This window comes from Paraburkholderia sp. BL10I2N1, from assembly GCF_004361815.1.
Taxonomy (GTDB): domain Bacteria; phylum Pseudomonadota; class Gammaproteobacteria; order Burkholderiales; family Burkholderiaceae; genus Paraburkholderia.
Map to the genome: position 1 here is coordinate 2,282,736 of NZ_SNWA01000001.1, position 55,539 is coordinate 2,338,274.

The window sequence follows — 55,539 nt, forward strand, 5'->3', positions numbered from 1 at the left end:
ACGAACATGAGTGATTTTCAGGAACAAGCTGCTGGAACCCAGCAAGCAAATCTTGACTTCTTCTTTGGCCTGGCCGGCAAAATGCTGGAAGGCGAGGAAAAGCTCGTCAGACTGAATCTGGATATGGCGAAAACGACGCTTGCAGACTGGTACCAACGCATGCAGGACGGGTTGACGAAAAAGGACGGACAGGAGGTTACTGGCTTGCAAAACGCGCTGGCGCTGCCCTCGGCGGAGAAGGTCCTGACGTACGAGCGTCAGGTTGCCGAGATTGCGTCGACCACGCAAACGCAGCTGGCAGAGGTCGTCAATGCCCGGTACCAGGAGGTCAACCGCCAGGTTCAACGGTTCGTCGAGAATGCCGCGAAGAACGCTCCGGTCGGTTCCGAAGCCGCAACCACATTTCTGCAACAATGTTCTTCGCTCGCCAACACCGCCTACGAAACCATCCAAAATGCCACGAAGCAGGCAGTCGATGTCGCGCAAAGTAACCTGAGCGCCGCAACGGAAGCCGCATCGAAGGTGACCGAAGCGGCGGAGCAGGCAGTCGAGAAAGCGGCGAAGGCGGTGAAGCCGGCAAAGCAATAATTTGAAGGAACGCTGAACCCGCGTGGTCGCACGGCGCGCGAGGTAACGAGCTTGGCCACACTGCGATGTGGCCACCACCGGACAAGCCCGGCCACGCCATGTCCGCGCCGAGCGTCTGCTCCATCGAGCGGTAGTCGCCGATGATGTCTTCAGCTTCGGAGGGCGTACCAAGGTCGGGCTTTTCGTCTTCAGCTCGCGCTGCCGATGGCATGTCTTTTTCTGGCACCGCCGCGACCGGCTGCCAAAGCGCTTCGCGCCGATAGCCAGCTCGAGTCCCCAAGGCCCAACGTCGACAAAGATTTCACCGCCCGTGCGCGCGGCCGCGCACTTCTGACTGCGTCCGTCCCAGAAGGGCATCAATCTCCCTCATCATTCGGGCTATCGACGTCGGCTTCTGCAAAAGTACATCCCACAGCGGCTCTGTCGGATGAGGCGGTAATGCGGCCGACAGCATGACCACGGGAATGTCGGCCATTGCCGTGTCCGACTTCAACCGTCGGCACAGTTCGACGCCATCGACGCGCGGCATCATCCAGTCGGTCACGACGACATTTGGCCTTTCGAGGGCAGCCGTGGCGAGTGCTGCTTCCCCATCTTGTGCAGTGAGCACGCGGTATCCTTCCCGCTCAAACAGCATTTGAAGCGGGCGCAGGATATTCGGGTCATCATCAACAAAAAGTATCGTTGCCAATCCAGTCGCCGTGTCCGTCATGAAAGGACAACCAATGAGACAAGCACTGAACGTTCCAGGTCCGGAACTGCCAGCGCCGGCGCCAAGAGCGTCAGCTTCCGTGTGCAGCAAGAACTACAATTCATTCGACACGGCAATTCTTTCGCACGTCAATCGTATGAATTACAACCCGGAGTTGACCATGGCCGGACCGTCTGCGGCACCTGCGGCGGACCGCGCAGAGCGCGCAGGCACGTTAATCACAACGGTACTCGACGAGCGTCTCCATCGCGTACCCGACTTTGCCGCAGAAAGTCACGCCTTGCACCGACTCGCACAGGCGCTCACCGCGTCAGACAGCGCCGTGCTGCAGACTCTGGCCGATACGGCTCGGGAGCTGTGCGGCTCCGGTAGCGCCGGCATCAGCCTGCTCGAACGCAACGCCGACCGGACCCCCGCGTTTCGCTGGGTCGCGCTTTCGGGCCGCTGCGCGGCTCTTGCGGACAAGGTAACCCTGTTCGAAGACAGTCCGGAGGGTGTCACCCTCGAGATGGGCGCAGCCCAACTATTCAGTTTTCCAGAGCGCCACGTCGCCTGTTTGAGCAGCGCCGTTCCCGAGGTCGTTGAAGAACTGGTCGTGCCGATTCCAGGTACGCCTGAACCGTGGGGTACCCTGTGGGTGATGTCTCATGACGAGCACCACCGCTTCGACGCCGAACATCGCAGAATCCTGACGAGCCTCGCGAACTTCACGTGCGCTGCGCTGACTGTCACACAAGCGAAGGCCGACGCGGAGGCTCGGGCAGAGGAGGCGGAAGCGGCGAGGAATGCACTGGCGAAGGCTGAGGCGCACAAGGACGATTTCATCGCGATGCTGGGGCACGAGCTGCGTAATCCAATCGCCCCGATTGATGGCGCATTGGCGGCAGCGCAGAAACTCGCGGCCGACAGCCCGGCCGTGTTATCGGCCCTGGCGGTCGCGAACCGGCAGGTGCGGCAATTGAAGCGTCTGGTGAGCGACCTGCTCGATGCTTCCCGAATCAGGCACGGCAAGTTGTCAGTGCGGCACTCATACAGCTTGCTGGCGGACATCGTGAAAGACGCGCTGGCCACTGTAAGGTTGGACGCTGACGGACGTCAACACGAGTTGCATGTGACCGTTCCGGCATATCCGGTCACCGTTTATGCTGACCAGGCCCGCCTGACCCAGGTCATCTCGAACCTGTTGTCGAATGCGGTGAAATACACGCCCCCCGGTGGCACCATAACCCTGTCGGTGGAAGCGCCGGACCCCGGCACGATACCGACGCACGATGCGACGCCCCGTGAAGCCGTTGTCACGGTTCGCGACAGCGGCGTTGGCATCTCGCCAGCATTCCTGCCGCATGTCTTTGATATGTTTGCCCAGTCTGCAGCGGTCCGGACGCGTGCAGAAGGAGGGTTGGGCGTCGGATTGTCTGTCGTGAAGTATCTGGTGAACGCACACAACGGCCTCATCACCCTTTCGAGTGAGGGCGACGGCAAGGGTACCGAGGTAACAGTCCGACTACCCATTGTCTGCAGGACTCCGGTCGAGCCGTCCAATGCTACGAGCCACGGGACGACGCCGGCGCGCATCCTGCTGGTGGACGACAACGCTGACGCCACTGAGGCGCTGGCGACGTTGCTGGCACTCGAAGGTCACGAAGTGAAACGGGCACAGAGCGGACCGGAAGCACTGTCCATGGTTGATTCGTTCACTCCGGACGTTGCCCTGATTGATATCGGCATGCCCGGCATGGATGGTCGGGAACTGGCCCGTCTGCTTCGTGAACATGAGCAATGCCCTGAGACAAAACTGGTGGCACTGACGGGCTACGCTGATGCGGCTAGCAGACTCGGAGACGTCGAAGGCGCATTCGATTGTTATCTCGTCAAGCCGCTGTCGCTTGATGACCTCGCAGAGGTTCTCCGGGGCTCGTAGCACATAGAAACGGTCGTTTCCGGGCCACAGGCTGTGCGTCGCGGCCACAATCACGGCTGAGGCCCCGCGCAAGCTCACTATCTCGTCAGCATCACGACGTTAGACAGGTCCTGTCCGAGGGATGCGCCGAAGCCGAGTGTCGGACGGTCGCTGCCTTTTGCTGCATGCATGGCGCATCCTCGATGTTGAGCAGTTCCCTCTATAGTCTCGACCCTGTTAAGGGGAGTCGCGACGCCGCTATTGACGCCAACCGGCAATCGACGGCCATGCTCCTTCTCCCCGATAGTACGGACGCGCGCGACTCAATTCGGCGCAAAAATCACAACCTCCCGGTCGACAAGATATCGGTGACTTCGTTCGCCGTGTCCCGCGCTGCTGACAGGCAAACGGCGCTTCAGGTTCATGCGGGGTCGCGCACGTGTCCGAAGTGGCCCTGGCCCGGTTCAGGGCGGCTCGACCGTGGGATACAAGGCGCATCCACGGCATGGACTTACACCTTCTCGAGCACGACTTGACGGCGACGGCTCGGGCTCGCGCCCCAGCCAAAGGGAACCACGACGTCACAGCTGAACCACGGCAAGAAGCGCTGGCCCATCGCCGATGACACGACTCTGATGCCCCTTGCCCGTCGAGTCTTCAAGCAGTATCGCGCCTCCTGCCGCGACGCGACGCCGCTCGCCGTCACTGGCCTCGAATTCAATCTCCCCGCTGAGAAAAAATACCCACAGGCACATGGGCGAAGGATGCAGGTCGCCGACCCATCCGCTGGGCAGGCGCACAAATCCGTAGCGGCTCGCCGCCGCGAAATCCGACACGTCAAAGGATTCTGCGGGGGGCGCGAAGTTGCGGGTGACCAGTTCGATGCTAACCGACGCAAAATGACTTTCGCCGACCGAGTCTGAAAACAGTTGTGAAAACGACAGTGCAAACGCCACGGGGTTTCTCCCTTCGCGGCCTATGTTCCAGTCGGCGTTCGACGTGCTCCGTCAGAGTGAAATCTCAGAGGTCTGGGTTACTCAGCGCCGCGCGAGACGTCGGCCGCACAACGACTCGCGTTGAGTGTCCCGCGCGCCGACACGGGCGTCAAGGCAAGGTGACGTAGCAGCGAGGGCATCGCGCCACCATGGCGAACAGGCTCGCAAAGGTGTGCGGTCCGTTGCGCGAGGCTATTTCTGTCCTGTTGCCTGGCTATCGCGGCACGGCGGCCTGTTGTGCCGTGCCGCATTACGACCACGCTCTCACCATCGTCGAGCGCCAGCTCGAGATAGTCGGCAAGCGCCTGCAGTGACGCTGGCGTATGCACTTGCGTCGCGTGACCCAAATCAGCGGAGTTTGCCATCGTACGTTTCCCCGTCAAACATGTTTTGTCCCGAGACAGAAGGGGCGCCTGGCCACTGACGCGGCCGTGTTTCTACTATAAGCCGCCACCTCCGAATGCATCACCCATTTGCGACGCACTTTCCGCGATACAGGACACAGGCGACGAGAGGACCGGTAGTGCGCCGAGGAAGCGGCAACTGTGCTCCGCTTGTGGCAGGAATCGCGGTACTGACTGGCCACGAAGGGAGCGCCGGGCTACAAGGTCTGGCGGGTCGTCTAGTTGATGCAGAGCGGCTTGGCTGCTCCGGTCTTGATGGACCCGGGTCGACTGGTTCGGCCATCATTTTAAGGCGCCCGCTGGCGATACCGGTCCGCAATGTCAGTCCACAGACGCCGCAGCCTTCTCGGTTAGAAAACTATCTGAGCCGTCACGGCACGCCCGCGCCCGCGTACCGGCGCAATATCGCGTAGTCCGACAGGGCGTTTTACCTGGATTGACCCGTGTCCTGCAGTAGGCTACAACTTCACTGTCTGACTTGGAAAGCGGTTCAAGTACTGTCGTTGAGCGCCAGGCAGTAACTCCCGCTGTTGCAACGTATATATAAGACTCAGGCGTACCGAACTAAGCGCGCTCTTCAAATTTTGTTGGAAATGAATGATGGCAACTGGAACAGTGAAGTGGTTCAACGACGCCAAGGGCTTCGGCTTTATCACGCCGGACGACGGCGGCGAAGACCTGTTCGCCCACTTCTCGGAAATCAAGGCAGAGGGCTTCAAGTCATTGCAAGAGAATCAAAAGGTCAGCTTTGACGTAAAGACGGGTCCGAAGGGCAAGCAAGCGGCAAACATCAAGCCGGTCTAATAGACAGTCTGCCTCTTTGCAGCCTACGGCGCCCGGTTCGTCAGGCATCGTACTTCAAGGCGGAGTCGAGCAAGAGCGCCTGGCGATAAAGTGGCACCCGCCAGTAAGCGCCGCAATTCGACGTCAACACGAAGCGCGTGCGGCGCCGTCACCACGCATGACTCGAATGCCAATTGCTTCGGTACGCTCGCCGGCCTGGGTCTTTCCGCTCTCGCGTCGACGCTGTCGCCTTCCGTCGTCGAAACGGTAGGCCGCGCGACTTCATGAGTGGCTGCTGGTGAAGAATTTACTGGAGAATCATGCGATGGATAACGCTTCGCGGGAAGAGAAGATTCGTGTGCGGGCCTATGAACTTTGGGAAAACGACGGCGGCCCAGAGGGACGCGCCGACGAGTATTGGGAGCAAGCCCGGGCCCAGATAGAAGATGAAGAATCCGAGGCCGACAGGAACGAAGATGACTCAAAAGGACGGCTTCCGTAGTGACTAAAATCGATTAGGCGCCGCGTAGGAGCCGCGCCGTGGACCGCCACTGTCCAGCGCGACCCTTGCAGGCGAACCGAACTGAGTGAACTGGTGAAACCAGTTCAGGGTGTCCTGCGCACGTTGCAAGGACTCACGTTAACAACTGTTTCGAGGACCAGGGACAGCGGAACGCCCAGACACGGATGGACATCCTGGGCGATGCCAGCAATGGTCTCAACGTGGTCGGCTGAAAACGAAAATCCTCGCCGCATGCCACCAGCAGACACCCGCTAATACTTCGGCCGCACGGCAGACAGAGAGAACCATGAGCCCGGAAGCAACGGCGGCAGGGCCTGGCATTTGTGTTCCAGCTCCGGTGTTTTACCTGGCAACGCTCGCGATAGGAATCGCACTTGAGTATCTGCTATGGCTCCGTTCCGATTCCCGGAGCTCCGTCAAAGTATGTGATTGCGTCGATTTTTTATTGTCGTCAGTGTTTTGATAATGCCGCCCGTCCTCATGCGCTTTCGTCGAGCTGCCACTCCTTTCGACTCGAGAAAGCCTGCTGCGTCTCGGATAACAGATTGACCTTACCGGTTCTCCCGCAATCCGCCATACGTGTCGTTGACGCTGCTGTATGTAGGTATTGGCATTCTCATCAACAGTGGATGGGTACTGGCCCTTGTGATTCCGGTAATCCTCTTGATAGATTTCGGTCCGCTTTTTTCTGCGCCCGAGAGGGTGCTACAAATTACGCGGACCGACATCAAGATGAGTTGACGCACACGGATTATGGCTGCGCCGATGTCGCGTGATTCTTCAGCGGCGTGTTACCGTTGGCCTGCTTCGACTCCCACTGCACCAAGTCATGTCTGACATCCCGAGCCGAGGTCATTTCCGCAACTCGATGGTGTATATCGTCGTGAACCTGGCCGCCGATGGTGCTGACCGACGCACTGACTTGGCAATAGAGGGACTCGAGCGAGAGTGCTATCGCGAACGCGGAAGCTGCCGGAGCACGTTGCCGACGAGCCGCCGGCTCCGACCGGTACTGTCGATAACCCTTCTTTCTAGGCATGATGTATTGGTGAAAATCACGCTCCGCCTGCCATCCTGAAACCGTGATGCAATACGCCACCTATTCCCGCCGGGCCCGCGCGCTGTTTATTGATAGCATTTGGTGGACTGTGCTCGTGCTTTTCGTCCCTCTTGGTCCGTTGACGGAAGACCTGCTGAGTGCGCCAGCACGGGCCGGCCCGTCTATCCTGCTCTGGTCGGCAGTTGCTCAATGCATTCCGGTGGTCGTGACCGGTGTCATGTGGACCATCTGGGGCACTTCCCCGGGCAAACGAGCATTGGGTCTGCGCATTGTTGATGCCGATACAGCAGAGCCGATGACGGCGAGACAAGCCGCGATGCGAACGTTGGGTTACCTGGTCTGTTTCGCGACCTGCGGCGCCGGATTTCTCTGGGTGCTGTTCAACCCGCGCGGGCAGGGATTGCATGACCTCATGGCGAACACCGTGGTCATTGACGGAAAATTGCCCAAGACCCGGGGCCGACCACAATTGCGACACGACGGGCACGACGAATTGCCCTGACCTCCCTCACCCACCTTGCCAATTGGACGACGCCCGGAAGTTCGGACGCCATAGTGTGCCCGCGATGGCGTCGCCCTCGTAGCCCTTGGAAAAGCTTCAGCAGCTTGCCACTGCCTATGGGTCTGGCGCCCTGGCGTGCCGCCACCGCCTGATTCAGCGCGCTTGCGAGGATTTCGCGCTGCGACTCATCAAGCGCGCTGCCGCGAAGAAATGCGAGCGCAGCTGCATAAGCGTCTCTCGCCGACCTGACTGCAGCCGATTCAGCCTTGTCTGGGCGATAACTCAGGCTGGCACCTGCCCGGGCGCGCCACCCAGGATGCGTAGCTTCTCGTCGATATCTGCGATGGCGTGACCGGACGCCCGAACTTCTGCCACAAGCCTGTGGCCAGCCGACCGGCAGTTCGCGAGCGTGTCGTGCAGTTGCGGATTCGCCTGAAGGGTGCTCACGGCTTTTTCAAGTTCGGCAGGTGGCTCGCTCAGCATGGACGGGACAACTTCTTCGGGAGGTATCTGCGAGGCGTGACTCAATAGCTGAGACATCCAGTCGGAAGCATACAGCGCAGCATGTCGTTCAGCACGACGTGCTTCCGCCTGCTCCAGAGCGGCAAGGCTCGGCCGGTTCTTTTGAATGGCGTTACGCCATACGGCAATGACGTCGCCGCGAAGTTCGGCAATTGCGCCGGCGAGTGCCGCGCTCGGCCCACCCGCGACAATGCGACGGTCCTCCAGCTTGTCCAGGCGCTCCCGAAGGTCGTTGAGAAACGGTTGCCAGTCAGAAGGTAGTTCGCCTTTATTAGAGAACGCACGAGCAACCTCGGCAAGCTCCAGGCGAATGTCCACAAGTGCCTGGTTATCGGCGAGACGGGCTTCGTACACATCGTTGGAAGTGACCACCCGACGATGCAGCGGAAACAGAGGATTGTTGTAGCGTCGCTGCAGATGCCGTTCGAGCGCGCCGGGCTGAGCGCTCCATTTCCAGCTCGGCAGGGAATGCGGGTCGAACGCAACCACCTCAATCATGGGCCTGAAAACCGCCAGAGCTTGCTCCGTGGCGTAGCGAAGGCAGTCCGCAAGTTTGAAGTCATTGCCCTCGAGGTCGGCACTGCCTTGCACAAAATAGGGAGAGTCCGGTGCCTGCCTTAAGAAGCCCGTTGCCAGAAAAAACTCCATAGGCAGGTCGACCGACTGGCCGTCCTGTTTGATGCTGCGCTGCTCGACCGGTGTGGCCTCGAACGAGTGAACGAGACGATTCTCCAGTTCGAGGAGGTTGTCGAGAACGTCCCCCGTCGACGGCTTCGCCTCGTCGGCAAGCAGGCAGAACGAGTCGCGCGCCATTTTTGCTGCGATAACGCCATGCTTTTCTGCGAAGAGCCAAAACCAGAGCGCGAGTTGATGCCCTTTTGCACCACTTTGTGCGGAGGTATCAACGGTCGATGCGAATACAATGCCTGGCGCCTTCCAGGTCGAAAACGGCGGCGAGTCGGCGCGCATGAGCATGCCTAACAGGAGCCGCAGTGCTTCGTGCGTATCGGTCGGCCGGTTGGACGTCGCAGCAGCGGGACGCTTCTCTGTCTTCCAGAACTTCCAGGTCACAGTATCCTCACCATTGTAAGGTAGCGACGGTATCCGAAATCCGCGCTGCGGCGCGACCGTACCGTTCGCATGCGAGCGCCGCTAACGATACTTGCACACTCTGAAGGGGGCGTAAACCGGCTTTCGGCGCAGCGTCACTGTGACGGTGCAGACGCAGTACGACTTTCCACGGAGTCGCTCGAGGGACAGGCTCAAAATGGAATCCGATACGTATTACCCTAGCCACTACTTAGCCGCTCCAATAAACCCTCAGCGCGCCCTTCGCAACATGGATACTGCACACGACGAACCGTCTGTTTCCGCCAACAAGGCAACCGTTGTCTTTCGCATTTCTTCGCATCGACGTACCGTCGAATGCGCCATTACGCGACAAGCCCTGGTCCAGTATTTCTGGGCGCCCGCTGACGCTGACGACGCACGGCTCCTGAAGGCATTCGCCGACGGAAGCAAACGAATCGCGGCCGTCGCCGAACGAAAGATGCTGACTGCGCAACACGAGCCCGTCGTGCTGAACGCAGCTGACTTTGCTGACCGGGGCTTTGCCTGAGGCCGCCTGCCGCCACCCGCTTCCGATGAAAGATTCCCAACGGGTAACGCAGGGTATAACCAACTGTCCTGGTTGGCGTTCGTGCGTGTCGACCACCAGACTACCGGGTCAGTGGCATCTCGTTCTTCAGTTCTGGCTACTTCCCAGCGCGTCGCGCTCAAGCTGTTCTCGGGATACGTGACGAACGTTCGCGGCGTAACGAGGGGTCAAGGCAACGATAAGAACCGCCCCCACGCGAGCCGGCAAAATCGGAATCTGAGGGCCGTCACAAATCATGCATTGGCCATCGAGCGGCTTGAGTGCCTGCGTGCATGGACATGTTCCGACAAGGTTGGGGTTGCCCCAAACAGCACAGCTGCACTAGCGTGGTCTCGCCGTGTCGCTGAGCCCAGTTTGGCTCGCATGCCGAAACTCGGCTGCCCCGTCAGACCGGGCCGCAGGTCGAGGCTGCAAGAGTCTTTTCGACTGACAGGCTGGTCAGTCGAGAGTCAGCTCCCTCGTCAATATCATGTCGGCGTTAACATTTACCTGCCCGGGCGAGATGCTCAGGAACTACGGAACCGACTGTGTCAACATCCGGTCTGTGCTCCGGTCTGCATCGGCTCCCGGCATTTTCCTGCAGGATATTCGGGGCGCAGGCGTCGCACCCGCATGTAGTGCGGCGACGAGCATCGCGCAACGTTCTGAATCCGCCTCTCCTCCTGCGAGCAATTCCTGCTCAACCGCACGTCGGAGTAACTCGGGAACGGCGTCGCTGAGAGCCTGCGACAGTCGGTCGAGCGTTCGTTTCTTTCGACCATCCAGGACGGCTGCCAACAGGGCCGCGAGCTCCTCTGCAAAGGCGGTGGCAACCGGCGCGAGTGCGGGTCCGAGTTTGTCGCCCGTCCCGGGAATTTCCGACTGGTTGATTCTCTTCAATGCAGACTTGCGGCTTGTGGCCATTGTCAACTCCATAGAATCTTCGGATAGTTGGCCTCAGCGCCCGGAATTCACGGATAGCGTCATCGATGTGCGAACGACTGTCGCGCCCACGTCGAACGAGCGTTCGCTTGATGTCACTGTGTGGCGGACCGCTATCAACCGCCGCGTCGTGTAATGCCGCCGCAAGCGTGGCGCTGTTTGACGGTCCAAACGATGAAATAAAAGACGCTTAACCCGTTTAAAGCGACCCGGACGACACAGCTCATGTTGGCAAGCTTGTGCCGGAGACCACTATGCATCCCGTGAAAACGCGAACGCCACTTTTCCCCGAAAGACGCCGATGAGAGTCGATGCGGTTTATGGCCGCATCGCATCGCGGACGCCCCGTTACCAGCAAACGCGTCGCGAGGCTTTGCACCCATCGTCATCCGTCCTTGTGTGCGACTACGGTGCTTTCAGTTGCTCACATGCACTGGCGTCGCGCAGGCCTCAACTCATATGGAGCCCACCGTTCAGTGAGAAGTCTGCACCCGTCGCAAAGGCCGATTCGTTGCCGGCAAGCCACGAAACAATCGAGGCAATCTCCGAGGCCTCTCCGAGACGGCGAACCGGGATGCTCTGGACGATTGCATCCAGTACTTCAGGACGTACGGCACGAACCATATCCGTGCCAATGTATCCCGGTGAAACCGTATTCACGGTAATGCCCTTCGTTGCCACTTCCTGGGCAAGCGACATCGTGAAGCCGTGAATACCCGCCTTGGCAGTCGAGTAGTTCGTCTGGCCGAACTGCCCCTTCTGGCCATTCACGGATGAGATGTTGATGATTCGCCCCCACTCCCTGCTGACCATCCCCTCGATGACCTGCTTGGTCACGTTGAACAGGCTCGTCAGGTTCGTGTCGATGACATCGTTCCAGTTCTCACGCGACATCTTGCGAAACACGCCGTCTCGCGTAATGCCGGCATTGTTCACCAGCACGTCAATCTCACCGACCTCTTTCTTCACCTTGGCGAAAGCGGCTTCTGTGGACTCCCAGTCGGCGACATTGCCCTCCGAAGCAATGAACGAGAATCCAAGGGCGGTCTGCTCGGCCAGCCACCGCTCCCGCCGTGGTGAGTTGGGTCCGCATCCGGCCACGACCGTTAGTCCGTCCTTGTGAAGCCGCTGACATATCGCCGTACCAATTCCACCCATACCGCCCGTTACGTAAGCGATTCGCTTTGACATGTTCTACCCTCGGTTGCTGTTGCGGTTAAGGATTCAAACTTGTGGTTCGCGTGCATGCATGCGGCTTACGCTGATTCGCACGCCTTCGCCTTCTGTGAGTCCGTGCTTTTTCGCTTCCGGGCGACGGGTTTGCGAGCAGACACAGGTCCGGGTGCCGCGCTGGGTACCCCCTCCGGCAAACGGCCGCACTCGATAAAGTCCTGTAGCACCTTCGCCGCAGCCGGCTTCCCGCGCTGCTCCAGTCTTCTGCGAAGGGCCCCTGCAAATGCCTTCATGTCGTCGCGTCCGTGCCTGGCCTCGAACTCCAGAATGGTTTCCCTGACCGCCGCAAGCATGCTTTCCTCGTACATCATGCTCGCGATATGCGAGGCGCCGCGCGCCAACTCCATCTCGTATTCATTCAGGCGCGGCGGCTCCTCGAACGCCCCGTTTGGTTCAGCTGACTTCACATCGATACCCCTAGGTTCTGCGGAAACACCTGCTGTGTCGCATCAGAAATGCGCACAGCGGTGTCATTTCGAAAGCGATGCCGACTGAGGTGTGCGCATCAGAACGTGTGAGGAGGGCCCGCGTGACACCGACTCCATTCACTGCAATTTCAATACAGTGCACATCAGGCGACCTGAGTCTGCCCTGTGCAAAGCCAGTGAACGTCGAGATTGAGGACGGTGGCGAGACGCATACAGGCGTTCAGCGGCGGGACGGTGATTCCACGTCGCCAGTATTGCACGTCGTATTCACTCACGCCCAGCCACTTCGCTGCGCGCGCAGAACTGATGCCGGCCCGTTTGAACGCCCTGTCGAGGCGTGCTGCCAAGGCACGCCTGAGGCGGTCATTCTCGGCAGTACGCTCGAGATGGTCAATATTCAGGGTGGCCCGATTCATCTTCTTTATCTCCCAGCTTATTTTTTTAAGCGATTCAGCACCGATTCTCCTCGATGCCGAATGAATCTATGCGTCCGCCATGACGGCCTCGTGACACCATGTTGGACTCTCCCGTTACGCTGTATCACAGCCGGAACAGCGTAACAGTCGCAGTTCCAACTATTCCTCCGCATGTATACCGAAGTCAAACGAAAAATAAATTGAACGATTTCGTTGCACCACATCAGGCTCGTGCCTCGGCTTTTCCGGTGACGAACTTTCTGCGCAGGCAACGGCTTTGGTCACGCAGCTTCGAAGCATTCGGTAGCGGGCCCCGGCGAGTGGATTGCAACACTTTTGCGGCGCTGCACACGTCCCGTGAAAGGCCCATGTCTCGCACCCGGTCGAAGCCCAGAAATGTTGCCAGGGTTTTCCCTGCAAACCGTCTGTGACCCAACGCCGACGGGGCATTTGAGAAGACTCTCACGTACTGAGCACCGCTGCGATGGAACAGGTGATTGACATTCACGCGCTACCCCATAAAATGAGATATTGCTGCATCGCATCAATCATTCACTTTTCGTGACCCATGGTGCGCGATTTCATTCATCGGACTTGCTGACATCGGTCACTTCACCTTCTATGGAGTTAGTGATGAGCAGTCTTACCCCGGAACAAATCGTCGCCGCGCAAAAAGCCGGTGTTGACACAACGTTTGGCCTCCTGAACAAAGCTTTTGCCGGCGTTGTAAAGCTGGTCGAACTGAATATGCAAGCGGCCAAATCGACCCTCGCCGAAAATCAGGAAATCCTGGCCAAGGGATTTTCAGCCGGAGCCCCGCAGGCGTTGTTCACTCAACAGGGAAGCCAGGTTCAACCCGCCATAGAAAAGGCGCAGTCGTACTGGCGCCTCGTCTACGAAATCACCTCCGGCACCCAAGCCGAATTCGCGGCGGTCGCCGAAGCGCAACTCAAGCAGTATCAACTCGATGCGCAGATTTTCGTGGACAGCCTCGTGAAAAACGCACCGGCAGGAAGCGAAACCGCTGTGGCGGCATTGAAGACTTTCATAACGACGACAAGTGCGACGGCCAACAAGGCGTATGAAACAGCGAGGAAGGCAGCCAGGCAGGCAGTGGAGCTTGCAGAAAACAATATCAACGCTGCGTCGCCGGCCTCGACCAAGCGGACTCGACAGCTTCCGGCACCGGTCGAAGCCGCCGAGAAGTAATAGCGTTTTGTCGTAGCCACCGCTATCAAATCTTTCACGCGAGCCCCGGCGCGGTTTTTTGGGGTGGTGGCCTGTGGCGCCCGGAAGCGACCAGCACGCCTCGAACGCCGTCACGAAACCAATCTCTCGAGCCAGAAATTTTCAGGCGAAGTTGCGCAGGTTTTCTGCCGTAGCTTCGTTTGATTTCGTCTGGCATCAATCGCGGGAAGCGACCACATTCCTCGCGGCCGAAGGTCTATCTAAGCGAGTGCCACATGGCAACGCCGGGACAACGGCAACGAGGCTGAGGAGGCGCGGATGAACACGGCAGAAAGGCCCCTGCGGCTCCTGGTTGAAAAGTGGCTAACACCAACTTTTTCGACGCCGATTCGGGTAACCCGGTTCGGTCGCACTGGCACCAGCCGGCGACGCTATGTGCGCGTTGAGGCACAGCGACCGGAAGGTTCGGTTGCGCTTTTTTTCTTCCGGCACGACGACGGCACATGGCACGTGTTCCCGCCGGAAACCGGGAGCTGACCATACTTGCTTGCGGCATGGTGCCGTGCGATGGGGTTATTTCAGCAGCCCGTTTGCTGTATTGCTTGACGTCAATTTTCGACCAAATTGAAATATTTTCTATAGCAGAATAATTGAGTGCCACCGTTCTTTCGTGCACATGCCGGATAGAAAGAGCAGGTAAATCAGAGCGCATGCAATGACCGCCACTGACAGAGGTTCGACGGGCAAAAGCCCCTACACGTTCCGCGACATCGACGCCGCGATAGCGCATCTCGAGCAGGTGCTGGGCGCAGAAGGCGCGAATTCTCTCTTCTCCAGAACTTACTGGCGTGGGCGCGTGCTTCAGGCACTTGCGACGCCGGGACTTGTACCGAACCAACAACAACGACTGCAGAGACTGCTGGAAAGCATCGATGCCTTCCGGCCTGAAGTGCCAGTCTCCAGTCCGGAACAGTCGATGAGTTAGGCCAACCGGCAGAGGGGCTCGCACATCCAGGCGGAACTCGCCTCATCGATAGCCACTGCGGAGTTTCTATAGCACCACGCCATCGAAGTCGCGAGTTGGTTGCAAATGCAACTACAAGGGAAGAAAGTCTCAGGCTATCGGGTCGGGACAGGCGCCGCTGCGAACCGTCCTGACTGCACTGCGCCCGCTACCCTATGGGTTGCGGTGACGCTTCCGCTTAACGAAAGGACTCGACAGCGGTCAACCCCGGGGGCCATCTGATTTATTATTGACCGGGTATGCCAGCGGGTGCTCTCGGCGGCAACCCTGCGTTCGAGTCAATAAGGAATCTATACAACTATGGACGACACCCTCACCGCAGAACCCCGCGTTTCTTCAGACGGAAAAGTGGTTGCTTTCGTTGCATCTTTTCGCAACCAGTCGGTGCAATGCTCAATCACCCGCGACGCGCTCGAACGGCATTTCTGGTTGCCGGCCGGCGCAAACCAGGCGCGCGTATTGAAAGCGTTTGCCGACGGACACCTGCGCATAACGGCAGCCGTCGAAAGAAGAATGCTCAAGAAAGCCGGCGCCCCGATAGTATTGTCGGCAGCAGACTTTGCGGACCGATGACGCGGCTCCAGCGGCGACCATCTGTGCCGTCTCGCACCGATTAAATCCGACGCATCTTTTAGAGGCGTATTGCATGCTTCCAATGCAGGCAGCCTCAGGGAGGCAACGCCAAACGCCAACCGAAGCGTCCGGACGGTGGTCGCGCCCGGTCCCCAGGAAACAACGTCGATGAAAGAGAAAAAGGTCTCGGCGGAGGCACGCGCCCTCGAGCGCGTGGTGAGCGCCGCGCGAGAAGTACAGGCCGCGTCACTACGGCTGGAAGCGCACTACGTGGAAGACCCACATAAGCAACCAACGACTTTGGGATTGGCCAGATTCGCGGCGGCCATGCAGGAACTGAAGGACGCGCGGGAAGCCTTCGATGCGCTGCTCGAGAAAACAGACCTGACCTCACCCTGACGGCAATCTCACGAGTCAGCTTTGTGAGGCGGCAGTCGCTAGTTTCATTGGCATCGTGCCGTCGATACCGTGCTGAGCGCTTCCTGGACTGCACAGGAAGCACTGGTAATCCCGCGTTACCAATCTCGCACTGCCGTTTCACCTGTGTCCAACATTGCCTCCTACACTCCGAGCCACGTTCACTGACATTGCACGCAACGTGCGAGGAGAAGGGAAAATGAACAAGACATTCGTTGGTGCGGCTCTCGGTCTGGCAGTGCTGGCAGTATCAACAGCAGCATCGGCCCACGTCGACGTCGGCATTGGTATCGGCATCCCGGTCGGGGTCTATGCCCCGGCTCAGCCGGTGTATGTTGCTCCGCCGCCAGTTGCCTACGCTCCCGCGCCCGTGGCCGTTGCCTACGGTGGCTACGACGATTGGCGGGCGCGGGCATGGCGCGAGCGTCGTGAATGGCGCGAACGTCAATGGCATCGCGACGAATCGCGTGACCACGAGTGGCACGACCGGGGCCGCTGGGGCGGCGATTGAATCGGCGCCGGAACACACCACATCCCGAAAACATAACCCGAGCCTACCCTCGAATGAAAGCTAGCCCGATGAAGTTTGCCTTGGCCGCTGCCACGCTGGCGTTGGCAACAATTGGAACCGCCAACGCCGCCGGCTGCCTCAAGGGCGCGGTCGTCGGTGGTGTTGCTGGGCACTACGCGGGGAATCATGCGGTCGTCGGGGCCGTCGGCGGCTGCATGGTGGGCAAGCACCTGGCGAAGAAGCACGCCGAAGAACAGGCCGCGCAGCGCCAGACAGCGCAAGCTCAATAGGACGTTGAATCAGGTTGGCCCGGTGGACCAGCGAGTCGCCGCTCCACCGGGTAACCCTACTACCTTCAGGTCGCCGAGCCAGCGCCAGACTCGACTGTAGCCGCTGGAGTAGTCACGGCTGCGCTCTTGCGCGGCACTCTCTTTGCCGCCGACGTCCTGCTTGCAGCCCGCGCAGCCTTCTTCGCGGTCGCTCTCTTTGCCGGCGCCTTTGCGCTCACCGCCTTCTTGGCGCCAGCTTTCTTCGCCGGCGATGCTTTCTTCACTGCGACAGCCTTCGTCACAACGACCTTCTTGGTGGCCGCTTTCTTTCCCGCAACCTTCGCCTTGCTCGCACCATCCGCATCGGTCGCCGCGCCGGCTTCTGCAATCAGGAACCTGCTGCGGTCCTTCACGTCCTTAATCCATGCTCGAGGCCGGGCATGACCACTCCACGTTTCGCCGGTTTTTGGATTCAAATATTTCGGTGACGGCTTCCCTTTTCACTGGGATGCCGCGTTCGCTTTGGTCCTGACCGCTGTCGTCGCGCTGACACTCAGCTTGTGTTCGCGTTTCTTGCCACCAACATGCACGTCGATGTCAGCAATCGTCAGGCCGTGTTTTGACGTTAACTCACGCATCTTGTCGATGACAGCGACGACTGCTTCGCAATGAGTGCGTCCGCTTGCGCATCTCAATTTCTTCATCTTTGCCCGGAGTTGTTCTAGTGTTGCCATATCAACTCCGTGCGTCGTAGTTCAATTGCACGCAATATGCCAGGAGCGCGCATAATATTGCTGTGGAATTCCGGCACGACCGAAGTTCGGCTCCGGTCCCCACGCTGAGCGCAGCCTCGAACGACCCCGGTCATATTTCCAGTAGCGGTACATTCAGCGTCTGACGGGGAAACAGTGTGTGGAGGGCCTCATCGTCGCTCGCGGCCCATCACAGTATTCCATAGACCGAAACGGCACATCGCTGCAATCGGCGAGCGATTTCCTCAAGGAAATTGCTTTAAGGAAGGAATGGTTCATGGACGAAAGAAAACGGGATAGCATGGTTGCTTATCTCCGTCGCCGTATGCAGGAATTTGGCATCAAGCCGGCCGACTTGGCATCAGCGATTGCGAGCGACCAATCAACGCTTGCAGGACCGCGCTACCGCAGTGCGACCGGAGACACGTGGAACGGGGAAGGAAAGATGCCGCAATGGCTGCAACAAGCGATTAGTGCGGGACAGTCCGCCGAACACTTCAAAGTGTCCTCAAACGGGAAGCACCTGCGGAAAACCAGAGAAAAGGTCGACTGGCGCGATGACCCGTTTGCAGGAAGCCCGCTGGCGCGGGTGCAGCGCGAACCATCAACTGAGGCTTTTGCGACTCGCTACCTTCTGTCAACGCGGCACGGCCTTCGGCATAAGTAACAGCCTGATGGCGACATAAACCATACGCCGCCGCATTCGGCCCTGATTGCAACTCGTCCCGGAGGGACCGAGCCACAGTTCCCTTTTAGCGCTCAAATCTTGAGCTTGTTTAGACTAACAGCCGATGCTCGTAGTACGGTCTATCTCTGTCATCATGAATTGCGTGTAGCTCGGCCAGATTGGAAACCACTTCCTCCCGGGCCGCAACTCCGCCACCCGCCGAGTGTTTTCCGTTGATGTCGAGGCAACAAGCCGTTCCTCGACAGGAGATATCTATCTGCTTCCGAGAAGAACGGGCGCGTCGCGAATTACATATCAGCAAATCTCGCCGTACCTGTGGTACTTTTTTTGAGCGTCCACAAATCTCCCCAGATGGCAGCCACTTTTTATTGGCCGTCATGCTCATCAAATCTGGTTATACCTACTGCCGACTATCGCAGTGCTCTGAAGTCCTCAAGGACAGCAGTGTGCAGCAGCAGCCGAACGGAAGGTGCACCTTAAGTGTGCTCCATTGGATTTAAGCGAATCTGGCTGGGAGATATTGGGCTCTTTTAAAAGCGCAGTGGGTAATGCGGCTCACGAGGCATGCGGATTGAGTGCTGAGAAGTCGAGTTTGCCCGCGATGAGAAACAGCACGGTGCGCATGGTCTTGAAGCTGGCGTATCCCCGTGCCTTGCGCTTGGCGGCCTGAAACAGGCCGTTGATCGCCTCAATGAATCCATTGGTCTGGCGTGTCTGCGCCCACGCGATGATGCCGTCGAAATGACGACGGATCATGCGCGCGACGTCCTTCATGGGCTCGACCTTGGAACGCATGACGTTGCCGCACCACCGGCGCAGCATTTTGGAGACGACGTGGATCTGTTTGCGATCGAGAATCTCGCGCAGTTGCTCGCGGTACATCCACGCTCGGGCCGTGCGGTTGGTGGCGTACTGGCTGATCAGCGCCTCGAGATCGGTCAGTTGCGCGAGATCGAGTTTCTCGGCATCCTTGAGCAGCGACCAGCGCATGCCCTTCAGCGAGGGATCGGTTTTCTGCTGCGCGCGGCGCACACCATCAAGCGCTTTGGACGCATGCGCCACGACATGAAACTTGTCGAAGGTCACACGCGCGTCGGGCAGGTGTTCGTCCACGCCCTTGATGAAGGCAGCCGACATGTCGATGCTGACCGATTCGATCTGTGCAGGCGTGGCATTATGTTCCTCCAGGTGCCGGGCAAAGCGTTCGACAACGCCGGCATCCTTGCCTGGCGTGACGAAGACCACGCGCCTTGCGTCCATGTCGGCGACCAGCGAGATATAGTCCTGCCCACGTCGGGCCGACGTTTCGTCAATGGCCACCGCGGTAACTTCGGACAGGTCGGTCGCGGCCACGGCCAGGTCCACGTAACGGTCACAGATGGCCTTCACCCGATGCCACGACAGGTTCACCACGCGGGCCACCGCGGCAAATGTCATCTCCCGGCACAGCGTCAGCACGAGCGCTTCAAACAGCAGCGTGAAGCCGTCCAGCTTGCCTATCCAGTCGGGTTCGACCAGGCGCACCGAGCCGTCCGGCAGACGCACCCGCGGCACCCGAACCTCCAGATAGCACTCGTGCTGAAAGAAGTTGAGGTGGCGCAGCCGCTTGATCTGGGTGTCGTGAGCCGGATGCTCGCCCGCGACGCCGGGATAGGGAAAGCGCGTACCCGCGACAAAGTCCACGGCAATGGTCAGTTCACGCCGCGCGGCATCGAAATCGACGCCTTGCACGTACCACGGGGCCTTGATTCCCAAGGCGGCTTCAAACAGTTGGGTCTGGTTCATCGGTTCACGTTGTCTTGCAGGGCTGGTTGCCGCATTCTGCCGCAACCAGCCCTGTCCCAGCTTACTTCTTCAACGCGCGTCAAGTATTCGCTTCGCCGGGCTGACGCCCGTACTTGACCCGCCAAACCAGCCACTCGGAATTTGAAATAGGCAGATATTGATGAACGACGCGACAATGTTTGATGGAATTGACGAGCTTTTTCAGTTCGGCACTTTGCTCCCGCTCTGGACTTTCAAGCCGAGGCCAGAGCAGACCTCTGGTTTGCCCGACAGCACTCCGGTGCTGACTTGCGCGCTGACGAACAAGGAGGCTGACTGTCTAGAGACTGAGCATTCTGATTCATATATCACTTTCGAGTGGGTCGAGACTGATGACTTTATTAGCTTGAACATCTGTCTGTATCTTGGCTACACGCGGGTGTACTGGGTCGTTGATATAAGCGACCCTGAAGTTTATGAGGCAATCGAGTTGTGGAAACGCGCTGGCAAGGTTCCTATTGCGTTTTTCGCCCGCGACGGTGAGGTCCGGCGTCAGCTTTATCACGTTGCACGGATGCCACCATTTAATCCGGAGGTTGGCACGTACTGGTCTGACCCGTGCCATGAACCGACCGCGCGCCGATGGGAGGCGATGACCGTATTGCTCAACGCATGGCTCCGATTGCCCTACATAACCGAAGTTATCGTCGGTACGCCGCTGCGGCACGCTCTCGGGAATGTTCTGCTGACGAAGCGCTGGGAACGGCTCGCAAACGAAGGTATCGTCGCCAATTCAAGGAAAGCGATGCGCGCGGAAATACCGGATTAGTCTCGCGTGTGTCTTACATCATTTGCGTTTCCGACGATAAGTCACAATCTCCTGGTACGGGCATGTCATGATGAGACGCGCAGGTCGCTGCGTTACCTAACGTTCGGTTTGGCGGATAGGTCTCTGAACAATCAGCCCCTCGGCGAAAGGATGTTGCATACGTTGTAGCGTAGCTCGGCTCGCGTTTGCGGTCGGAAGCTTCGGCGAAATTCGAACTCGCTACGTACGCACCCGCCTTTCTCGTCTCGGAGACCAGACGTAGTATCAGCGAGTAGCAGTTCTTTCGCGCGCTGCAGATTTAGCCCGCACCTTTGCACTCGTCGCATCTTGAGAGGTTTGAGATAAGCGCAGACATTCACGATTTTGGCTCGCTTTCGTACGGTCTGAACTGTGAGAGGTAAGCTGCCGGCACAACCTGAGTAAGCCATACGCCGTTATCCGAGCGGGAGAAGGTGTACCCATCAGCGTGCATCTGCGCGGCATCCACGACCAGTATCAATGGTTGACCGTGGCGGGCGCCTACCCGCGTTGCCGTGTCGACGTCCGTGCTCAGATGGACGGCGTGTCTGGTTCGAGGCGTCAACCCTTCTTCAGCAATACTCGCCCGGTTGCTCCAGGTAGTGCCGTGATAAAGAACCGTCGGCGGCTCCATCTCGGCATATCCAAGGTCTACCTCTACAGAGTGGCCTTGCGCCGCGCGTATTCGCTTGCCATCCAGCGAGAGCGTGAATCGTTGTTTATCGTTCGTGGCAACGACCGCCTCTATGATGTCTCTGGTGATTGTCGGCAGTGTCCTAAGTCGCTTCGATGCACCCGCTTTACGCGCGGTACGTTCGATTGCGCGTATCAGTTCGTCGACAGATACCCATCCTTGGTTGTCGAGACGGACACCAACCATCCGGGATTCGTGACGTAAAATTCTCGAGAGCAGTCTGCTAATCGCGACATCGTCCCCTAGCGAATGCGAATCTTTATTTGTGTTCATAGGAGGCATACGCCTCCACCGGCATCCAGGCCCTGCGGCGAAGCTAGGCTAACGGCGCCCGCAGTGATGAGCAGTCCGTCTGCTTCTCGCAGCCAAGTGGCCACGTTCTCCTGCTCGTCTTGCGAATCGGCCACCTCTGCATCTCCATTAGAGTACGCCAACGGTTAACGGCGCCTGCTCCCAAGCCGCCGTGGCGTTGCGTTCGCTTCAATTCGGTTTCGGCCGCACCGCGCGCCATTGTTCCAGCTCTTTGCTGAGCGCGTCTATTTGCGCTTGCATGCCGTCCGCTCGTTTCAGCAGCTGTCCGACTTCATACCAGTAGGCATATCCTAAGTCCCCGTCCTCCAAGCCCAATTCGTGAAGCTTGCGAAGCGCAATCTCGAGGTCAATATGGTTATCCGAGTTCATCTCTTTTTCCGCTGATTTTGAGGCGTCGTGGTCGCGCTGCGTGGCAGGCATGCGCCTAAACAAAACCCCTTCGTTCACGTATCTCCTTTTGATGCGCAGCATGACCAAAGTGAGTACGAACCCGACTGCCGGCACGACCAGAAGTGCGGGCTTATTGAGCGCGAAGGTCAGGAGTTCTTTCATGGCGAGCAGAGTTAAGAAACTGAAGTCTTGTGCCTACGGAAACAGCCTCGCGTATTGTTCCGCGAACCTCACAGCTTCCTCTACTACCGGCTCGACATCTTCGGCTGATAGCCGTTGGAGCGGCGTAGAACCGCCCAGCGAATCAACCGGGGTCGTGAAGAAGTCAAACATGGTCCATGAGTCGATTTCGCCTAGACGGCGTATGACTTTCGCGAAATCGTCGCGGAAAATCATGTGCGAAAGAAAAAACGCTGGATAGTAGGGCTCAGGCCCGAAGTAAACGCGGAACATTCGACTCGAAGCGACATACTTATCCAGCTTCTTTTCGGTGATGCCAGCCGCCGCGCAGAAGTCGGAGGTTCGAAGTACCTTACCCTGAAGCACGAGAGGGTAGCGCTCAGCGTTCGCTTTATTGGCCCCTGGCAAAGGCTCATGTTCGGGAGTCCGCTGCGACGCACGTTTGACGCGCTTGCGAAGATTCTCTTCCTCCTCTCGAAGCGCGGGAAGGTCGATTCCGTACACCGTGGCCACGCCGACGACTTCACAGAGATGATTTTTGAAGATGCGGCCAAGCGCAGCATCAGGGATTTTGAGCAGCGTTTCAGCGACTTTGGGGTCGAACAGGACGGCAGCAATGACAGTGCGACGGATGATGTGTTGCACCCATTCGTCCTTGAGCGATGTTTCGTTCTTCGTAGCACGCATAGTCCGCGGCATGGTCATTCCTTTACTTAAGCTAAAACCTGTTGGCGCAGAGTTGACGACACGCAAATACCAGACGACCCCCGTCCGTTGGCGGCTTGTATAGTCTCCAGACTACGTCTTCCAATCGCTGTGGCATCTCTGCCCCTCGCTTCTTATGACCTGCGCCGCGTATGCAACAGATATGTGGGCACTAGGCATCGTCGTCACTCACAGATTTCGCGAGCATCAGTTCTGTGACATCTTTAACGGCGCCGCCCTGTCCGCGGGTGATGGTGTGAAACCAGATGTCCCAGGTGTCGATAACGCCCCAAAAGAATCCGGGCTCGCCAAGGAGTCGGTAGGTGAGGCCGTCGCTCGTCTGCACGTGCGTCGTTTTCGGGTTGAACGTAACGAGAGCAGAACTTACGCGTCCTTGGTCAACGGAGTCGTAGCCAACAAGACGCTTCAAACCGTCATCGGTCTCGAAGATTCGCCAACGCGAGAGATAGACATCAGGCTCGACCGCGGCGAGGGGTGTCGGTCGACGGGGCATCAGTACCTCCTCAATTACTCTGGCCTCATATAGCGTGAAATAGCCAGCTTGCTCGTAAGCGCCCGGCAATGTCACCTTGAACCGGCGGGTCATGAAAGCGACGATCGTGTCCACCTATTTTTTTAATGGACACGTGTACGCTATGAACGAAAATGAAGTGGGTTCTGAAGTGGTGCAGCCGAGGCGGCGCCGTCGGCACAGCAAGGAGTTCAAGGAGAAGGTGATTCGTGCGGCGATGCAGCCGAATGTGTCAATCGCTGCGGTCGCGCTGCATTACCAGTTGAATGCGAATTTGTTGCGCCGATGGGTGGCTGCACAGGAGGAACAGGACCTCGCACGTGAGGCGCGCCAGTCGATGAGCGTGCCGCCGGCGGAGTTCGTTCCGCTGCAACTGCAGGCGCCGGGCGCGGTGCCCGCTTCGACGGAGATTCAGATCGAGGTGCGCCGGGGAGCGGCGACCGTCATGGTGCGCTGGCCGCTTTGTGCCGCAGCCGATTGCGCCGCCTGGTTGCAAGGGTGGCTGCGATGATCCGCATCGAGGCGATCTGGCTGGCGACGGAGCCCATCGATATGCGCGCCGGCATCGACACGGTCCTGGCGCGTGTGGTCAAGGTGTTCGGCGCGGCACGTCCGCACCACGCCTACCTGTTCGCCAATAAGCATTCGACGCGCATGAAGGTACTGGTGTACGACGGGTTCGGTATCTGGTTGGCTGCGCGTCGCCTGAACAAGGGGCGGTTCATCTGGACGAATGGGGACCAGGCGATCGCCACCGCGCTCAATCCCGAGCAGTTGCGAGCGCTCGTGACCGGACTACCGTGGCAGACGCTCACACACGATCACGCGATTACGGTCGTGTAATACCCCCAAAGACGTAAACTGGCTTGCTTGCCGCAGCGGGTTGGGTTCTGGCAGACTGGCCCCATGAACCTGCCCGCCAACCTCGACGCTCTGAGCCCCGACGAACTGCGCACACTGGCTGCGCAGTTGATGGCTCAGGTCGGCGAGAACGAGCGGGAACTGCGCTACCGTAAGACGCGCATCGACCAGCTCACACACGAGATTGCCGTGCTCAGGCGTCTGCATTTCGGCAAGCGCAGCGAGCAGCTCAACGCCGAGCAACTGAGTCTGCTCAATGAGGCGATCGATGCCGATCTGGCAGCACTCGAAATCGAACTTGAGCAGTTGCAGCCGGATACACCACCGGATAAGCAACGACAGAAGCCCAGGCGCACACCGCTGCCTCCGCACTTGCCGCGCACCGACATCCACCATGAACCCGACGACAAGACGTGCTCCTGCGGTTGCCAGCGAGTGCGTATCGGCGAGGACGTCAGCGAGAAGCTGGACTATACGCCGGGCGTGTTCACGGTCGAGCGGCACATTCGCGGCAAGTGGGCCTGCAAGGCGTGCGAAACGCTGATTCAGGCGCCTGTTCCGCCTCATGTGATCGACAAGGGCATCCCTACCGCCGGCTTGCTCGCGCAAGTGCTGGTCGCCAAATACGGCGATCACTTGCCGCTGTACCGTCAGGAACGCATCTTCGAACGCGCGGGTCTTGCAATTCCCCAATCAACGCTTGGCGAGTGGGTTGGCGTTTGCGGCGTGCGGTTGCAGCCGCTAGTCGACGCGCTGCGCGACGAGCTTCTGCAACAGGGTGTGCTGCACGCCGATGAGACGCCGGTGCAAATGCTGGTTCCCGGTAAAGGAAAAACGCAACGCGCCTATGTATGGGCGTATGCCACCACGCAGTTCGCCGACGTGCGCGCAGTGGTCTATGAATTCGCGGATAGCCGTGCTGGCGAACATGCTCGCACGTTCCTCGGCAAATGGCGTGGCAAGCTGGTGTGTGATGATTACAGCGCCTATAAAGCCGGATTCGAGCTGGGCATCACTGAAATCGGCTGCGCGGCACATGCCAGGAGGAAGTTCTTCGAACTGTACGCCAACCACAAGAGCCAGATCGCGGAACAGGCCCTGAAATACTTCGTCGCGCTATACGACGTCGAGCGCGACGTTGCAGACCTGAAGCCCGATCGAAGATGTATCGAGCGCCAAGAGCGAGCGCGACCCATTGCCGATGCATTGCATGCCTGGATGACCGGTCAGCGCAAACTGGTCTCCGAGGGATCGGCGATCGCCAGGGCACTCGACTACAGCCTCAAGCGATGGGACGCGCTTACACGCTACCTGGTCGATGGGCATGTGCCCATCGACAACAACTGGCTGGAAAATCAGATTCGTCCATGGGCCCTGGGAAGGGCGAACTGGCTCTTCGCGGGCTCTTTGCGTGCGGGCCAACGTGCAGCCGCGATTATGAGCCTGATTCGATCAGCGCAGCTCAACGGCCATGATCCATACGTCTACCTGAAAGACGTACTGAATCGCTTGCCAACGCATCGCGCCGACCACATCGCTCAGCTACTGCCTCATCGCTGGGCGCCGATCACCGCCTGATCGCTGTAGGCACTCCCCAGGGTGCCATTGCCGGGCGCTTACGCTTGCTCCACATAAACAGCCCATCCGCAAGTTACGCGGTAGGTCAAGTGCGTTCACATCAAATACCAAATAGCCGATATTCGACTATAGTCGATTTTGGACTATTTCAAACGTGACCGCAAGCTGTCGCCGTTCTGACATCTTGGCCCTCTCGTGCAAAAGTCCATATACACCGAGCATTACGGTCTTCTCTTGTCCACGCTGCGGGAAGCGAGGAAGACAGCCGGATTGTCACAAGTCGAATTGGGGAGAAGGTTGGACCTTACCCAGTCAATCATTGGAAAATGCGAGCGTGGCGAACGGCGGCTCGACGTCATCGAGCTCAGAGAATGGTGTGGTGCGATTGGCGTTACGCTCAGCGAGTTAGTAAGTGACCTTGAGGCAGCCATTTTGCATTTCGAAGCCGTCAAGGCGAACGCGCGAAAAACTGCGAGCAAGACCGCACGGAGGACCGGGAAAAAAACGATACAAAAGCCAGCGCGAAAAACTTTGCGAAAAAACCGCGCGTAAGGTGGTCAAAAGCCGCCTGTGCCGCTTCCCCGTGTGCACAACTTCGCTGCCCACACCACGAGGGTGTGGACAGCCGCCTAACGGCGGTTCCGAAGTTGCACACACTTGAGGCTGACGCGCCGGCTACGCCGGCTTGCCCAAACTTAAATTACAAATCCATTGAAAAACCAGAGTCGACTTGCGATAGCCCGTAGGTTCTGCGTGGGAAGTGCAGAAAGCCAATCTGGTCGCGGCGTTGATGGTAACAAGTCGATGTAGGAAGAACAGGCGATGTGCGGCCTGATGGATGCGACTGGCTCGCCAGACGGCACGCCGACGCTCGTCGGCGAATCGGTGTCCGACGTCGTGAGCGGCCTGTTCGCTTCGTGGGGGGTGCTGGCCGCGTTGCTGTCGCGCGAGAAGACGGGCAAGGGCACGCACGTCGATGTGTCGATGTTCGATGCCACGCTGAGCCTGAGCGCCACACTGGTCGCGCGCTTTGCGGCGACGGGCATCGCGCCGCAGCGAGTGGGCAACCGCCACCCTTCGTCTGGGCCATTCGGTGCGTATCGCGCAGCTGATGGTTTTTTCGTCGTGGCAGTACTGAACAACAAACTGTTCGAAACGTTTGCGCACGCGATCGGGCAGCCGCATCTCGCATCTGATTCGCGCTACGTGTCCGACGAATCGCGCTGCCGCTTCGAAGCGGAGTTGCGCGCCAGCATCGAAGCGTGGTCGGCCGAGTGCACCGTCGACGAGGTCAACCGCGTTCTGGGCGCAGCCGGCATTCCGGTTGCGCCGATCCGCAACGTGCAGCAGGCGCTCGAAAGCGATCACGCAGCGTTTCGTGGCTTGTTGACCGATGTGCCGCACAACGATGGTCGCTCGATGCGACTGCCGTCACAGCCGGTGAAGTTCTCGGCGTACGACACGAACCGCGTCACGTCCGCGCCTGCACTCGGCGAGCACACGGAGCCGGTATTGAAGGCGTTGGGCCTCACCGCGGGGCGGATAGGCGAACTGCGCGCGAGCGGCGCACTGGGCTGTGACGTGAACGCGGGGGTAACTGCCGCCACAAGAGAAGGCGGACTGACGGAGGAGAAACATCATGCTTAAGCGGATGGGCGTCGAGCAGAACGACATGGAGATCGCGGATGCCATCGAAGGCTTCGCTCAAAGCGAGCTGGCGCCGCAAGCCGCGCAGGTGGACCGGGACGAGATTCCGACGACACGTTATGTGAAGCAGCTTGCCGAACTCGGCGTGATGGGGATGAACCTGCCTGAGCGGTGGGGCGGAATCGGTGCGTCGCCGGTCGCGGTCATTCTGTCGCTGGTGGAAATCGCGAAGGCTTGCGCGGCCACGTCGTCGATGATCGGTGCACACTATCTGGCGACCGATTCGATCCTGATCGGCGGCGATGACAGCCTGCGCGACCGTTACCTTCCCGAAGCGGCTGCTGGCACGAAGCTCGGTGCCTTCGCGCTGACCGAACCGCGTGCAGGCTCGAATCCCGCCGATATGGCGACGCGCGCCACCGTCGAAGGCGAGGGCTACCGCATTCGCGGCGTGAAGCATTTCATTTCGAATGCGGATGCGGCGGACTTCATCGTGGTGTACGCGAAGACCGATCCGGAGGCGGGTGCGCGCGGCATCAGTGCGTTCGTCGTCGATCGTCATACAGAGGGCGTCGCTGTGTCGCCGGCCGAGAAGCTGATGGGTATTCGCGGCGCGCCGGCGCACGAAGTCGCGCTCGACTGTTTCGTGCCGGATGCCAACCGTGTTGGTGCTGATGGCACGGGCTTTCGCACAGCGATGAAGGTGTTCGATAACAGCCGGCTCGATGTCGCGGCAACGAGTCTCGGTATCGCAGAAGCGGCGCTCGCGGGCGCGGTCGAATGGGCGAAGCAGCGTCAGGTGGGCGGCGAGCCGATCGCACGCAAGCAGGGTCTGCAATGGATGTTCGCCGATATGAAGACTCGACTGGAGGCCGCGTGGCTTCTCACGCTGCAGGCGGCTGTCCGGCGCGCGGCTGACGAGCCGTTCACGGATGCGGCGTCGATGGCGAAGCTGTATGCATCTGAGACCGTCGCGTTCGTCACCGATACCGCCTTGCAGATCCTTGGCGGCTACGGCTTTACACGCGAGATGCCGCTTGAGCGGCTGGTGCGCGATGCGCGTATTCTGCGCATCTACGAAGGATCGTCGGAAATCCAGCGCACGGTGATCGCGCGCTCGGTGCTTGTGTGAGCTGTCGGGAAAGAGGGCGTCCTCGAGGCGTTGTCCGCGTTCCTGCTGTTCCTGCTTGCGTTCTTTACCCCGTGGAGCGCGCACACTGGACGCCGGAACGGCGGGCGAGACAGGCCGAAGCGATCCGGCGCTGGAAACCGTGGGAATGCTCAACGGGGCCAGTAAGGGACGCGGGCAAAGCGGTCGTGTCCGGTAATGCGACGAAGCATGGCATGTGTTCGGCGCACTGGCGGGATGAATTGCGACGCCTGAATGCTCTGTTGCGTGAATGCAAAAGGCGGCTGCAGCGCTAGTTCTCGCGGCACGACGGCGAGGTTTGTAACGAGTGGTTAAACCGGGGGGTAACTTGCAGACACAGCCAGTCGAACCCGGATGAGTGCGCCGCCCGTCGTCCGGTCTGATTGTCTATCAAAGAATCAGACGCGCTCGCTCGTTGCAAAAAACGGCTGACCATCGTTGACATTTTTCAGAACGATCCCATCGAATTCGGACCCCTAATTCATTTAGAGTAATGCTGAGGTCGTGAGCCCGGCGCGGGCAAGTGACCCCATCGGCGCAGTTTTTTATACGGGACACTTAGGACTTGATAGCAGGCATTGATCTTTTCCATTCAGGGGGCTTGAAAATGTCGGAACAGCAGAAGAACGAAACGACGTATCTGTTTGCCACCATCGGCGTACATGCCGGGCGCGGCGGCTGGATCAGCAGCGTCACGACCGGCGCAGAGTACAAGGGGCTGGCGCTGGCCCGCGTTGGCGATACCGTTACCTATGACGACGGGAGAAAGGCGACCATTCTCGACGGCGCTGGTTCTGCGGCAATGTGGGAAGACAAGCCGCTCGCGCTGGTTGGCTCGCGTTTGAGCAATGGCGACACGATCACGGCAACCTTGCAGGATCGGTGGGGCATCACGGTTCGCGACGGCGAACCCATCCCCGGCCTGTTCGACGCGGACTGGACGCATGTCCGAGAAAGGCCGCGTCGTCGTACTTGACGACGATCACGTGTTGTGTCCGTGTGGGACAAACAGGGTGATCGTCGTCAGCGATCCCGGCGTATGGGTCCGCACAAGCGACGGCGGCTCTGGCAGCGCGATCAGGGCTAGCGCAGTGTCAGCGCGTTCGGAAGACGACACGAAGCCCGTTTTACAAGCTATTGAGGAACAACATACTCGTGTGTTTTTTGTGTGGGATAGCGTTACTGGTGAAGCTCTAGCCAACCGGGATTACGTGGTCGATGTTGGAGGCGTGAGGCAACGTGGCAAAACGGATGGGGAGGGGTACGCGAAGATCACGACTAACGGCGAGCAGCCCGTCAACATTCACGTCATCTTTTCGTCACCAAGGCGCTCCCTGAAGCCCCGTCCAGGAAACTAGCCGTGACAGCAGACTACGACATTGAGCATTGGACGTCGGCCTGTACAATGGTCGGCAATAGCAAAGATAACGCCATCGGAATCAAAGTTGACAATCGGGCGGCGACGCGGCAGGCGATTATCAACCGAGTACGTCAAAGCGGCATGAACTTCGTGGAACGGTCAAATTGGGCCGCGCACAAAAACCGCCCGGCTCGGATGCATGACGACTGGGATTACAGCAAGATCGCTATCCACCATGCCGGGCGCAGCTTCACGTGTGGGCCAGCCGCGCTTCAATTGCAGGATATTCAGGACATGCAGATGGGGCGAAACTCTGCCGCAAGCGACGATATCGGCTATCACTACGCACTCGACTGTGTCGGAAATGTCTTTGAGGCTCGGGATATCCGGTTCAAGGGCGAAAACGTGCACAACTACAACACGGGGGTAATCGGCATCGTTTTGTTGGAGAACTTGACGGACCGCGGTGAGGGGGACGATGGCGTCGCGAGGGTCACAAAACTCCTTAACATCATCGGCCTTAAACAAAAGCCACAAGTCCCCGAAAAACAGAAGGCATCGATTGTGAGCAAGATCGACTGCTTCCCCGTTTGCCAAGGTCGACGATGAATGGCGGCGACTCGATTTCGCAAGGGAACCGATTGTTCTTCCGAGTACGCATAGTGCGGCTTAGTCTAACGCATCATTAGGGCGGACTTGCGCGTCATCGTTACGCCTGCGGACAGGCATGCCTTGCCCATGCTTCCATAAGTGGGCGGCGCTGCTCCAGCAAATCGGTGCGGTGATAGGCCGCTTCAACCTTGTTCGGCACCGTATGCGCGAGCTTAGCCTTGGACGACGCGACGGCGCGGGCGGTAACGCTGCTGCGTCGCCCAACGCGCTTAAATATGGCGTGTATTTGTGGTGTACTGGCGCGACGAGCAGCGGCGCGTGAATTACGTGCTGCGCGAGTTATGGAACCTGAGATGGAACGGGAGAATCTTCCGCCTCAAAGCAGACATGCGACCGAATGACAGCGGTGCGAACCCGCAGCAACCTGAATAAGTTCGCACCCGCGCCACCCTTAAAGCCCTGACACGCAAGGCAACAAACGTCCCGCGCAGGTTCCGTGGGTTCGCCTCGACAGCGCAGGTTAGCCATTTCGTGAAGCCGCGTTTATGCGGCGAGGCGGCAATCTCCCTCCCCCCAAAAAATCCCGCCGGGCGCTTTTTTCCGTCTCGACGCACCGAGCACGAACAGGGGTTTCTTTTAAGGGACAAACCTGTTGCAAAATGCCAGGCATGCCAACCGGTTCGGAGAAACTCCATGGCAACGGGAAGGTGGGACAGCGATTTCAGCGCTTTGCCATCCGTATAGGTGCCTGGTTTCGATCCGCGTTCGCATGGCTGTGGACCAACGCCGACCCGGTGTCGAAATGGGCAATTACGCTCGGGACTATCGCGGCGATCAGCGGGGCGACATTTGCTTACTACCAGTTCAAAATCGCTGGCGGCTCAGACTGGGCGGTCAATTTATCGCTGTCTACAGAGGTCGTTCCGTATCAGGACAATCTCGGTTTGCTTGTGGTGCATGTACGGTCGACGAACGCGCGCGCCAGCGAGGTCGATGTCGAGCCTCCTGCTGACAGCTTTAAGCTGACGGTGAAGCTGGTCCCGGACGGCTTGGCGTCCGGCAACGTCATTAATCCCGACGACGATTCCGACGCGCACCACCTAATACCGCCGATAGACCTACTTCCGAAAGAGGGCTATGTATTCGCCCCAGGCGCCGACTTTGAGGATGTCAGGGGCATCGTGGTGCCGTTGGGAAGCAAGATGTCGATTACGGCGAAACTGATCCACGACGGCGATGACGTTTCCGCAAGTAGTTTTCTGACGGTGGAACCCCCTGCGAGTGCGCCGGTATCCGTCCGCCTCCTTCCTTGAGGCCGAGAATGAGCAAAAGGAGTTCAATCTTCCAGCCAAAAAAGGAGGCCCGCCATCGTCGCGGGTTTTTTCATGCCAATGCAGCGCGCTGGAAAATTGGCAGGCAGCGTTTGGCGCGGAAGCAATGGTTACCACCGAATGGCGTTGATCGAAATTGCCTACACAGTGCCTACACGGACTCCAGAAAGCAAAAAGCCCAGTCGCAGTGACTGGGCTAAGTGCTTGAATCTTGTTGGTGCCGGAAAGAGGAATCGAACCCCCGACCTTCGCATTACGAATGCGCTGCTCTACCGTCTGAGCTATTCCGGCAACCGGAGAAACGAAATTATAGGGACTACATTGCCGCTTTGACAAGCCCCTCGGTCAACTTTTTGTTTCGAGGTGGTAGCGGGTCACGCGATCGACCTCGTTCTTCGAACCGAGGAACACCGCGACACGTTCGTGCAGGCTCTTCGGCCTGACGTCGAGAATACGCTTCTCGCCGTTGGTCGCAGCGCCCCCAGCCTGTTCGACGATGAAGGCCATCGGATTCGCTTCGTACATCAAACGCAGCTTGCCTGGCTTGTCCGGCGTGCGCTTGTCGGCCGGGTACATGAAGATCCCGCCGCGGTTCAGGATACGGTGCACGTCAGCCACCATCGACGCGATCCAGCGCATATTGAAGTCCTGCTGGCGCGGGCCGTCCTTGCCGGCATTCAGTTCGCTCACGTACTGCTGGACCGGCGGATACCAGTGCCGCGCATTCGACGCGTTGATGGCGTACTCGCGCGTTTCCACAGGAATGCGCAGGTCGCTTTGCGTGAGCACCCACGAGCCGAGTTCGCGGTCGAGCGTGAAACAGTTCACGCCATTGCCGGTGGTCAGCACGAGCACCGTTTGCGGACCGTACACCGCGTAGCCCGCCGCGACCTGCTGCGTGCCGGGTTGCAGGAAGGACTGTTCGGTCGGCTGCTGGCCGTCCGGGCAGCGCAGCACTGAGAAGATCGTGCCGATCGACACATTCACGTCGATGTTCGACGAGCCATCGAGCGGATCGAACACCAGCAGGTATTCGCCCTTCGGATAGTTGCTCGGAATCGGGAAGAACGTTTCCATCTCTTCCGACGCCATTGCGGCGAGGTTGCCACCCCATTCGTTTGCGTCGAGCAGGATTTCGTTCGACAGGATGTCGAGGTTCTTCTGCACTTCGCCCTGCACGTTCTCGCTGCCAGCGGTGCCGAGCGCCTCGCCAAGCGCGCCCTTGCTGACGTGGTAACTGATCGACTTGCACGCCCGCGCAACGACCTCGATCAACAGACGCAGATCGGCAGGCAGATTGTTGTTCTCGCGTTGCTGCTCGATCAGGTACTTCGTAAGAGTGGTACGACGTTGCAAAGACATTGCTGTACTCCGGAAAAGGCGTAGGAATGCCCCGATTTTACCTGCTCGCCCCTGTCGGCTTTGTGGTTTTCAAATGACAGCGCGATTTTGCTTCACAGCAGTTCGATCTGCGGCAGGTTCAGCAGGCTGGTTTCGCGCATGATCGACACGAAATCGGCGGCATATGGGCGCGCGGAGAACGCGGGCAAGGTCGCCGCATACAGTTCGCCTGCGAGCGGCGCGCCGTCGGCCGCGTGCACCGGGCGTGGCGTCACGTAGCGTTTGTCGAGCCAGGTCGCGACGGCCCACAGCGGCAGCGCAGCCACGCCGCGCCGGCTCGCAACCAGTTGCAGGATCGCGACCGTCAGTTCGGAAGTGCGCCGCTTCGGCTCGATTCCCGCGGGCTTCAGTACCTGGCGGACGATGTCGAGCATATCGTCGGGCACGGGGTAGGTGATCAGCGTCTCGTCGCGGAAATCGTCGGCTTCGAGCGCGGGTTTGTGCGCGAGCGGGTGATCGTTGGCGACGAGCCCGACGATCTGGAAACGGAATAACGGATGATGGTCGACGGCTTCGTCAGGGTCGGCCTCCGCCACGATCGCCAGATCCGCGCGGTCCTGATGCAGCAGGCCGATCGGGTCCGCATGGAAGCCGGACACGATATCGAGTTCGATCTCGGGCCACCGCTGGCGAAAGGCGTCCATGGCGGGCATCAGCCAGTCGAAGCACGTATGACATTCCACGGCGATCCGCAATGTCCCGCCCGTGCCCTGCGCAAGCCGCGCGACGTCGCGTTCGGCTTCTTCGATCGCCGGCACGACGCCTTCCGCGAGCGCCAGCAGCCGCTTGCCACCTGGCGTGAACGCGAGCGGCGCCGATTTGCGCACGAAAAGCGGCATGCCGAAATGCGTTTCGAGCGCCTTCAACTGGTGCGATAGCGCGGACTGCGTCAGACACAGAAACTGCGCGGCGCGCGACAGGTTGCCGGTGTCGCGCAGCGCGATCAGCGTCTGCAGATGCCTGAGTTCCAGAGGCGAACGGATCATGACGGGCCGCCAGATTAGCATGATGTTGAAAAAAATTAATGATAAACCAGAAAAACTTTCGTTTGAATAATATTCAGGCGAATTCGATACTGGCGCTCATCCACTGACTTCTGCGAACGAACCATTCGACACGGCCATGAGCACCGCACACATTCTGGGTTTCCCGCGCATCGGCGCGCATCGTGAACTGAAATTCGCCCTGGAGCGCTACTGGCGCGAAGGCCCGACCGCGGACGGCGAACGTGCGTTGCGCGAAACCGGCCGCGCGCTGCGTGCCGCGCACTGGCGCGCACAACGTGAAGCCGGGTTGACGTTCGTCACCGTCGGCGATTTCGCATGGTACGACCATGTGCTGACCACGCTTGCGCACGTCGGCGCCCTGCCGCAGCGCTTCGGTTTCGACGCGGCCGAATTGACGCTCGCGCAGTATTTCACGATGGCGCGCGGCACGGCAACGCAGCCAGCGATGGAAATGACCAAGTGGTTCGATACGAACTATCACTACCTTGTCCCAGAGTATTCGGCGTCGACGTGCTTCGGCGCGGGCGTGTCATGGCTCTTCGACGAGGTGAGGGAGGCGCAGGCCGCTGGCCATCACGCGAAGGTGGCGCTGGTGGGACCGTTGACGCTGTTATGGATCGGCAAGGAGCGCGACGGCCTCGCTGACCGGCTCGCGCTGCTGCCGGCGCTGTTGCCGGCCTATCAGGCGCTGCTTGCGCGGCTGCGGGAGCAGGGCGTCGACTGGGTGCAGATTGACGAGCCAATCTTCGCGCTCGATCTGCCTGACGCATGGCGCGACGCCGCTCCGGCCGCGTATGACGCGCTGGTGCCGCACGCGCCGAAGCTGCTGCTCACGACGTATTTCGACGACGTCAGCGAACACGCCACGCTGCTGAAATCGCTGCCGGTGGCCGGGGTGCATATCGACCTGGTGCGCGCGCCGTCGCAGCTCGACGCGTTCCTCGACGCGTTTCCCGCTGACAAGGTGTTGTCGTGCGGGATCGTCGATGGCCGCAACGTGTGGCGCAACGATCTGGACGCATCGCTGGCACGACTGACGGCGGCGCATCAGCAACTGGGCCCGAGGCTCTGGCTGGGGACGAGTTGCTCGCTGCTGCACACGCCGGTCGACCTCGCGAATGAAGCGAAGCTCGACGCCGAACTGCGCGCATGGCTCGCGTTTGCTGTGCAAAAGGTGCGCGAAGTGGCGCTGCTGCGGGATGCATTGACGCTCGGCCGCGCGTCGGTAGCCGCTGAGTTCGATGATGCCCGTGCTGCCTGCGCGAGCCGACGCACGTCGCTGCGCATCCACAATCCGCTCGTGAAGCGCCGCGTAGAAGCGGTGAGCGACGCCGATGCGACGCGTCGCTCGCCGTACGCGACACGCGCGGCAACCCAGCGCGCGCGCTTCAATCTGCCGCTTCTGCCGACCACGACGATCGGTTCGTTCCCGCAGACGGCGGAGATTCGAGCGGCGCGCGCCGCTCACCGGCAAGGCGGGTTGAGCCATCTGGACTACCTCGAAGCGATGCGCGCGCATGTCCGTTTCGCTGTCGGCCAGCAGCTCGCGTATGGTCTCGACGTACTGGTGCATGGCGAGGCCGAGCGCAACGACATGGTCGAATATTTCGGCGAGCTTTTATGGGGCTTCGCGATCACAGAGAGCGGCTGGGTTCAGAGCTATGGTTCGCGCTGCGTGAAGCCGCCATTGATCTACGGTGACGTGTACATGCCGGAGCCGATGACGCTCGGTTGGGCGACCTACGCACAGTCGCTCACCGACAAGCCGGTGAAAGGCATGCTGACCGGCCCGGTGACGATGCTGCAGTGGTCATTCGTGCGTGACGACCAGCCGCATGCGCAGACCGCCTTGCAGATCGCGCTGGCGCTGCGGCAGGAAACGCTTGCGCTCGAAGCGGCGCAGATCGGCATGATCCAGGTGGACGAACCGGCGCTGCGCGAAGGCTTGCCGCTGAAGGCGCGCGACCGCGCACATTACCTGGACTGGGCCGTTCGCGCATTCAAGGTGGCCGTATCGGGCGTCGAGGACGATACGCAGATTCACACTCATATGTGCTATTCGGAATTCGGCGACATCCTGTCTTCGATCGCCGCGCTCGATGCCGACGTGATCTCCATCGAGACGACCCGCTCGAACATGGAACTGCTCGCGGCGTTCGAGACCTTCGAGTATCCGAATGAGATCGGCCCCGGCGTCTATGACATTCATTCCCCCCGCGTGCCGGGCGCCGATGAAATGGCCGCGCTGATCGGTCTCGCGCTGGAGCGGATTCCTGCGGAGCGGCTGTGGGTGAATCCGGACTGCGGTCTGAAGACGCGCGACTGGCAGCAGGTAGGGCCAGCGCTCACGTCGATGGTCGAGGCAGCGAAGAAAGCGCGCGCAGCTCTCGCGCTGAAGTTCAGGGCCTGCGTCGCGGCTTGACGGAGAGGGCGCGGTCGATCGCGGCCGCCGCGAGGGCGGCCGCGCGCGTGCGGCTGCGCGGCGGCCGGGGCTATCCATCCAGATGGACGAAAAAAAACCGGCAACGCGCGCCGGTTTTTCATGTGCCCGGGAAAAACAGCCCGTCAGGCCAGCGCCTTCTCCACAATCTCACGCACATCGCGCGATTTCGCCTGTGCCGCGACCGCTTCCAGCGCGGAGCGCATGCCGTCGCGCAAGGCCGGCGTGAAGCGGCGCCACAGTTCCAGCGACCGCGCGAGGCGCGCCGCGACCTGCGGATTGATCGCGTCGAGGGCGATCACTTGCTCGGCCCAGAACCGGTATCCCGAGCCGTCTTCGGCGTGGAACTGCGCCGGGTTCGCCGCGCAGAAGCTGAAGATCAGCGAGCGCGCGCGATTCGGATTCTTCAGGTTGAACGCCGGATGCGTCATCAGCCCGCGCACGATATCGATCACCGGGCGCTGCGCGCTGCCGCGCTGCGTGGCCTGCAGCGCGAACCATTTGTCGATGACGAGCGGTTCCTTCTCGAAGCGTCGATAGAAGTCTTCGAGCGCCGCCTGCGCGAGCGCGCCACCGCCTGCCGCGGAGGCCGTCAGCAGCGCTGCCAGCGCCGCCGACCGGTCGGTCATGTTGTCGGCTGCGTCGTATTGGGCGTTGGCGAGGCGCACGGCATCGTCGGGACTGTCCAGCTCGGCGAGATAGGACAGCGCGAGATTTTTCAGCGCGCGATGACCGGCGGCGTCCGGCGTCGCTTCATACGTGCCGGGTGTCTGGTGTTTGTCGTAGATCGCAAGCCATTCGCGGTGCAACGCGCTGGCGAGGCGCTTGCGGACGAACTGTCGTGCGCTGTGAACTGCAGCCGGATTCGATTCGGCCATCTGCTCGGCGAGATACGCCTCCGACGGCAGCATCAGCGCAAGTTCGCGGAACGCCGGCGACAGCGATTCGTCCGTCAGCACGCGCGAGAAGGCAGCGACCACCGCATCGTCGAGTTGCAGTGCAGCGCCCGTCGCCGCACGCGACGCGAGCGTCATCAGTTCGCGGGTCGCCAGGCGTTGACCGGCTTCCCAACGGTTGAACGGATCGCTGTCGTGCGCGAGCAGGAAGGCGAGCTCGTCGTTCGTATAGTCGTACTCGACGATCACCGGCGCCGAGAAATTGCGCAGCAGCGATGGCAGCGGCCGTTCCGCGACGTCGACGAACGTGAAGGTCTGTTCGGTCTGGGTGAACTCGAGCACGCGCGTCATGCCCTGCGCCGCCGCGGCTTCACCTTCAAGGCGAAGCGGCAGGTCCGTGCCGTCGTGGCCAATCAGGCCGATCGCGAACGGAATCAGGAGCGGCCCCTTTTGCGTTTCCCGCGCGGTGGGCGAACCTTCGCCGTAACCCTGCGTGAGCGTCACGCTATAGCTGCGCTGTGCGGGGTCCCAGGCGGTTTTCACTGTCACGCGGGGCGTGCCGGCCTGGCTGTACCAGCGCTCGAACTGCGCGAGGTCGCGGCCGTTTGCATCGGCGAGCGCGTTGCGGAAGTCGTCGCAGGTCACCGCCTGGCCATCGTGACGCTTGAAGTACAGATCCATGCCGCGCCGGAACCCGTCGCGGCCGAACAGCATCTGGTACATCCGCACGACTTCCGAGCCTTTCTCATAGACCGTCATCGTGTAGAAGTTGTTGATCTCGACGTAGCTTTCGGGGCGGACCGGGTGCGCCATCGGGCCTGCGTCTTCGGCGAACTGCATCTGGCGCAGCACGCGCACGTCCTCGATGCGCTTGGTCGCGCGGGCGGCTTCATCGCTGCCGTTGAGCTGGCCACCGGCCATGTCGGCTGAAAACTCCTGATCGCGGAATACTGTCAGGCCTTCTTTCAGGCTCAGCTGGAACCAGTCGCGGCAGGTCACGCGATTGCCGGTCCAGTTGTGGAAATACTCGTGGCCGACCACCGCCTCGATGTTCGCGAAGTCGTTATCGGTCGCCGTTTCGGGGTTCGCCAGCACGTACTTCGTGTTGAAGATGTTGAGCCCCTTGTTCTCCATCGCGCCCATGTTGAAGTCGCTGACCGCGACGATCATGAAACGGTCCAGATCGAGTTCGAGCCCGAAGCGTTTCTCATCCCAGCGGATCGAGTGGATCAGCGAATCCATCGCGTGGCGGGTCTTGTCGAGGTCGTGCGGCTCGACCCACACCTGCAGCAGTTTTTCCTTGCCGGAGCCGGTCTTCACACGCTCCTCGAGCGCGACCAGCTTGCCTGCGACCAGCGCGAACAGATAGCTCGGCTTCCTGAACGGGTCTTCCCAGCGTGCAAAGTGGCGGCCGTCGGGCAGCTCGCCTTCCTCGATCAGATTGCCGTTCGAGAGCAGCACCGGATAGGCCGCCTTGTCTGCGGCGAGCGTCACCGTATAGGTGGCCATGACGTCGGGCCGGTCGAGGAAATACGTGATTCGGCGAAAGCCCTCGGCCTCGCACTGCGTAAAGAAATTGCCGCTCGACACATACAGCCCCGACAGCGTCGTGTTCTCCGCCGGATTGCAGACGGAGACGAGCGTCAGTTCGAATGCATCCGGCACATTGTCGAGCGTGAGACCGTGCTCATGCGGATGCGCGGCGGCGTGCGGCGTGCCGTCGATCGTCGCGTTGACGAACTCCATCTGCTCGCCCATCAGTTCCAGATGCGGCGTGCGGGCGGCGTCGGGATTGCGGCGCACGCGCATCGTGCTCCGGACCGTCGTGCGTTCCGGGACGAGGTCGAACTCGAGCGCGACGGTGTCGATCAGGAAGGCGGGCGGTGCGTAGTCGGCGCGGCGGATCACGGCAGGCGTAGCGGTGTCGGACATGGTGGTTTTGGTGTGGAGAGTGCAGGGTGGCCGCCACGCGCGCACGGTGCGCCGGACGAGCCTGTCGGGCCATTGTACAAAGCCTTGCCGCTTCATGCGGGCGAACTTTTTACCGATGGCTCGGGTCAGCGTATTATCAGGCCGCCGTGCCTGGACGCGCGGCCTGGATCAGAAGCTGAAGAAACACAAGGAAGACCATGACGCTCGACCGATGGACCCGTCGCGCCGCGCTGGTACTGGCGGCACTGGCAGGGATGCTTTCCGGCTGTACGACCTACGTGGAGACCCAGGTCACGGCCTTCTCCGACTGGAGCGGCAGCGACACTACCCGCACTTACGCGTTCGAGCGCAGCCCCGACCAGCAGAACAATCTCGAACAGTCGACCTACGAACAGCTCGTCGCACACGAGCTCGCCACCCACGCGTTCCAGCGCGTCAGCCTGTCGGAAGCGCGCTATCTGGTGGCGCTCAGCTACGGGATCCGTAGCGATATGGTGACGGTTTCGCAGCCCGTCTATTACAACCCGTGGCCAGCGCCGTACTACTGGGGGCGTCCAATGATCGATCCGTGGGGACCGTTCGGCCCGTTCCCGGCGGGCTATGTCGATCAGAGCTATCCGGTCTACACGCATGTGCTCGGTATCCGCATCACCCAGCGCGCGACCGGCAAGGAGGTGTACAAGGTGACGGCGCGCAACTCGGGTGCCGAATCGTCGCTGGTGCGCGCCATGCCTTATCTTGCGCGCAGCGCGCTGTCGGGCTTCCCGCTTGGCAACGGCGCCGTGCAGACCGTGAAGCTCCCAGTCGACAGCAACGGAGCAGTGCCTTCGAACGAAGTGGCGGCGTCGCCTGCTTCCGGTGCGCCTGCTTCCGCGCCGAAGGTCGCGCAGTAACTTACGCCGCCATGTTCAGCGAGCAGGATGCGCGGATGAAAAACAGCCGGCCACTTCACGGGCCGGCTTTTTTGTGCGGACAGGATCGGCAAACGATGCCGCTCAAGCGCCCACGCCGAAGAGTGCGAGCGCTCCAAGCACGACGAACATCACTGCGGCGATACCGTGCACGAGCTTGGTCGGCAGCCGGTGGGCGAACCGGTCGCCCAGCAGGATCGCCGGCACGTTGGCGATCATCATGCCGAGCGTCGTTCCTGCAACCACCCAGAAGAAGTCGTGAAAGCGGGCGGCGAGCGCGACCGTGGCGATCTGCGTCTTGTCGCCCATTTCCGCGAGGAAGAACGTCACCACCGTCGCGCCGAACACGCCAAGCCGGCTGCGGTTGGTGTTGGCTTCTTCGTCGTCGAGTTTGTCCGGCACGAGAATCCACAGCCCCATACCGATGAACGAAGCGGCGAGCGCCCAGCGCATGAGAGTCGGTGTGACGAGCGTGCCGAGCCATGCGCCCAGCGCGCCGGCGCCCGCGTGATTGACCAGCGTGGCGACGAGGACCCCGAGAATGATCGGTAGCGGCTTGCGATAGCGGGCAGCGAGGACGAGCGAAAGCAGTTGCGTCTTGTCGCCGATTTCAGCGAGCGCGACAGCGCCGGTCGAGATCAGAAAGGCTTGATGCACGGTGTGATGGTTCCTCGGGCCGGAATATGCACGAGCGACGACCCACTACGCGCCGGGCCCCGTTGCGGCGGTGGTGGATCATCGGTCTCGCCAGGCCAGAGGCTGCGTCTGCCATGGCCTTACAGGCCAAGTCTGTTGACAGGCGCCCCCGCGTGTCACGCGTGTGGCGCAGGCGTTTCGGCTTGCGCGGGCGTGTTGCGGGGCGGCTACTCCCCAATGAGGGGCGGATTATAGCATCGGTGTTTGCACGCACGGCGAAGTGTCCGGGAAGCAAACGTTTTACAGAAAGTAAAGCCGGGCGACTTGCCGAACTGGGTCGACGAATCGAGTGATCCCATTAATGACGGGCTTTTGGAGGTAAGGTACAAAATCGTCTGACCTTCCGTCGCGCGGGCGACACGGATACAGATGGATACGTCTTTTGTGGCTGATTTAATTCAGAATGTTCAGTATGATTCCGGCGATTCCACGGGGGAGTCCGAGTCGAATTAACCCTCATGGCCTTGCCGCCCGGCCCTAAATAATTCCGGGCGAATGCCGTTAATTCGCTGAACACATAACAAGACTGGATCAACCCCCGGTTGGCGTCTACTAGAGCTGGGTTATGCGTCCACGTCGCGCCGTTGGCCGGCGCGTGCGATGAGACGCCCGTAGCCCTGGCAGCTTTCAATCGTGCGAACACCGATATGCCCGATCTGCACTGGACCATTCCGGTTGCTCGCTGGTCTTCCTGGCCTGCCGTCGCAGCCACCGCCCCCGATATTGGCTTTATCGAGCCGATCGTGCGTCGGCGTCTGAGCACGCTGTCGCGGGCGGCGCTCAAGGTCGCGCACGACTGCGTCGGCGATCTGGCTGGCGTGCGTGTCGTATTCGCGTCGCGGCACGGCGAATTGCGCCGTACCACCGACATCCTGCGCACGATCAGCGCGGGCGAGCCCGTTTCGCCGACCGCGTTCAGCCTGTCGGTTCTCAACGCGATGACGGGCGTGTTCAGCATTGCGCGTAGCGACCGGTCAGCTGCCAACGCCATTTCGGCGGGGGCCGAAACAGTCGGTTATGCGATGCTCGAAGCGCACGCCCAATACGCGGCGGATCCCGCCACGCCCGTGCTGATCGTCTACGCCGACGAACCGGCGGATCCAGCCTACGGCACGATCGAAGATGAGGTGCAGGGCGGCGCACTCGCGATCCTGCTGGATGCGGGTCGCGCCGAAGGGCAACTGACGTGTGCACTCACCCGCGCGCCTGCGGCGGACGCTGCGCCCGCCTGCTTTCCGACGCAGAGCCAGGCGCTGGAGCATTGTCTCGACACGCACTCGGCGGCCGCGTGGCAAGGCGCGAGTGCGACCTGGCACTGGAGCTGGCATGATGGCGCGGCTTGATTTCGCATGGCGCCTGTGCGCCACCGGCATGGCCTTCGTGGTGTTCGGCGTGTGCGGCGTGCTGTTTTCGGTGCTCGTGTTCCCGCTCGCCTGGTTGTGGCCGCATCGAGCGTCGCGTCAGCTTGCGGTGACGACGGTCATCCACTGGTTTTTCCGGGCGCTGGTCGCCGTGCTGCGGCGCGGCGGTGTGATGGACCTGAAAGTGCAGGGCGGCGACGCGCTGCGTACGTGCCGTCCTGCGATCATCGTCGCGAATCACCCGACTTATCTCGACGTGATGGTGCTGCTCTCGCTTACGCCACACGCGTGCTGCGTCGTGAAGAACGCGCATTGGAGCAATCCGTGCTTCTACGGCATCGTGCGTGCGGCCGAATATGTGAGCAATGCGGATCCTGTCGAACTCGTCGAAGCCGGTAGCCGGCAGCTCGAAGCCGGCTACACGATGATCATTTTCCCGGAAGGAACCCGCAGCCCCGCGCCGAACCGCCTGCATGCGTTTTCACGCGGCTTCGCGCACATGGCGCTGAAGGCGGGCGCGCCGATCCTGCCGGTGCTGATGGATTGCGATCCTCCGGCCTTCACCAAGCAGATGCGCTGGTACAACGTGCCGGCGCGTGCATTCCGCATGCGCGTTAGCGTGCTTGAACCCCTCGGGGTCGACTGTCTTGCCGCCCACGATACTCCGCCGGCGATTGCCGCGCGCACCGTGACCAGCGCTATCGAGGCGCACATTACACAGCATCTGTTCGATTATGGATTCTTTAAAACTGGAAATTAAGCAGCTCCTGATCGAAGCACTTGATCTGGAAGACCTGAGCCCTGCCGACATCGACGACGATGCGCCGCTCTTCGACACCGACGGTATCGGTCTCGATTCGATCGACGCGCTCGAAATCGGCATCGTTTTGCGAAAACAATACCAACTGACCATCGCTGCAAACGACGAACGCACGCGCGAGCACTTCCGCTCGATCAATACTCTGGCCGCGCTCGTCGCGAGCCAGCGCGAGCCGGCGCATGCAGCTGACGAAACCGTCAAAAAAGGGGAATAAATCGTGACCGACGCAGAGATCCTTGAGCGCATCCGCGCCATCTTCAAAGAGAACTTCGCGATAGAGCCTGAGCGTGTGACGCCAGAGGCTCATCTGTTCGAAGACCTCGATCTGGACAGTATCGATGCCGTCGACCTCGCGATCAAGCTGCAGGAAATGACCGGTCGTCGCATCAAGCCGGAAGAATTCAGGTCGGTGCGCACGGTGGGCGACGTGATCGGCGCAGTCGAGTCGCTGCTCGCGGCGCAGGGCTGATGCAACCGGCTCAGTCGGGTGCGCAGGGGCCAGCCGCCGGCAGGATGGCGCGCGTCGTCATGCAGGTGCTGTTGAAGCTGGCCTATCCGGCGTTGATCCTGAGTGCATGGAAGTGGGATACGCCGCGCTATATCGGGCTGATGCTGCTGGCCATTCTCTGGCTGCAGCGTTTCGCCGGCACAGGCAGCTTCGCGTCCTCGCTGCGTCGTTTGACGGCTGTCGACTGGTGGGTCGCCGGCTTGCTGAGCTGCGCGTCGGCCGCGATCGTGTTGACCAACAGCGAGATGTTGCTGCGTATCTATCCTTCGCTCGTGAATCTCGGTTTGTTGATCGCGTTCGGCGCAACGCTCGTGCGCGGCCCGACGATGATCGAGAAATTCGCCCGCATCCGCACGCCTGATCTCAGCGCGTCCGCAGTGCTGTATACGCGTCGCGTCACGCAGATCTGGTGTGCGTTCTTCGCGGTGAACGGCGCGTTTTCGGCTTACACGGCGTTCTACTGGACACGCGATGCGTGGTCTCTCTATAACGGCGCGATTGCCTATGGGCTGGTCGGCGTGCTGCTGGTCGGAGAAATCGCGTGGCGCTATCTGGTGCTGATGCCGCGTGCCGCGCGCTCGGAGGCTGCATGATCGCGCTGCATGACCTGCTGTGCGCCGTGCGGCCCGATGCGACGCCGGTTTGCCGCGATGGCGACAGGTTGCTGGATTTCGCCGCGTTCCGCGCGCGCGTGCGGGCGATTGCCGCGATGCTGCGCGTGCAGCCCGCGGCGAGACGTTATGCGCTGTGTGTCGATGATCCGTTCGACTTCGCGTCGGCGCTCTTTGCGCTCTTTGCATGCGGCAAGGAGCCGGTCATTCCCGCGAACGCGACGCCCGGCTATCTGGCCGACCTGTCCGGCGCATTCGATGCAGTGCTGACGGATGCCGATCTGCAGGATCCCGGCACGCCCGCGCTGCCGGACGAACACAGCAGCACGTCGATCGATCCGGATGCGCCACTCACGCTGTTCACGTCGGGCAGCAGCGGCACACCGAAGCCGATCCACAAAACACTCGCCCAGTTCAACGCCGAGGTGCACACGCTCGAAGGGCAATGGGGCGCGCTCGTCGCCGACGCGACGATGCTCGCGAGCGTGCCGCATCACCACATCTACGGGCTGCTGTTTCGGGTGCTGTGGCCGCTTGCTGCAGGGCGCGCCTTCGATCGCACGATCACCACCGAACCGTTGCATCTCCAGGAACGGATCGACAGGTGCGGCGCGACGGTTGTCGTGTCGACACCTGCGCAACTTTCGCGCTGGCCTGCGTTGTCCGGATTCGCGACGCTGTCGCCGGTGCCGCGCGCGTTCTTTTCGTCGGGCGGTCCGCTTGCCGCTGAAGCCGCTTTTGAATACGCCAACGCGTTCGGCGCAGCTCCGTTCGAGATCTACGGCAGCACCGAGACGGGCGGCATCGCCTGGCGCCGGCAAAACGAATCGGCTGCCTGGCAGCCCGTGACCGGGATCGAAGTGCGTCGCGAAGAAGACGGCGCGCTCAATGTGCGTTCACCGCATCTGGGTCACGACGGCTGGCATCGTACCGACGACGCAATTTCCTTCGACGACGACGGCCGCTTCCGCCTGGCGGGCCGCCTCGATCGCGTGATCAAGCTCGATGGCAAGCGCGTGTCGCTGCCCGAACTCGAAGTACGGCTCGCGCTGCACCCCTACGTCGCCCAGGCCGCCGTGGTGCCGCTTGAAGGCGCGACGCGCGAGCGCGTCGGCGCACTTGTCGCGCTCACCGACGCAGGCAGCGACGCGCTGCGAGGCGAAGGGCGGCTGGCGCTCGCGAAAACGTTGCGCCGTCATCTTGCGGCCTATTTCGACGTCGTCGTGCTGCCGCGCCACTGGCGCTTCCGGATCGCGTTGCCGTTCGATGAGCGCGGCAAGCTGCCGGTCGCCGCGGTTGCCGCTGCGTTCGGCGCGCGCGAGGACGGCGTCGAAGTACTCGCCGAAGCACGCAGCGGTGACACGGTGCGCTATGAGCTGCGCGTGCCGCCGACGCTCGTCCACTTCGCCGGCCACTTTCCCGGTCTGCCGATCCTGCCGGGTGTCGTGCAGGTCGACTGGGCGGCGCGCCTTGCTTGCGCGCATGTTGCCGGCGTACGGGCGATCGCGTCGGTCGACCGGCTGAAGTTCATGGCGCCGGTGTTGCCGGGCGCGATACTGGACCTGACGCTCGCGCATGATGCGTCGCGGCGTCGCGTGCAGTTCAACTTTCGGCATGAGGGGCGCGACTGCTCGTCCGGCGTGATCGTGTATCGGGAGCGCGCATGAACTTCGCCCCCTGTATCGTCATCCCGATCTACAACCACAAGGACGCGATCGCCTCGACCGTTGCGAATCTCGTGGTGCACGGTTTGCCGCTCTTCATCGTCGACGACGGTAGCGACGAGGCGACGCAGCAGGTGCTCGCCGCGCTGGCCGAACGTTACGCAGGGCAGCTCACGTTGCTGCGCCTGCCCGTCAACGGCGGCAAGGGCGCGGCGGTGATGGCCGGCCTGCGCGCAGCGCGCGCGGCCGGCTACACGCATGCGCTGCAGATCGACGCCGATGGCCAGCACGATGCCGCCGATGTTCCGCGCTTCCTCGATGCCGCGCGCGCCGAGCCTGGCGCGGTGATTCTGGGGCGGCCGGTCTATGACGACAGCGTGCCGAAGTCGCGCCTCTATGGCCGCTACCTGACGCATGTGTGGGTGTGGATCGAAACGCTGTCGTTCGATATCCGCGACTCGATGTGCGGCTTCCGGATGTATCCGCTCGACGTCGCCTGCGCGCTGATCGACAGTGTCCAGTTGCCGACGCGCATGGACTTCGACATTGAGATCCTCGTACGCCTGCACTGGCGGCGCATCGTGTTCCGCGCGATTCGAACGCGCGTGACTTATGCGACCGACGGCGTCTCGCACTTCGACGTGCTGTGGGACAACGTGCGTATCAGCCGCAGTCATATACGGCTTGTGACCGGCATGGTCCTGAGGCTTCCGCTACTGCTCGCGCACAAGCTGATGCCGCGTCGCGCGCCGCGGCCATCGCAGGAACGCGACGGCCCGCGCCCATGGTGGGGCATCGCGGAACGCGGCAGCGCGCTCGGCATGACGCTGCTGGCACTCAGCTGCCGATTGTTCGGCATGCGCTTCACCGAGCTTTGGCTGCATCCGGTCGTTGCCTATTTTCTGCTGACGGGGCGCGCTGCACGCGATGCGTCGCGCGACTACTTCACGCACCTTCAGCAGGTGTCTTTGCCCGGCGCGAAGACGCCGCGTCCTGGCTGGCTTTCCGCGTACCGCCAGATGCTCGCCTTCGCGCAGTCCGGTCTCGACAAACTCGCTGCATGGTCGGGCCATGTCAACACGGCCAACGTGCGGTTCGACGACCCGAAGCCGTTCGAAGCGCTGATTGCGAGTGGCCGCGGGGCGCTGGTGATCGGTGCGCACCTCGGCAACCTGGAAATGACGCGCGCGCTCGCGGCGCGCGGCGCGCACGCGAAAGTGACGGCCATCGTCTACACGGAGCATGCGCGCCGTTTCAACCGTGTGCTGGCGTCGGCGAGCAGCGAGTTTGCGCAGCGCCTCGTCGAGGTCAGCGACTTCGGTCCCGAGACCGCGATGATGATGCAGGAGCGCGTCGATGCGGGCGAGCTGCTCGTGATCGTCGGCGACCGCGTGCCGGCCAACGAATCCGGCCGCACGACGGAAGCGCGGTTTCTAGGCGAGATCGCGCCGTTCGCGCAGGGCCCGTACGTGCTCGCGCATGCGCTGGGTTGCCCCGTATATCTGTTTTTCTGCATCAAGGAACATCCGGGATACCGGCTCTATTTCGAACCGTTCGCCCAGCGCATCGACCTGCCGCGCCGCGAACGCGCACAGCATCTGGCTTCGTGGGCGCAACGCTATGCGGCGCGTCTTGAATATTTCTGCTGCAAGGCTCCTTTTCAATGGTTCAATTTTTTCGATTTCTGGGCGCGCTCCCCACGGGAGCGACCCGCAAGGGCACTTCCTGCGGAATCCGCCAACGGAGGCGCGAATGGCCGAACATGATCTGATCCGCGACGACGCGGTCGCGGCGATCGGGGCCGACGCCATCGTGATCGGCGGCCGGCGGCTGACGATCGAAGAGGTGGTCGCGATCGCGCAGCGTCGGGTGCCGGTAGTGTTGAGCGGCGATCCTGCATGGCGCTCGCGCATCGAACGCGGCGCGGAATTTCTGCGTAGGCATCTCGCCTCGGGCGAGACCGTGTATGGCGTCAACACCGGTTATGGCGATGCGTGTGTCGTCGACGTGCCGATGGATCTCGTCGAAGCGCTGCCGCTGCAGCTCACGCGCTATCACGGCTGCGGCATGGGGCAACATCTCGACGACGCGCAGACGCTCGCCGTCATCGCCGCGCGGCTCAATTCGCTGGCGTATGGTTTCTCGGGTGTACGCCCTGTGTTGCTCGAGCGTCTGACGGACCTGATCAACCATCGCGTGTTACCGCGCATTCCGTCGGAAGGATCGGTGGGCGCGAGCGGTGACCTCACGCCGCTGTCGTACGTTGCCGCGGCGCTCGTCGGCGAACGTGACGTGCTGTTCGACGGCCAGTTTCGCGATGCATCCGGCGTCTGGGCACAACTCGGACGCGCACCGCTGACGCTCGCACCGAAGGAAGGCCTCGCGCTGATGAACGGCACCGCGGTGATGACGGGTCTCGCGTGCCTTGCCTACGCGCGCGCCGATCACCTGAGCCGGCTGGCCGCACGCCTGACGGCGCTGTCGACGGTGGCACTCGACGGCCGCGCCGCGCATTTCGACCCGATGCTATTCGAAGTGAAACCGCACGCAGGCCAGGCCGAGGCAGCCGCGTGGATACGTGAAGATCTCGCTGACCGCGCCGATACGCCGGGCCATCGGTTGCAGGATCGCTACTCGATCCGCTGTGCGCCCCATGTGATCGGAGTCGCGCGCGATGCGCTGTCATGGGTGCGTCGCGATGTCGAGAACGAACTGAACAGTGCCAACGACAACCCGCTGATCGATCCGGACGGCGAACGCGTGCTGCACGGTGGCAATTTCTATGGCGGCCACATTGCGTTCGCGATGGATTCGCTCAAGGTCGCCGTCGCGAATCTGGCCGATCTGATGGACCGCCAGCTGGCGCTTCTCGTCGACGACAAGTTCAATAACGGCCTGCCGCGCAACCTGTCGGGCGCATCGGCCGCGCGCGCACCGATCAACCATGGCTTCAAGGCCGTGCAGATCTCATCGTCCGCATGGACCGCCGAAGCGCTCAAACTGACGATGCCTGCCAGTGTGTTTTCCCGTTCGACGGAGGCGCATAACCAGGACAAGGTGAGCATGGGCACGATCGCTGCCCGCGATTGCCTGCGCGTGCTGGAACTCACCGAACAGGTCGCGGCGGCCCACACGCTCGCGACCGTGCAGGCCGTGCAGCTGCGCCTGCGGATCAACGAGGCGACGCCCGTGCCCGTGCCATTGCGCGCGTTTGCCGATCGCGTGACAGCGGCTTCGCCGTTCGTCGACGAAGACCGCGCGCTGGAGGGTGACCTGCGCGCGTTGACGGCGTGCATCGCCGCTTGCGCGTTGATCGACGGCTATCGCGGAGACGTGGGGCATGACTGAATCCGCGAAAGTGCTGACGGCGAGCACGACGGTCGAAGTGCCGTTTCATGACGTGGACGCCATGAACGTCTGCTGGCACGGGCACTATCTGAAGTACTTCGAGATCGGCCGCGCGGCGCTGCTGCGCGTGTTCGACTACGATTATCACGAGATGCGGCAGTCCGGCTATCTGTGGCCGATCGTCGAGGCGCATCTCAAGTACGTGCGGCCGGCGACCTACGGCCAGAAAATCGACGTGTGCGCGACCTTGCTCGAGTATGAGAACCGGCTGAAGATTGGCTATGAGATCGTCGATTGCACGTCGGGCACGCGTTTGACGAAGGGTTACACGATCCAGGTGGCGGTCGATGCCGCGACGCAGGAACTGCAGTTCGTCTCGCCTCCGGTGGTCTTCGAGAAACTGGAGCGCGCATGGTCACGCTGAAACTTCGCGCGTGCATCTGTGCGGCGCTGATCGCGGGTGCGTTGCCTTCGGTGGGCGCTTTCGCTGCTTCCGTCGCGCCACAATCCGCATCGGCGAGCGACACGCAACTGGTGCAGCAGATCACAGGCAAGCTCGCTCAGGCGAAGGGCGTGCGCGCGCAGTTCACGCAGACGCAGACACTCTCGGCGATGAACAGGCCGCTCGTCAGCACGGGTTCGCTGGTGTTTTTCCGTGAGCGCGGAGTCCTCTGGCAGATCGACACGCCGTACAAGGCAATCTACGTCATCACCGACGCGGGCGTGGCCGAAGTCAACGCAGCGGGTCAGCGCGTGAACACGAACGCGCCGCAGCAGGGCGCACGCGGCGTCGCGCAGGTCTCGAAGATGATGCGCGCGATGCTCGGCGGCGATCTGTCGGCGCTGTATTCGCAATTCGACGTCAAGGCCGCAGGCACGCCCGGGCAATGGCGCATGCAATTGACGCCGAACCAGCCGCAGCTCGCCCAGGCAATCAAGGGTCTGCAGATGGAGGGCGGCGATTATCTGAAGACGCTGCGCATCACGCTCGCCAACGGCGACGTGACCCAGATCGAGTTCGCCAATAGCCGCGCGGTCGATGAACTGCAGCAGTCCGAACGCACGCTGCTGGGAGCGAAGTGATGTACGCATTGCAACGGCAGGCAACCAGACATGCGTGGGGCATGCGCGCCGCGTGGCTGCTGCTGGCCGTCGTGGCGACGCTGTACTGCGTGTGGCGTTTCAGTGCCTCGTCGCCGTTGCAGACCAATCTGCTGGCTCTGCTGCCGGCCACCGAAGCCGACCCTGTCGCTGAACAGGCCGTCGATACGCTCGCTACCGCGCTCGGCGATCGCACGGTGTTGCTCGTCACCGCCAACGATGCGGCGCACGCGAAGGCGGCCGCGAAAACGTTTGGCGCGACGCTCTCGAAGAGCGGCGCATTCGGCTCGGTCATCGCGGAAGTGCCGCCGTTCGACCCGACGCAGATCACGCGGCTGTACCTGCCGTACCGCTTCAATCTGCTTGCGCCGGCCGATCGCGCGGCGCTTGCCGACGGTTCGGCCGCGCTGCACGATGCGCTTGCGCGGCGTCTGTACAGCCCGCTGCAGGGCGGCCTTTCGGCGCCGGTTGCCGACGATCCGTTTGGCTGGCTCGAACACTGGCTGACGACCCTGCCGCTTGCGACATCGAATCTGGAAATCGAGGACAACCTGCTGGTCGTGCATCGCGGCGCTGCGACGAGCGTCCTGATCGTCGCGACGCTGCCGGGCTCGGCTTACGAATCGAAGACCCAGCATGCGGTGCTCGACGCGGTGGCAAGCGGTGAATCAGCGCTCAGACAGCAATATCCCGACGTGACGCTCGCACGCACCGGCGCGGTGTTCTACGCGGAATCGGCGCGTTCCGCGTCGGAGCGCGAGGTGCACCTGATCGGCGCGGTATCCGCATGCGGGATTGCGTTGCTGATGCTGTGGGTGTTCCGTTCGCCGCGTCTGTTGCTGCTTGGTTTTGTCTCGACGGCGCTCGGCGTCGTCTGTGCGCTCGCCGTGACGATGCTGGTATTCGGCAAGCTCCATCTTCTGACGCTTGTGTTCGGCGCGAGCCTGATCGGTGAGGCGGTCGACTACTCGATCCAGTACTTCGTCGTCTATCTCGGCGCGCGAGACGACTGGGAATCGAGGCGCGGTGCCCGCGAGGTCCGGCCTGCGCTGACGGTCGCGCTCGTGACGAGCCTGCTCGGCTACGCGATCCTCGCCTGGGTGCCGTTTCCGGCGCTCAAGCAGATTGCGTGCTTCGCGATAGCAGGCATCTGCACGGCGTTCGCCTCGGTGCTGTGGTTGCTTCCCGCGCTGCTGGTGCGCCCGCCGAAGCGCCGTCCGCGGCGGCTTTTCGTTGCCTCGGCGAAGTTGCTGGCGCGCTGGCATGCGGCGATTGGCGGCCGCCGCGCGTGGGGCGTGGCAGCGTTGGCGCTGATTGTCGCGGTGCCTGGCTGGCTGCGCCTCACCAGCGATGACGACATCCATCTGCTGATCCAGCGCGATCCGGTGCTTGTCGCGCAGGAGCAGAAGGTGCGCGACGCGATCGGCGTCGACAACAGCGCGCAGTTCTTCGTCGTGCGCGGCGAGACGCCCGAGATCGTGCTGCAGCGCGCGGAAGCACTTGGCACCCGGCTCGATGCGCTGCCCATCAACATGAGAGTGGATGGCTGGCAGTCGGTGACTTCCTTTGTGCCTTCCGCGAAACGCCAGCAGGAAGACCGGACGCTGATCGCGCAACACGTATTCAACGATCCCGCGGCCTTGCGCGCGATGCTGACCGACGCTGGTTTTCGTGACGACGTTGTCGATACGTGGCTGAAAACCTACGCGCAGTCGGAGCATTCGGTTTTGAGCGTCGACCGCTGGCTTGCTGCGCCCTGGTCGCAGCCGTACCGGCATCTCTGGCTGGGCGCGGTCGATGCTCCGTCGCACGGCTATGCGGCGGTCGTGATTCCGCAGCGAGTCACGCCTGAAAATCAGCCGACGCTCGTGGCGACCGCGCAGACGCTGGAGGGCGTTACTTTCGTCGACAAGGCGGCGAGCGTGTCGAAGCTGTTCGGCGCGTATCGCGTCGACAGCGGGTTGTGGCTCGCGGGCGCACTGGCGCTCGTGCTGGCGCTCCTGATGCTGCGCTACCGGCCCCGTGGTGGCCTTGCGTTGACACTGCCGGTGCTGCTGGCGGTCGGCGTGACGCTCGCGGTGTTCGGCTATGCCCGCGTGCCGCTCAATCTCTTCAACTGGCTCGCGCTGATGCTGGTGCTTGGCGTAGGCGCAAACTATGCGGTATTCCTGCGCGAAGGCTGCATGCGCGCGCCGCAGGAACTCGGCGCAGTGTGGACCGGCGTGCTGCTGTCCGCGGCCACGACCTTGCTGTCGTTCGGCTCGCTCGGCATGAGTGAGATGCCCGCGCTGAAGAGCTTCGGCGCCACGCTCGCGCTCGGCATTGCCGTGTCGGTGCTGCTGGCACCGATCGGCATGCCATCGGATGAAAGGAGGGTCGCATGAACGCGCCACGAGTCTATTTGCACGCGCTCGGCATGATCAACGCGCTCGGCGCCGATGTCGAATCGATCCTGCCGGCGCTCGCGGCGACGCGGTCGCCCGGGATGGGCGTGGTCCAGATGCGCGCCGGCGATGCGTTTGTGGGTCGCGTGACGGCGTCGCTGGATGTCGCGCCGCATGCGTCGCTGGCACGCTATGACTGCCGCAATAACCGCCTGTTGCTGGCCGCACTTGCACAGATCTCGCCCCACATCGAAGCGGCGCGTGCGCGCTACGGCGCGCACCGGATCGGCGTGGTGCTGGGCACCAGCACCTCGGGGATCGAGGCGGCCGAAACCGCGTTTATCCACCAGGCGCAAGCGGGCCAGCTGCCCGAGAGCTTCAATTACCGGCAGATGGAAATCGGCACCGCCGCACCGTTCGCGGCCGCCGCGCTCGACCTTCACGGTCCGGCATTCACCATTTCGACAGCATGCACATCGAGCGCGAAGGCGTTTGTTTCGGCGCGCCGTCTGCTGCAGTTGCAACTGTGCGATGCGGTGATCATCGGCGGCGTCGATTCGCTGTGCGAGCTGACGGTGCAGGGCTTCGCGTCGCTCGAGTCGACCAGCAGCACACGCACGAACCCGATGAGCCGCAATCGCTGCGGGATCAACGTCGGGGAAGGCGCTGCCGTGTTCCTGATGAGCCGTGAAGAAGGACCGGTGGTGCTCGCAGGCGTGGGTGAATCGAGCGACGCGCACCATATTTCGGCGCCGGACCCACAAGGCGTCGGGGGTGAAATCGCGTTGCGCGCGGCGCTTGCCGAAGCGGGCCTCGCGCCCTCGGCGATCGGCTATGTGAATCTGCACGCGACCGCCACGCGCAAGAACGATGAAATGGAAGCTCGCCTGATGGCGCGCGTATTCGCGGATGGCGTCGCCACGAGCGGCACGAAGCCGCTGACCGGTCACCAGCTTGGCGCGGCCGGCGCAACTGAACTCGGCTTCGCATGGCTCGCGCTCGCCCGCGATGACGTCGCGTTGCCACGTCATCTGTGGGACGGCGAAGCGGATCGCGAACTGCCGGCACTCGACCTCGTCGAGAGCGAACGCTACCTGTCTCGCGCGTCTGGCCCGCAGCATGTAATGAGCAATTCGTTTGCATTCGGCGGCAGCAATGTCAGCCTGATCCTTGGACGATGACGGAAGCGATGACAGAAGTAACCGACAACCGTGTCACCGGCGCGACCGGCACGGCCTTTCCGCCGATCGACGCAATCCTGCCGCATCGCGGCACGATGCTGCTGATCGATGCCGTGCTGACGTGCGCGGACCAAAGGCTCACCGCTGAAGCCCACGTGCAGAGCGACGCGTGGTACGCCGATGCCGACGGCGCGATGCCCGCCTGGATTGGCATCGAACTGATGGCGCAGACGATCGCCGCGCACATCAGCCTGCTCGCGATGCGTGCAGGCGGCAGGGCGCGGCATGGTGTGCTGCTCGGCACGCGCAGCTATGCGGCGCTGCTGCCGGCATTTCCCGCCCGCGCGCGCCTCGTCGTCGAAGCGACGGAACTGCTGCGCGGCGAAGAAGGGCACAGCGCGTACGAATGCGCCATCGACCACGACGGCGTGCGTTGCGCCGAGGCCGTCATCAAGGTCTTCCAGCCGACCGATTTTCAGACATTCATCGAGGGGAGCTTCAGCTCATGAGCCGGCGTGTTCTCGTAACCGGTGCAAGCCGCGGCATTGGCCGTGCGATTGCCTATCAACTGGCTGCCGATGGCTTCATCGTCTCCGTGCATTGCCGCACGGGCCGCAGCGAAGCGCAGGCCGTCACCGCCGGCATCGCCGCCCAGGGCGGCACGGCGCGTGTGCTGCAGTTCGATGTGCGCGACCGCGCGACCTGCCGCGAAGTGCTCGAAGCGGATGTCGCCGCGCATGGGCCTTACTACGGCATCGTCTGCAGCGCAGGGGTCACACGCGATGCCGCCTTTCCCGCTCTGACCGAAGAAGACTGGGACGTCGTGATCGAAACCGGTCTCGACTCCTTCTACAACGTCGTGCATCCACTGACGATGCCGATGGTGCGCGCACGCAAAGGCGGCCGGATCGTCACGATCGCGTCCGTTTCGGGCGTGATGGGCAACCGTGGCCAGGTCAACTACAGCGCGGCGAAAGCAGGTCTGATCGGCGCGACCAAGGCGCTCGCCGTCGAACTTGCGACGCGCAACATCACGGTCAACTGCGTCGCGCCTGGGTTGATCGAGACCGGCATGCTTGACGAAGTGCCCCTCGAACACGCGCTCAAGACCGTGCCGATGAACCGCGTCGGCCAGCCGGTCGAAGTGGCATCGGTGGTGAGTTTCCTGATGTCGGATGCGGCGTCGTATGTGACGCGGCAGGTGATCGGCGTCAATGGCGGGATGGTGTGATGAAGCGCGTCGTCATCA

58 protein-coding genes, 1 tRNA gene, 2 pseudogenes and 1 riboswitch (1 of these 62 cut by a window edge) are annotated in these 55,539 nt (G+C 61.5%); of the genes and pseudogenes, 41 read left to right on the plus strand and 20 right to left on the minus strand.

Features of this window, described 5'->3' with window-relative positions; translation table 11 throughout:
• The first annotated feature begins 6 nt into the window (after positions 1-6).
• Positions 7-588: a TIGR01841 family phasin gene (gene phaP / locus B0G77_RS10700; protein ID WP_133662106.1), complete on the plus strand. Its 582-nt coding sequence runs from the start codon at positions 7-9 to the stop codon at positions 586-588.
• Between the two features lie 301 nt (positions 589-889).
• On the opposite strand, the gene B0G77_RS10705 is transcribed toward phaP (B0G77_RS10700), so the two are convergent.
• Positions 890-1,279, minus strand: a complete 390-nt coding sequence (locus B0G77_RS10705; protein WP_243750963.1) for a response regulator — start codon at positions 1,277-1,279, stop codon at positions 890-892.
• A gap of 181 nt (positions 1,280-1,460) precedes the next feature.
• On the opposite strand from B0G77_RS10705, the gene B0G77_RS10710 reads away from it, so the two are divergent.
• Positions 1,461-3,221: a hybrid sensor histidine kinase/response regulator gene (locus B0G77_RS10710; protein ID WP_133662108.1), complete on the plus strand. Its 1,761-nt coding sequence runs from the start codon at positions 1,461-1,463 to the stop codon at positions 3,219-3,221.
• Positions 3,222-3,781: 560 nt separating this feature from the next.
• On the opposite strand, the gene B0G77_RS10715 is transcribed toward B0G77_RS10710, so the two are convergent.
• Positions 3,782-4,156, minus strand: coding sequence for a cupin domain-containing protein (locus tag B0G77_RS10715; protein WP_133662109.1), 375 nt, complete (start codon positions 4,154-4,156; stop codon positions 3,782-3,784).
• Between the two features lie 188 nt (positions 4,157-4,344).
• Here B0G77_RS10715 and B0G77_RS43135 point away from each other — a divergent pair, with 188 nt between their 5' ends.
• The 4 genes from B0G77_RS43135 (at position 4,345) to B0G77_RS10740 (ending at position 7,467) form a co-directional block, all read left to right on the plus strand.
• Complete coding sequence (locus B0G77_RS43135) at positions 4,345-4,509, plus strand: hypothetical protein (RefSeq protein WP_166656140.1); 165 nt, start codon at positions 4,345-4,347, stop codon at positions 4,507-4,509.
• A 690-nt stretch (positions 4,510-5,199) separates the two neighbouring features.
• The gene (locus B0G77_RS10725) at positions 5,200-5,403 is read left to right on the plus strand and encodes a cold-shock protein (protein ID WP_133662111.1); all 204 of its coding nucleotides are present in this window, start codon (positions 5,200-5,202) and stop codon (positions 5,401-5,403) included.
• A gap of 277 nt (positions 5,404-5,680) precedes the next feature.
• Positions 5,681-5,884 (plus strand): DUF2934 domain-containing protein, encoded by a 204-nt coding sequence (locus tag B0G77_RS10730; RefSeq protein ID WP_243750964.1) that lies wholly within the window; start codon positions 5,681-5,683, stop codon positions 5,882-5,884.
• A 1,106-nt stretch (positions 5,885-6,990) separates the two neighbouring features.
• Positions 6,991-7,467, plus strand: coding sequence for an RDD family protein (locus tag B0G77_RS10740; RefSeq protein ID WP_133662113.1), 477 nt, complete (start codon positions 6,991-6,993; stop codon positions 7,465-7,467).
• Positions 7,468-7,749: 282 nt separating this feature from the next.
• On the opposite strand, the gene B0G77_RS10745 is transcribed toward B0G77_RS10740, so the two are convergent.
• Positions 7,750-9,060, minus strand: a complete 1,311-nt coding sequence (locus B0G77_RS10745; RefSeq protein WP_133662114.1) for a tryptophan leader peptide — start codon at positions 9,058-9,060, stop codon at positions 7,750-7,752.
• 196 nt (positions 9,061-9,256) lie between these two features.
• On the opposite strand from B0G77_RS10745, the gene B0G77_RS10750 reads away from it, so the two are divergent.
• Positions 9,257-9,607, plus strand: coding sequence for a DUF1488 family protein (locus tag B0G77_RS10750; protein ID WP_243750965.1), 351 nt, complete (start codon positions 9,257-9,259; stop codon positions 9,605-9,607).
• A 552-nt stretch (positions 9,608-10,159) separates the two neighbouring features.
• Here the strand turns inward: B0G77_RS10750 and B0G77_RS10755 are convergent.
• The 4 genes from B0G77_RS10755 to B0G77_RS10770 all read right to left on the minus strand — a co-directional run bounded on the left by B0G77_RS10755 (position 10,160) and on the right by B0G77_RS10770 (position 12,644).
• Positions 10,160-10,549 carry a hypothetical protein gene (locus B0G77_RS10755; RefSeq protein WP_133662115.1) on the minus strand — a complete coding sequence of 130 codons (390 nt, stop codon included), beginning with the start codon at positions 10,547-10,549 and terminating at the stop codon, positions 10,160-10,162.
• Between the two features lie 468 nt (positions 10,550-11,017).
• Positions 11,018-11,758, minus strand: coding sequence for a 3-ketoacyl-ACP reductase (locus B0G77_RS10760; protein ID WP_133662116.1), 741 nt, complete (start codon positions 11,756-11,758; stop codon positions 11,018-11,020).
• 65 nt (positions 11,759-11,823) lie between these two features.
• A complete protein-coding gene (locus tag B0G77_RS10765; protein ID WP_133662117.1) occupies positions 11,824-12,207 on the minus strand; it encodes a hypothetical protein in 384 nt (127 codons plus the stop codon).
• Positions 12,208-12,371: 164 nt separating this feature from the next.
• Entirely contained in the window at positions 12,372-12,644 is a 273-nt protein-coding gene (locus B0G77_RS10770) for a helix-turn-helix transcriptional regulator (protein WP_166656094.1), read from the minus strand.
• 633 nt (positions 12,645-13,277) lie between these two features.
• Here B0G77_RS10770 and phaP (B0G77_RS10775) point away from each other — a divergent pair.
• The 6 genes from phaP (B0G77_RS10775) (at position 13,278) to B0G77_RS10805 (ending at position 16,647) form a co-directional block, all read left to right on the plus strand.
• Positions 13,278-13,853 (plus strand): TIGR01841 family phasin, encoded by a 576-nt coding sequence (phaP, locus tag B0G77_RS10775; protein ID WP_133662118.1) that lies wholly within the window; start codon positions 13,278-13,280, stop codon positions 13,851-13,853.
• Between the two features lie 694 nt (positions 13,854-14,547).
• Positions 14,548-14,817 carry a hypothetical protein gene (locus B0G77_RS10785; protein WP_133662120.1) on the plus strand — a complete coding sequence of 90 codons (270 nt, stop codon included), beginning with the start codon at positions 14,548-14,550 and terminating at the stop codon, positions 14,815-14,817.
• Between the two features lie 339 nt (positions 14,818-15,156).
• Complete coding sequence (locus B0G77_RS10790) at positions 15,157-15,429, plus strand: DUF1488 family protein (protein ID WP_133660298.1); 273 nt, start codon at positions 15,157-15,159, stop codon at positions 15,427-15,429.
• Between the two features lie 168 nt (positions 15,430-15,597).
• Positions 15,598-15,828, plus strand: a complete 231-nt coding sequence (locus B0G77_RS10795) for a hypothetical protein (RefSeq protein WP_133662121.1) — start codon at positions 15,598-15,600, stop codon at positions 15,826-15,828.
• A 217-nt stretch (positions 15,829-16,045) separates the two neighbouring features.
• The gene (locus B0G77_RS10800) at positions 16,046-16,357 is read left to right on the plus strand and encodes a hypothetical protein (protein WP_133662122.1); all 312 of its coding nucleotides are present in this window, start codon (positions 16,046-16,048) and stop codon (positions 16,355-16,357) included.
• Positions 16,358-16,410: 53 nt separating this feature from the next.
• Complete coding sequence (locus tag B0G77_RS10805) at positions 16,411-16,647, plus strand: hypothetical protein (protein WP_166656141.1); 237 nt, start codon at positions 16,411-16,413, stop codon at positions 16,645-16,647.
• A gap of 65 nt (positions 16,648-16,712) precedes the next feature.
• Here the strand turns inward: B0G77_RS10805 and B0G77_RS45240 are convergent, their stop codons facing one another.
• From B0G77_RS45240 to B0G77_RS43145, 3 genes and pseudogenes are all read right to left on the minus strand, one after another.
• Positions 16,713-17,039 carry a hypothetical protein gene (locus tag B0G77_RS45240; RefSeq protein ID WP_279571349.1) on the minus strand — a complete coding sequence of 109 codons (327 nt, stop codon included), beginning with the start codon at positions 17,037-17,039 and terminating at the stop codon, positions 16,713-16,715.
• Positions 17,040-17,102, minus strand: a pseudogene (locus B0G77_RS45245) (H-NS histone family protein); the annotation flags it as partial.
• Positions 17,103-17,126: 24 nt separating this feature from the next.
• On the minus strand, positions 17,127-17,360 hold the full coding sequence (locus B0G77_RS43145) for a hypothetical protein (protein WP_166656143.1): 234 nt from the start codon (positions 17,358-17,360) through the stop codon (positions 17,127-17,129).
• 295 nt (positions 17,361-17,655) lie between these two features.
• Between B0G77_RS43145 and B0G77_RS10815 the strand changes: the two genes are divergently transcribed.
• The gene (locus B0G77_RS10815) at positions 17,656-18,045 is read left to right on the plus strand and encodes an H-NS histone family protein (RefSeq protein ID WP_133664098.1); all 390 of its coding nucleotides are present in this window, start codon (positions 17,656-17,658) and stop codon (positions 18,043-18,045) included.
• Between the two features lie 576 nt (positions 18,046-18,621).
• Here B0G77_RS10815 and B0G77_RS10820 read toward each other — a convergent pair.
• Positions 18,622-19,851, minus strand: coding sequence for an ISL3 family transposase (locus B0G77_RS10820; protein WP_133662124.1), 1,230 nt, complete (start codon positions 19,849-19,851; stop codon positions 18,622-18,624).
• A 160-nt stretch (positions 19,852-20,011) separates the two neighbouring features.
• On the opposite strand from B0G77_RS10820, the gene B0G77_RS10825 reads away from it, so the two are divergent.
• Positions 20,012-20,659, plus strand: a complete 648-nt coding sequence (locus B0G77_RS10825) for a hypothetical protein (protein ID WP_133662125.1) — start codon at positions 20,012-20,014, stop codon at positions 20,657-20,659.
• Positions 20,660-21,014: 355 nt separating this feature from the next.
• Here the strand turns inward: B0G77_RS10825 and B0G77_RS10830 are convergent, their stop codons facing one another.
• The 4 genes from B0G77_RS10830 to B0G77_RS10845 all read right to left on the minus strand — a co-directional run bounded on the left by B0G77_RS10830 (position 21,015) and on the right by B0G77_RS10845 (position 23,586).
• On the minus strand, positions 21,015-21,644 hold the full coding sequence (locus tag B0G77_RS10830; RefSeq protein ID WP_133662126.1) for an RNA 2'-phosphotransferase: 630 nt from the start codon (positions 21,642-21,644) through the stop codon (positions 21,015-21,017).
• A gap of 207 nt (positions 21,645-21,851) precedes the next feature.
• Positions 21,852-22,235 carry a hypothetical protein gene (locus B0G77_RS44185; RefSeq protein WP_243750966.1) on the minus strand — a complete coding sequence of 128 codons (384 nt, stop codon included), beginning with the start codon at positions 22,233-22,235 and terminating at the stop codon, positions 21,852-21,854.
• A 33-nt stretch (positions 22,236-22,268) separates the two neighbouring features.
• Positions 22,269-22,952 carry a hypothetical protein gene (locus B0G77_RS10840; protein WP_133662127.1) on the minus strand — a complete coding sequence of 228 codons (684 nt, stop codon included), beginning with the start codon at positions 22,950-22,952 and terminating at the stop codon, positions 22,269-22,271.
• Positions 22,953-23,130: 178 nt separating this feature from the next.
• Positions 23,131-23,586 (minus strand): hypothetical protein, encoded by a 456-nt coding sequence (locus tag B0G77_RS10845; protein ID WP_133662128.1) that lies wholly within the window; start codon positions 23,584-23,586, stop codon positions 23,131-23,133.
• Between the two features lie 28 nt (positions 23,587-23,614).
• On the opposite strand from B0G77_RS10845, the gene B0G77_RS10850 reads away from it, so the two are divergent.
• The 9 genes and pseudogenes from B0G77_RS10850 to B0G77_RS10895 all read left to right on the plus strand — a co-directional run bounded on the left by B0G77_RS10850 (position 23,615) and on the right by B0G77_RS10895 (position 32,011).
• A complete protein-coding gene (locus B0G77_RS10850) occupies positions 23,615-24,001 on the plus strand; it encodes a transposase (protein WP_243750967.1) in 387 nt (128 codons plus the stop codon).
• On the plus strand, positions 23,998-24,333 hold the full coding sequence (gene tnpB / locus B0G77_RS10855) for an IS66 family insertion sequence element accessory protein TnpB (RefSeq protein ID WP_133662130.1): 336 nt from the start codon (positions 23,998-24,000) through the stop codon (positions 24,331-24,333). Before B0G77_RS10850 ends, tnpB begins: the two co-directional genes overlap by 4 nt.
• Positions 24,334-24,396: 63 nt before the next feature.
• A complete protein-coding gene (locus B0G77_RS10860) occupies positions 24,397-25,929 on the plus strand; it encodes an IS66 family transposase (protein ID WP_133662131.1) in 1,533 nt (510 codons plus the stop codon).
• Positions 25,930-26,124: 195 nt separating this feature from the next.
• Positions 26,125-26,481, plus strand: a complete 357-nt coding sequence (locus tag B0G77_RS10865) for a helix-turn-helix transcriptional regulator (protein ID WP_133662132.1) — start codon at positions 26,125-26,127, stop codon at positions 26,479-26,481.
• Between the two features lie 264 nt (positions 26,482-26,745).
• Positions 26,746-27,576, plus strand: a pseudogene (locus B0G77_RS10870) (CoA transferase); the annotation flags it as partial.
• Entirely contained in the window at positions 27,569-28,708 is a 1,140-nt protein-coding gene (locus tag B0G77_RS10875) for an acyl-CoA dehydrogenase family protein (RefSeq protein WP_133662134.1), read from the plus strand. The pseudogene B0G77_RS10870 and the gene B0G77_RS10875, both read left to right, overlap by 8 nt.
• 625 nt (positions 28,709-29,333) lie before the next feature.
• Complete coding sequence (locus B0G77_RS10885; RefSeq protein WP_208116415.1) at positions 29,334-29,702, plus strand: PAAR domain-containing protein; 369 nt, start codon at positions 29,334-29,336, stop codon at positions 29,700-29,702.
• 384 nt (positions 29,703-30,086) lie between these two features.
• Positions 30,087-30,695 (plus strand): N-acetylmuramoyl-L-alanine amidase, encoded by a 609-nt coding sequence (locus B0G77_RS10890; protein WP_133662136.1) that lies wholly within the window; start codon positions 30,087-30,089, stop codon positions 30,693-30,695.
• Between the two features lie 671 nt (positions 30,696-31,366).
• A complete protein-coding gene (locus B0G77_RS10895; protein ID WP_133662137.1) occupies positions 31,367-32,011 on the plus strand; it encodes a hypothetical protein in 645 nt (214 codons plus the stop codon).
• Between the two features lie 233 nt (positions 32,012-32,244).
• On the opposite strand, the gene B0G77_RS10900 is transcribed toward B0G77_RS10895, so the two are convergent.
• The 3 genes from B0G77_RS10900 to B0G77_RS10910 form a co-directional block, all read right to left on the minus strand.
• Positions 32,245-32,320: transfer RNA gene (locus B0G77_RS10900), tRNA-Thr, on the minus strand.
• A 54-nt stretch (positions 32,321-32,374) separates the two neighbouring features.
• Positions 32,375-33,391, minus strand: coding sequence for a class 1 fructose-bisphosphatase (locus B0G77_RS10905; RefSeq protein ID WP_133662138.1), 1,017 nt, complete (start codon positions 33,389-33,391; stop codon positions 32,375-32,377).
• A gap of 92 nt (positions 33,392-33,483) precedes the next feature.
• The gene (locus B0G77_RS10910) at positions 33,484-34,416 is read right to left on the minus strand and encodes a LysR family transcriptional regulator (protein WP_133662139.1); all 933 of its coding nucleotides are present in this window, start codon (positions 34,414-34,416) and stop codon (positions 33,484-33,486) included.
• Positions 34,417-34,552: 136 nt separating this feature from the next.
• On the opposite strand from B0G77_RS10910, the gene metE reads away from it, so the two are divergent.
• Positions 34,553-36,859, plus strand: coding sequence for a 5-methyltetrahydropteroyltriglutamate--homocysteine S-methyltransferase (gene metE, locus B0G77_RS10915; protein WP_133662140.1), 2,307 nt, complete (start codon positions 34,553-34,555; stop codon positions 36,857-36,859).
• Between the two features lie 143 nt (positions 36,860-37,002).
• Here the strand turns inward: metE and pepN are convergent, their stop codons facing one another.
• Positions 37,003-39,705: an aminopeptidase N gene (pepN, locus tag B0G77_RS10920; RefSeq protein ID WP_133662141.1), complete on the minus strand. Its 2,703-nt coding sequence runs from the start codon at positions 39,703-39,705 to the stop codon at positions 37,003-37,005.
• Between the two features lie 197 nt (positions 39,706-39,902).
• Here pepN and B0G77_RS10925 point away from each other — a divergent pair, with 197 nt between their 5' ends.
• Positions 39,903-40,598: a DUF4136 domain-containing protein gene (locus B0G77_RS10925; protein ID WP_133662142.1), complete on the plus strand. Its 696-nt coding sequence runs from the start codon at positions 39,903-39,905 to the stop codon at positions 40,596-40,598.
• A 102-nt stretch (positions 40,599-40,700) separates the two neighbouring features.
• Here B0G77_RS10925 and B0G77_RS10930 read toward each other — a convergent pair whose 3' ends face one another.
• Positions 40,701-41,273 carry a TMEM165/GDT1 family protein gene (locus tag B0G77_RS10930; protein WP_133662143.1) on the minus strand — a complete coding sequence of 191 codons (573 nt, stop codon included), beginning with the start codon at positions 41,271-41,273 and terminating at the stop codon, positions 40,701-40,703.
• Between the two features lie 11 nt (positions 41,274-41,284).
• Positions 41,285-41,500: riboswitch (yybP-ykoY riboswitch) on the minus strand.
• A 459-nt stretch (positions 41,501-41,959) separates the two neighbouring features.
• On the opposite strand from B0G77_RS10930, the gene B0G77_RS10935 reads away from it, so the two are divergent.
• The 15 genes in view from B0G77_RS10935 to B0G77_RS11005 are tightly spaced (at most 8 nt apart) and all read left to right on the plus strand, a layout consistent with a single transcriptional unit that may run on beyond the window.
• Complete coding sequence (locus tag B0G77_RS10935) at positions 41,960-42,655, plus strand: beta-ketoacyl synthase chain length factor (protein WP_133662144.1); 696 nt, start codon at positions 41,960-41,962, stop codon at positions 42,653-42,655.
• Positions 42,639-43,433, plus strand: coding sequence for a lysophospholipid acyltransferase family protein (locus B0G77_RS10940; protein ID WP_133662145.1), 795 nt, complete (start codon positions 42,639-42,641; stop codon positions 43,431-43,433). The genes B0G77_RS10935 and B0G77_RS10940 overlap by 17 nt, the downstream gene beginning before the upstream one ends.
• Positions 43,408-43,707, plus strand: coding sequence for a phosphopantetheine-binding protein (locus B0G77_RS10945; RefSeq protein WP_133662146.1), 300 nt, complete (start codon positions 43,408-43,410; stop codon positions 43,705-43,707). The genes B0G77_RS10940 and B0G77_RS10945 overlap by 26 nt, the downstream gene beginning before the upstream one ends.
• A gap of 3 nt (positions 43,708-43,710) precedes the next feature.
• Positions 43,711-43,962, plus strand: coding sequence for an acyl carrier protein (locus tag B0G77_RS10950; protein WP_133662147.1), 252 nt, complete (start codon positions 43,711-43,713; stop codon positions 43,960-43,962).
• The gene (locus B0G77_RS10955; protein ID WP_243750968.1) at positions 43,962-44,594 is read left to right on the plus strand and encodes a hypothetical protein; all 633 of its coding nucleotides are present in this window, start codon (positions 43,962-43,964) and stop codon (positions 44,592-44,594) included. The genes B0G77_RS10950 and B0G77_RS10955 overlap by 1 nt, the downstream gene beginning before the upstream one ends.
• Positions 44,591-46,279, plus strand: coding sequence for an AMP-binding protein (locus B0G77_RS10960; protein ID WP_133662148.1), 1,689 nt, complete (start codon positions 44,591-44,593; stop codon positions 46,277-46,279). The genes B0G77_RS10955 and B0G77_RS10960 overlap by 4 nt, the downstream gene beginning before the upstream one ends.
• Positions 46,276-48,042, plus strand: coding sequence for a glycosyltransferase family 2 protein (locus B0G77_RS10965; protein WP_133662149.1), 1,767 nt, complete (start codon positions 46,276-46,278; stop codon positions 48,040-48,042). Before B0G77_RS10960 ends, B0G77_RS10965 begins: the two co-directional genes overlap by 4 nt.
• Positions 48,029-49,624: an aromatic amino acid ammonia-lyase gene (locus B0G77_RS10970; RefSeq protein WP_133662150.1), complete on the plus strand. Its 1,596-nt coding sequence runs from the start codon at positions 48,029-48,031 to the stop codon at positions 49,622-49,624. Before B0G77_RS10965 ends, B0G77_RS10970 begins: the two co-directional genes overlap by 14 nt.
• Positions 49,617-50,048, plus strand: coding sequence for a thioesterase family protein (locus B0G77_RS10975; RefSeq protein WP_133662151.1), 432 nt, complete (start codon positions 49,617-49,619; stop codon positions 50,046-50,048). The genes B0G77_RS10970 and B0G77_RS10975 overlap by 8 nt, the downstream gene beginning before the upstream one ends.
• Positions 50,036-50,707 carry an outer membrane lipoprotein carrier protein LolA gene (locus B0G77_RS10980; protein WP_133662152.1) on the plus strand — a complete coding sequence of 224 codons (672 nt, stop codon included), beginning with the start codon at positions 50,036-50,038 and terminating at the stop codon, positions 50,705-50,707. Before B0G77_RS10975 ends, B0G77_RS10980 begins: the two co-directional genes overlap by 13 nt.
• Entirely contained in the window at positions 50,707-53,109 is a 2,403-nt protein-coding gene (locus B0G77_RS10985) for an MMPL family transporter (protein ID WP_133662153.1), read from the plus strand. The genes B0G77_RS10980 and B0G77_RS10985 overlap by 1 nt, the downstream gene beginning before the upstream one ends.
• Positions 53,106-54,290 (plus strand): beta-ketoacyl-[acyl-carrier-protein] synthase family protein, encoded by a 1,185-nt coding sequence (locus B0G77_RS10990; protein ID WP_133662154.1) that lies wholly within the window; start codon positions 53,106-53,108, stop codon positions 54,288-54,290. The genes B0G77_RS10985 and B0G77_RS10990 overlap by 4 nt, the downstream gene beginning before the upstream one ends.
• Positions 54,291-54,298: 8 nt before the next feature.
• On the plus strand, positions 54,299-54,799 hold the full coding sequence (locus B0G77_RS10995; protein ID WP_133662155.1) for a hotdog family protein: 501 nt from the start codon (positions 54,299-54,301) through the stop codon (positions 54,797-54,799).
• Positions 54,796-55,521, plus strand: a complete 726-nt coding sequence (locus B0G77_RS11000) for a 3-ketoacyl-ACP reductase FabG2 (protein WP_133662156.1) — start codon at positions 54,796-54,798, stop codon at positions 55,519-55,521. Before B0G77_RS10995 ends, B0G77_RS11000 begins: the two co-directional genes overlap by 4 nt.
• Positions 55,521-55,539 carry the start of a beta-ketoacyl-ACP synthase gene (locus tag B0G77_RS11005; protein ID WP_133662157.1) on the plus strand. 1,208 nt of this gene lie beyond the right edge of the window, so only the first 19 of its 1,227 coding nucleotides appear in the window; the start codon lies at positions 55,521-55,523; the stop codon falls past the right edge of the window. The genes B0G77_RS11000 and B0G77_RS11005 overlap by 1 nt, the downstream gene beginning before the upstream one ends.

Bases quoted from the DNA above. Each gene is read 5' to 3' on its own strand.
- B0G77_RS43135 (WP_166656140.1), top strand. From the start codon at position 4,345: ATGGCGAACAGGCTCGCAAAGGTGTGCGGTCCGTTGCGCGAGGCTATT.
- B0G77_RS10965 (WP_133662149.1), top strand. From the start codon at position 46,276: ATGAACTTCGCCCCCTGTATCGTCATCCCGATCTACAACCACAAGGAC.
- B0G77_RS10910 (WP_133662139.1), bottom strand. From the start codon at position 34,416: ATGATCCGTTCGCCTCTGGAACTCAGGCATCTGCAGACGCTGATCGCG.
- B0G77_RS10770 (WP_166656094.1), bottom strand. From the start codon at position 12,644: ATGAATCGGGCCACCCTGAATATTGACCATCTCGAGCGTACTGCCGAG.
- B0G77_RS10905 (WP_133662138.1), bottom strand. From the start codon at position 33,391: ATGTCTTTGCAACGTCGTACCACTCTTACGAAGTACCTGATCGAGCAG.
- B0G77_RS10725 (WP_133662111.1), top strand. From the start codon at position 5,200: ATGGCAACTGGAACAGTGAAGTGGTTCAACGACGCCAAGGGCTTCGGC.
- B0G77_RS10710 (WP_133662108.1), top strand. From the start codon at position 1,461: ATGGCCGGACCGTCTGCGGCACCTGCGGCGGACCGCGCAGAGCGCGCA.
- B0G77_RS44185 (WP_243750966.1), bottom strand. From the start codon at position 22,235: ATGAAAGAACTCCTGACCTTCGCGCTCAATAAGCCCGCACTTCTGGTC.
- B0G77_RS11000 (WP_133662156.1), top strand. From the start codon at position 54,796: ATGAGCCGGCGTGTTCTCGTAACCGGTGCAAGCCGCGGCATTGGCCGT.
- B0G77_RS10885 (WP_208116415.1), top strand. From the start codon at position 29,334: ATGTCGGAACAGCAGAAGAACGAAACGACGTATCTGTTTGCCACCATC.
- B0G77_RS10975 (WP_133662151.1), top strand. From the start codon at position 49,617: ATGACTGAATCCGCGAAAGTGCTGACGGCGAGCACGACGGTCGAAGTG.
- B0G77_RS10860 (WP_133662131.1), top strand. From the start codon at position 24,397: ATGAACCTGCCCGCCAACCTCGACGCTCTGAGCCCCGACGAACTGCGC.
- B0G77_RS10820 (WP_133662124.1), bottom strand. From the start codon at position 19,851: ATGAACCAGACCCAACTGTTTGAAGCCGCCTTGGGAATCAAGGCCCCG.
- B0G77_RS10805 (WP_166656141.1), top strand. From the start codon at position 16,411: ATGAAAGCTAGCCCGATGAAGTTTGCCTTGGCCGCTGCCACGCTGGCG.
- B0G77_RS10850 (WP_243750967.1), top strand. From the start codon at position 23,615: ATGAACGAAAATGAAGTGGGTTCTGAAGTGGTGCAGCCGAGGCGGCGC.
- B0G77_RS10795 (WP_133662121.1), top strand. From the start codon at position 15,598: ATGAAAGAGAAAAAGGTCTCGGCGGAGGCACGCGCCCTCGAGCGCGTG.
- B0G77_RS10970 (WP_133662150.1), top strand. From the start codon at position 48,029: ATGGCCGAACATGATCTGATCCGCGACGACGCGGTCGCGGCGATCGGG.
- B0G77_RS10825 (WP_133662125.1), top strand. From the start codon at position 20,012: ATGAACGACGCGACAATGTTTGATGGAATTGACGAGCTTTTTCAGTTC.
- B0G77_RS10750 (WP_243750965.1), top strand. From the start codon at position 9,257: ATGGAATCCGATACGTATTACCCTAGCCACTACTTAGCCGCTCCAATA.
- B0G77_RS10755 (WP_133662115.1), bottom strand. From the start codon at position 10,549: ATGGCCACAAGCCGCAAGTCTGCATTGAAGAGAATCAACCAGTCGGAA.
- B0G77_RS10985 (WP_133662153.1), top strand. From the start codon at position 50,707: ATGTACGCATTGCAACGGCAGGCAACCAGACATGCGTGGGGCATGCGC.
- B0G77_RS10800 (WP_133662122.1), top strand. From the start codon at position 16,046: ATGAACAAGACATTCGTTGGTGCGGCTCTCGGTCTGGCAGTGCTGGCA.
- B0G77_RS10955 (WP_243750968.1), top strand. From the start codon at position 43,962: ATGCAACCGGCTCAGTCGGGTGCGCAGGGGCCAGCCGCCGGCAGGATG.
- B0G77_RS10980 (WP_133662152.1), top strand. From the start codon at position 50,036: ATGGTCACGCTGAAACTTCGCGCGTGCATCTGTGCGGCGCTGATCGCG.
- B0G77_RS10785 (WP_133662120.1), top strand. From the start codon at position 14,548: ATGACCGCCACTGACAGAGGTTCGACGGGCAAAAGCCCCTACACGTTC.
- B0G77_RS10960 (WP_133662148.1), top strand. From the start codon at position 44,591: ATGATCGCGCTGCATGACCTGCTGTGCGCCGTGCGGCCCGATGCGACG.
- phaP (WP_133662106.1), top strand. From the start codon at position 7: ATGAGTGATTTTCAGGAACAAGCTGCTGGAACCCAGCAAGCAAATCTT.
- B0G77_RS10990 (WP_133662154.1), top strand. From the start codon at position 53,106: ATGAACGCGCCACGAGTCTATTTGCACGCGCTCGGCATGATCAACGCG.
- B0G77_RS10940 (WP_133662145.1), top strand. From the start codon at position 42,639: ATGATGGCGCGGCTTGATTTCGCATGGCGCCTGTGCGCCACCGGCATG.
- B0G77_RS10760 (WP_133662116.1), bottom strand. From the start codon at position 11,758: ATGTCAAAGCGAATCGCTTACGTAACGGGCGGTATGGGTGGAATTGGT.
- B0G77_RS10790 (WP_133660298.1), top strand. From the start codon at position 15,157: ATGGACGACACCCTCACCGCAGAACCCCGCGTTTCTTCAGACGGAAAA.
- B0G77_RS10830 (WP_133662126.1), bottom strand. From the start codon at position 21,644: ATGAACACAAATAAAGATTCGCATTCGCTAGGGGACGATGTCGCGATT.
- B0G77_RS10995 (WP_133662155.1), top strand. From the start codon at position 54,299: ATGACAGAAGTAACCGACAACCGTGTCACCGGCGCGACCGGCACGGCC.
- B0G77_RS43145 (WP_166656143.1), bottom strand. From the start codon at position 17,360: ATGGCAACACTAGAACAACTCCGGGCAAAGATGAAGAAATTGAGATGC.
- B0G77_RS10895 (WP_133662137.1), top strand. From the start codon at position 31,367: ATGCCAACCGGTTCGGAGAAACTCCATGGCAACGGGAAGGTGGGACAG.
- metE (WP_133662140.1), top strand. From the start codon at position 34,553: ATGAGCACCGCACACATTCTGGGTTTCCCGCGCATCGGCGCGCATCGT.
- tnpB (WP_133662130.1), top strand. From the start codon at position 23,998: ATGATCCGCATCGAGGCGATCTGGCTGGCGACGGAGCCCATCGATATG.
- B0G77_RS10815 (WP_133664098.1), top strand. From the start codon at position 17,656: ATGGACGAAAGAAAACGGGATAGCATGGTTGCTTATCTCCGTCGCCGT.
- B0G77_RS10935 (WP_133662144.1), top strand. From the start codon at position 41,960: ATGCCCGATCTGCACTGGACCATTCCGGTTGCTCGCTGGTCTTCCTGG.
- phaP (WP_133662118.1), top strand. From the start codon at position 13,278: ATGAGCAGTCTTACCCCGGAACAAATCGTCGCCGCGCAAAAAGCCGGT.
- B0G77_RS10875 (WP_133662134.1), top strand. From the start codon at position 27,569: ATGCTTAAGCGGATGGGCGTCGAGCAGAACGACATGGAGATCGCGGAT.
- B0G77_RS10840 (WP_133662127.1), bottom strand. From the start codon at position 22,952: ATGCCGCGGACTATGCGTGCTACGAAGAACGAAACATCGCTCAAGGAC.
- B0G77_RS10740 (WP_133662113.1), top strand. From the start codon at position 6,991: ATGCAATACGCCACCTATTCCCGCCGGGCCCGCGCGCTGTTTATTGAT.
- B0G77_RS10925 (WP_133662142.1), top strand. From the start codon at position 39,903: ATGACGCTCGACCGATGGACCCGTCGCGCCGCGCTGGTACTGGCGGCA.
- pepN (WP_133662141.1), bottom strand. From the start codon at position 39,705: ATGTCCGACACCGCTACGCCTGCCGTGATCCGCCGCGCCGACTACGCA.
- B0G77_RS10945 (WP_133662146.1), top strand. From the start codon at position 43,408: ATGGATTCTTTAAAACTGGAAATTAAGCAGCTCCTGATCGAAGCACTT.